Raw genomic sequence first — 57,671 nt, 5'->3', positions numbered from 1 at the left:
AAGTGAGGGGGATTCGCGGGTGGCACGACAGATATCGACGACATAGCCGGTGATCTCTGCGGAGACCGCGGTCTTGGAAACGGCGGCGCGGGCTGCTTCCAGGTCGGCGCGGCTCGCGGCGGGGCGCAGGCCGGCTGCGTGCAGGTCGCGGGGGTTGAAGCCCTCCGCATGGCGGGTCAGTACGCCGATCTCGTCCTCACGGGACGGCAGTGGGACCGTGAGCTTGAGGAGGAATCGGTCCAACTGCGCTTCGGGGAGCGGATAAGTGCCCTCGTACTCGACAGGGTTCTGGGTTGCGGCAACGAGGAAGGGGTCGGGCAGGGCGCGGGGGGTGCCGTCGACCGTGACCTGACGCTCCTCCATTGCCTCCAGGAGAGACGCCTGGGTCTTGGGAGGAGTGCGGTTGATTTCGTCCGCGAGCAGCAGGTTGGTGAAGACCGGGCCGGGCTGGAAAGAGAACTCCGCTGTGCGGGCGTCGTAGACCAGGGAACCGGTCACGTCGCTCGGCATGAGATCCGGGGTGAACTGGACGCGTTTCGTGTCCAGTTCGAGTGAGGCCGCGAGTGCGCGGACGAGGAGGGTCTTGGCTACCCCGGGGACACCTTCGAGCAGCACATGGCCGCGGCAGAGGAGAGCTACGACGAGTCCGGTGACAGCGGGATCCTGGCCGACCACGGCCTTGGCGATCTCGGTGCGCAGGGCTTCGAGTGAGTCTCGGGCGCTGTCTGGGTTCTCTGCGGGCTGGGCGCTCATGAAGCGCGTACCTCTCTTTCGAGGGCGTCGAGTTCGTCTGCCAGGCGGATGAGGCCGGCGTCGTCGGAAGGTGCGGTGCCGAAGAGCAGGGACGGGAGATCCCTGGCGGTCGTCGGCAGATGGGCGGAGACAGCAGGGAGAAGGGCGTCGGCGGCGTGGGCCCGGGAGGCGGGTACGCCGAGAAGGGGGGCCAGTTGGGCGCGGGTTGCCGCGCGCAGGGCTGAGGCGGCTCTGTCGCGTGCGTCGGCCCTGCGGTAGAGCCGGGCGCGGCCTTCGGTGGTCTCGGAGGCGCGGACGGCTACGGGGAGCTGCTCGGTGACGAGGGGGCCAAGTCGGCGGGCACGCCAGATCGCGGCGAGCACTGCTGCGAAGGCGAGTTGGAGGGTTCCCCAGATCCAGCCGGGAGGCACCAGGTCGACGAAACTGCGGTCGCCGCCTTCGGTGGCTGCGGTATCACGGAGCGAGGGGAGGTACCAGACGAGATGAGGCCGGGAGCCGAGGAGTTGGAGGGCGAGCGAGGCGTTGCCCTGCTTGTCGAGGCGATCGTTGTAGAGGATGTCGGGTGCGCCCAGCAGGACGGTGTCGCCGTTGTCCCGGCCGGGGACGCGGAGCAGGGTGGGGAGGCCGTCGCTGAGGTAACAGGTGTCGCTGCCGGGGACGTTGGCGGTGTAGCGGAATCCGCCTGTGTCGGTGTCACCGGCGCGGACCGCGGCCGGCAGGGAGCACTGAGGGGAGCGTGCGGATACGGGTTTGCGTGCCGCGGCCTGTACGCCCGGGGCCAAGGTGGAGGCGGAGGGCGGGCCGGGGGAGAGGAGGACGGTGCGGGAGCCGGATTCGTTGGCAGCGGTGCGGAGTTGCCTCTGCTGTTGGGGCGTCAGCAAGTCGGGGTTGGCCACCAGAAGAGTGCTGTCCGGGGCCACTGCCTTCGTGGCGTCGTCGAGAGTGGTGACGACGCGAGTGGAGACGCCTTGTTCGTCCAGGAGTTGGGCGACGGCGCGGCTGCCGTAGGGGTCCGCGGATCGGGGGTCCAGGCGGCCGTGCTGGTCGCCGGAGCGTACGGCCGCCATGACGATGCCGGCGACCAGGATGAGGACCAGAACGATCAGCGGTCCGCGGGTGCGCTTCCACACGTGGCGGGCGGTACGGGCGTCCGAGGTGGACAGGGCCGGAGCCGCGGTCATTCGGCCGCTCCCTGGGACGCGCCGCTGAGGAGGGGCTTGGTGCGTTCGAGGTCGGCGTCCAGTTCGGTCAAGCGTTGGTACGCTGGCTCGTCGGCAGTGCGGCCGCCGTATGTGACGTCGTCGAACTTCCGGGCGGCGGCGCGGAGTCGGTCGGCGTGGCCGGGGAGGGTGTGCCCTGCTTCCGCGGCGGCCTCGTCGGCGGTGCGGCCGGGGCGTGGGTCGAGGAGGGCGCGCTCTTCCAGGGAGCGTACGACGGCGCGCATCCGCTCCTGGACGGCCTGGTTCCAGCGTTGTGCGGCGGCGTGTGTCTCGGCGGCCGCACGGTGTTCGGCCGCGCTGCGCGGGCCGTCGTCGAAGAGGTGGCCTTCGGGCGACGGTGCGCGCCGTGGGGTGCCGAGCCGCAACCACAGGCCGGCGGCGAGGAGCACGACAAGCAGCACGATGACGACCAGTCCGACAGCGCCCCCGGGTGATGCACCGGAGGCCGCTTCGAACAGGTCGGTGACCCATTCCCAGAAGCGGTCGATGGCGCGCTCGAGGAAGCTCGGGTCGTTCTCGTGGTACATCGGCTTGGACAGTTCGCGCTCCGCCGCTTCGCGGGCCGGGGCGCGTGGAATGTCCACCGGTACGTCATCAGCTGTGCGGACCCGCAGGCTCGCTGCTGTCGTGCCCCCCGCTGTGGACACCGCATCAGCTCCCGGGGGTGTCGTCGGCGGGCCGGCCGTAGCCGGGGACGCCTGCGGCGCGGGCCAGTTCGAGGTCGAGAGCCTCGCGCCGGATGCGCTGGTCGACGTAGAGCAGGACGGTCACTCCGGCGCTGATCGGGTAGGTGATCGAAGTGGCGATCACGGCGCCGATGCCGGTGATGATCAGGAAGGGCCAGCCGAATTCCGGAGTCTCCCCGGAGAACAGCTGCCCGAGGCCGTCGTCCGCGGCGTAGGCGATGAGACCGAACGGCACGGCGATGATCATCGACACGATGAAGGTCAGCAGCATCGTGAGCAGCAGGATGCCGAAGATGCGCCACCAGGTGCCGCTGACCAGCTTGGCCGAGCGGCTCAGGGACTTCATGATGCTCTGCCTCTCCAGCATCAGTGCGGGGGAGGCGAGGCTGAACCTGATCATCAGCCAGAGGACGACCACGAAGGCCGCGGTGCCGCCCAGCAGGGAGAGACCGACACCTGCGGCGGATCCGAGCAGGGCGCCGGGCAGGATGCCGACGGTCATGATGGCGATTGCCATGAGCGGCAGCAGCAGGGTGAGGCCCAGCAGCCGCGGCAGCTGAGGCTTCGACTCGCGCCAGGCGTCGGAGAGCGTCACCGGGCGGCCGAGGACCGACCGGCTGATCACGATGGTGAGCACGGCGGTGGTGAACAGCGTGCCGATCAGCGTTATCACCAAGCCGGGAGACGCGCTGACCATGGTGCTCTGCATCGCGTCGACGGACTGGTTCAGGGCTTCCGAGGGGGTGGCGTTCGGGTCGACCCGAACCGGTTCGGGGAGCAGGTAGCGCTGAATCAGGATGTCGCAGACCTGAGTGATCACCGCGACGGTGACCGTGATGCCGAGGACCGTGCGCCAGTGGGCGCGCAGGGTCGACACCGCTCCGTCGAGGATCTCGCCGACACCGAGCGGGCGGAGCGGGATCACGCCGGGCTTGGCCGCCGGGGGAGGGCCGCCCCAGCCGCCTCCCTGGCCGCGGCCTGCGCCCCAGGCGGGTCCGGGCTGCTGCGGCGGCGTGGGGCCCGCGCCGGGGGCGCTGGGCGGCGACCACTGGCCTGCGGGCGGCTGCGCCTTCGACCACTTCGACGCGCCGTCGTTCTGATCGGCGGGCTCGGCAGGCCGGGGCACGCCCGGCCTCTGGCCGTCGGAGGGGGCGGATCCGGGCGACGCCCAGCCCGGAGAGTCGTTCATTGTCGCTCCTTCACGGTGCCCGTCCGCGGTCGCGGCGGCAGTTCGGCAGCCATCGTGTCATGGGGGCCCTGGCGGCGGACCTGGCCCCGTATCTCCTTCGCACCTTCAATTGTCGGTGCCTCAGCGGGCAGACTGGACGAATGGCTGATCTGGACGCGCAATCCCCGGCGGGCGCCGAGCCGCCCGCCATTCCTACGCTGCGCTGGGAGGAGCCGCCGGAGGGGCCCGTGCTGGTGCTGCTCGACCAGACCCGGCTGCCCGCCGAGGAGGTCGAGCTGGTCTGTACGGATGTGCCTGCCCTCGTACAGGCGATCCGGACGCTCGCCGTCCGTGGCGCACCGCTCCTCGGTATCGCCGGTGCCTACGGTGTGGCGCTCGCCGCCGCGCGTGGATACGACGTGGACGAGGCCGCGGGGCTGCTGGAGCGGGCGCGGCCCACCGCGGTCAACCTCGGGTACGGAGTGCGGTGCGCGGCAGGGGCGTACCGGACGGCCCTCGAAACGGGCGAAGGCAGCGAGCAGGCGGCGGCGTCGGCCCTGGCCGCTGCGCGGGAGCTGCACCGGGCGGACGCCGAGGCCAGCGGGCTGATGGCGGAGCACGGGCTGGCTCTCGTGGAGGAGCTGGTGCCGGGAGGCGGGCTGCGCATCCTGACCCACTGCAATTCGGGGCGGCTCGTCTCCGGTGGTGAGGGCACGGCGTTCGCGGTGGCGCTGGCGGCGCATCGGGCGGGCAGGCTGCGGCGGCTGTGGGTCGACGAGACGCGCCCGCTGCTGCAGGGGGCCCGGCTCACGGCGTACGAGGCGGCCAGGAGTGGCATGGCGTACACGCTGCTGACCGACAATGCGGCGGGCTCGCTGTTCGCTGCCGGCGAGGTGGACGCCGTACTCATCGGGGCTGACCGCATCGCCGCTGACGGTTCCGTGGCGAACAAGGTGGGGAGCTATCCGCTCGCCGTGCTGGCCAAGTACCACCATGTGCCGTTCATCGTCGTAGCACCTGTGACCACCGTGGATCCCGATACCCCGGACGGGGCGTCCATCGAGGTGGAGCAGAGGTCCGGGCAAGAGGTGACAGAGTTCACCCTGCCGCAGATCCCTGCGGCCGGCGCGGAAGCCGGGGGCGCGGCCGGAATCCCGGTGGCGCCGCTGGGAACGCAGGCGTACAACCCCGCCTTCGACGTCACGCCACCAGAACTGGTGACCGCGATTGTCACAGAGCAGGGTGCGATTTCCCCGGTCACGGGGGCCGGACTGGCGGAGCTGTGTGCCAGGTCACGCCAGGTAACGATTAGCTAATGGGATGATGTCGATTATGAAAGGACGCGTCCTTGTCGTCGACGACGACACCGCACTCGCCGAGATGCTCGGCATTGTGCTGCGTGGTGAAGGTTTTGAGCCGTCGTTCGTAGCGGATGGCGACAAGGCACTTGCGGCATTCAGGGAGGCCAAGCCTGACCTGGTGCTGCTGGATCTCATGCTGCCCGGACGGGACGGCATCGAAGTGTGCCGGCTGATCCGGGCCGAGTCCGGGGTGCCGATCGTCATGCTCACCGCCAAGAGCGACACCGTTGATGTGGTGGTCGGGCTGGAGTCGGGTGCCGACGACTACATCGTCAAGCCGTTCAAGCCCAAGGAGCTCGTTGCCCGTATCAGGGCGCGACTGAGGAGGTCGGAGGAGCCGGCGCCGGAACAGCTGGCAATCGGGGACCTGGTCATTGATGTGGCCGGTCATTCCGTGAAGCGCGACGGGCAGTCGATCGCGCTGACCCCGCTGGAGTTCGACCTGCTGGTCGCGCTCGCCCGCAAGCCGTGGCAGGTGTTCACCCGTGAGGTGCTGCTGGAGCAGGTGTGGGGTTATCGCCATGCCGCGGACACCCGGCTGGTCAATGTCCATGTCCAGCGGCTGCGCTCGAAGGTCGAGAAGGACCCCGAGAGGCCGGAGATCGTAGTGACCGTCCGTGGTGTCGGGTACAAGGCCGGACCGAGCTGACATGACCCGAAGCAGCGCTGCTCCGATGCCCGGGGAGCCGGGAGTCCGTACGGAGCGGGCTGACGGTCATCAGCGAAGGACGTCCGCGTCCAGGATCCGGCGTTTCCTGCAGGGCAGCCTCGCGCTGCGGCTTTTCGCGCGCTGGGTGCGCACACCGCTGCTGCCGTCCATGCGGCTGTGGCGGCGGAACATCCAGCTGCGCGTGGTCGTGGGCTCCCTGCTGATGTCGCTCGGAGTGGTGCTGCTGCTCGGCTTCGTCGTCATGTGGCAGGTACGCAATGGCCTCCTCGACGCGAAGCAGGAAGCTGCCCAGAGCCAGGCGGCCGGCGGGTTCGACGTGGCGGAGGAGAAGGCCCGTACCGTCGCGGGAACGGGTGGCAGCGGCAGCGCGGAGGCCAGGGCCGCCGCGCGGAACTCCACCAACTGGAGGACCGATCTGGTCGAGCAGCTCGCCAGTGGCGGGCGGCAGGCGTTCCACGTGGTGGCACTGAGTGCGAACTCGGACGACGAGAGCGCGAGCAATCGCGGTCCCCGTGCGTCCGGTGGCGTGAATCAGAGCGCGAGCGTGCCCCAGAAGCTGCGGGACTCGATCGACGAAGGCACGGGCAAGGCGTACAAGGCCTTTGTCCAGATCAAGTACACCGACGCGCAGGAACCCGAGCCGGGGCTCGTCATCGGCAAGCAGCTGAACGACAACAGCGGCCAGCCGTACCAGCTCTATTACCTCTTCCCGCTGACGCAGGAGGAGGAGTCGCTCACCCTCGTCAAGACCACGCTCGCCACCGCGGGAGTCTTCGTGGTCGTCCTGTTCGGAGGCATCGCCTGGCTGGTGGTGCGGCAGGTCGTCACGCCCGTACGGATGGCGGCGGGGGTCGCCGAGCGGTTGTCCGCCGGGCGCCTCCAGGAACGCATGAAGGTCACCGGCGAGGACGACATCGCCAGGCTCGGCGAGGCCTTCAACAAGATGGCGCAGAACCTCCAGGTCAAGATCCAGCAGCTCGAGGAGCTGTCCCGGCTGCAGCGGCGCTTCGTCTCGGACGTGTCGCACGAGCTGCGCACACCGCTGACGACCGTACGGATGGCCGCCGATGTCATCCATGAGGCACGCAGTGACTTCGACCCGGTGACCGCGCGTTCCGCGGAGCTGCTCGCCGGCCAGCTCGACCGCTTCGAGTCGCTGCTGGCCGATCTCCTCGAGATCAGCCGCTTCGACGCGGGGGCGGCGGCCCTGGAGGCCGAGCCGATAGACCTGCGTGAGGTCGTACGCCGCGTCATCGAGGGCGCCGAGCCGCTGGCGGAGCGCAAGGGGACCCGGATACGGGTGGCGGGCGACGAACAGCCCGTCGTCGCCGAGGCCGACGCCCGGCGAGTGGAGCGCGTACTGCGCAACCTCGTCGTCAATGCCGTCGAGCACGGCGAGGGCCGCGACGTGGTGGTCCGGCTGGCCACGGCCGGCGGGGCCGTCGCCGTCGCGGTGCGCGACTACGGCGTGGGCCTGAAGCCGGGGGAGGCGACCCGGGTGTTCAACCGATTCTGGCGGGCCGACCCGGCCCGTGCGCGTACCACCGGCGGTACCGGCCTCGGCCTGTCGATCGCCGTCGAGGACGCGCGGCTGCACGGCGGCTGGCTGCAGGCATGGGGCGAGCCGGGCGGCGGCTCGCAGTTCAGGCTGACCCTGCCGCGTACGGCGGACGAGTCGCTGCGCGGCTCACCGATTCCGCTGGAGCCCGAGGACTCGCGGCGCAGGCGGGAGCGTGCCGCTGCGGACGAGGCGGGCGGCGCCGAAAGGCAGGGCAGCGGTGCGAATCGCCTCGCCACTGTGCCTTCCCAGCCCCGGGTCGACCGGTCGCCGCTGCCGGTAGCACCGCGTGCTGCGCCACGGGCAGCGGCGGATCCGACGGCGCTGCCGGGCAGCGGGGCCCGGGTGGTCGCACGTCCTGCGGGCGACAGCGACGGGTCCGCGCACGCAGCGCACGCCACTCAGACAGCGCACGCAACGCAGGTACCGCAGGATCCGGAGCGGAAGGACATCACCCGTGGGCGCTGAGCTACGTCGCGGTCGACGGCGGCGCCTGCGCCGGACTCCTGTGCTGCTGGGGTGCAGCGGTCTGCTGCTGGCGGGCTGTGCGTCCATGCCCGACAGCGGCGATGTGGAGGCCGTGGACGCGTCTCCGCGCGGTGACTCGCAGGTACGGGTGTACGGGATGGCGCCGCGCGACGGGGCGCAGCCCAACGAGATCGTCGAGGGTTTCCTGGAGGCGATGACGGGTGACGACCCCCAGTTCGCCACGGCCCGTAAGTACCTGACGAAAAAGGTTTCCCAGAAGTGGGACCCCCGCCAGGTCACTGTGCTGGACAACGGTCCAGTGCCCCAGGCCGACCGTTCCAATGACCGGGAGGGCGGGGCGTACACGTACGCGCTGACCGGCACGAAGATCGCCGAGGTGAACGGGCAGCGCGCGTACCAGCCGGTCAAGCAGCCGTACCGCGAGACGATTCATCTCACCAGGCAGAACGGTCCTGACGGGCAGGAGTGGCGCATCGACGGCCTGCCGCCCGGCCTGGTGCTCGGCGAGTCGGACTTCGAGCGCATCTATACCCGCGTGAACAAGTACTACTTCGCTTCCGGTACGTCGTCGGAGCGGACCGGTGCCCACCCGTGGCTGGTCGCCGACCCCGTCTATGTGCGCAAGCGCATGGACCCGCAGACACAGATGGACCCGGTGACGCAGACGGTCGAGGCGCTGCTGAGCGGGCCGACCAACTGGCTGAAACCGGTGGTCGGTTCGAGCTTCCCCACGGGTACGGCGCTGAAGCTGAAGGAGGGCACCAAGTCGCTGGTGTTCGACGACCGCAATGCGCTGAAGGTGCCGCTCAACGGGAAGGCGTCCAACGTCGGTCAGAAGCGGTGCAGGGAGATGGCGGCCCAACTGCTCTTCACTCTGCGGGACCTGACGTCGTACCGGGTCGGTCAGGTCGAACTGCAGCGGTCGGACAACTCGACGCTGTGCGTGCTCGGCGGGGACCAGGCGGAGGACTTCGCTCCGGAACGTGCTTCCGGGAGCCCCGACTACCAGTACTTCCTCGACACGAAGCACCGTCTCGTACGGATGGTGGGAAGCGCCGAGAACACCGGCAGCGACGACGAGGCCGAGCCGGTGCCCGGCCCGCTCGGCGACGGCGAGCGGCTGCTCGGCACGGTCGGCGTGGCGCGCGACGAGCGGCGGGCCGCGGGGGTCTCGAAGGACGCACGGTCACTGTATGTGGCATCGATCGTGTCGGACAGTGAGCCGGAGAAGCCGGTGCTGACCAGCGCCGCCAAGCTGCAGGAGGACCGGCTTTCGGCGCCGAGCTGGGACGGCAGGGGTGACCTGTGGGTGGCCGACCGGGATCCCCGTCAGCCGAGGCTGCTGAGGCTGTCGGGCGGCGAAGGCGACCCCGAGGAGGTCGGGGTCGTCGACGGCCTCGACGGCGCGCGGATCGAAGCCCTGAAGGTGTCGGCGGACGGCGTACGGATCGCGCTGCTGGTGACGGAGGACGGCCGGACGACCCTGAAGCTCGGCCGCATCGAGCGGCACGGCCCGGACGACAGCCCGGAGGTGTCCGTCGTCGATCTGCGGCCCATCGCTCCGCAGATGGAAGAAGTGACGGCCGTGTCCTGGGCGGGCCGAAGCCGTCTGGTGGTGGTCGGGCGCGAGTCCGGCGGCGTACAGCAGCTGCGCTATCTGCAGACGGACGGTTCGACGTCGGACGCCCAGTCGGTGCCGGGTGCGAACCGGGTCACGACGGTCGCGTCGGCGGACGACGACCGGCTGCCGCTGCTGGCGCATTCGCTGGAGGACGGCATTGTGCGGCTGCCACCCGGTGCCAATTGGAAGACCGTCGCGAGTAAGGGCTCGTCGCCGGTCTATCCGGGCTAGCGGGGAGTTTTCCACAGGGGTGGCTGGGGCGTGCCCGGCTTGGCAGAGTGGATGCCATGCGGGGGTGGTGGAGGGAATTCGCCGGTCTGGTGCTGCCGGTGGCGTGCGGTGGCTGTGGCAGGCCGCGCACGGCTTTGTGTACTGAATGCGGGCAGGCGTTGTACGGGGTGCGGCCGCGCCGTGTGCGGCCCTGTCCCGAGCCGCCGGGGCTGCCGGCGGTCCATGCCGCCGCGCCGTACGAGGACGCCGTACGGGCCGTGCTGCTCGCACACAAGGAGCGGGGCGCACTGGGGCTGGCCGGGTCGCTCGGTACGGCGCTGGCGGGGGCCGTCAGGGGCTCTGTGGCGGCCTCGGGAGCTCAGGCGGTGGAGTTGTCGCAACCAGTGCTGCTCGTGCCCGTACCGTCCGCCAGGCGGGCAGTAAGGGCACGTGGGCACGATGCCGGGCGCCGCATCGCGCTCGCCGCTTCGGGGGAACTGCGCCGCGCCGGGGTTTCAGCGCGGGTGCTCGCTGTGCTGCGGCAGCGGCGTGCGGTGATCGACCAGTCGGGCCTGGGTGCCCGTGAGCGGCTGGCGAATCTGGCCGGGGCTCTGGAGGTCGCGCCTGGAGGCCGTCGGCTGCTGGAGGGTGGCAGGGTGGTGCTGGTGGACGATCTCATGACGACAGGCGCTTCCCTTGTCGAGGCGTCTCGTGCACTGCGTGCCACCGGCGAACGGCTGTTTCACGGATTCGGACAGCTGAGCGCGGCTGTTGTCGCGGCGCCTTCGTCGGCGTTCGAAATAAACCGGAACTGACCTGGAACTTGAATCGTTGCTGATGGTAAGACGGGAAAAGCACCTGAACGGAGGTACGTGCCGGTAGCGGGTGCCGACAAGCGTCCGGGCGAGCTATGTTCGGTTGTGAGGAAAGGCAGACCCTGTGCCTCACTTATTGGACGGCTGTGCTTCGGGCTTTTCCCTTCAGCCCGAAGTCGATGGGGTGGGGATCTTGTCGACTGGGGAGGAGGAGGTGAAAGTCGCCAAGTCCGAGGTTCCGGTGCTCACTGGAACCTGGTGCAAGAGGGAGATGCTCCGCCGCTGAAGCGGAGTGATCCGGGAACGGAGTTCTGCGTGGACATCGTCGTCAAGGGCCGCAAGACCGAGGTGCCCGAGAGGTTCCGCAAGCACGTGGCCGAGAAGCTGAACCTGGAAAAGATCCAGAAGATCGACGGCAAGGTGATCAGCCTGGACGTCGAGGTGTCCAAGGAGCCCAACCCGCGGCAGGCCGACCGTTCCGACCGTGTGGAGATCACGCTTCACTCCCGTGGCCCGGTGATCCGGGCCGAGGCGTCGGCCGGCGACCCGTACGCAGCGCTGGACCTGGCTACGGGCAAGCTGGAGGCGCGGATGCGCAAGCAGCACGACAAGCGCCACACCCGCCGTGGCAACGGCCGCCTGCCGGCCGCCGCGGTCGGTGCGACGGTGCCGGGCGCGGCCCCCCTCAACGGGAACGGCCAGCTCGTCGCCGAGGAGGCGCCCGCAACCATCCCCACCACCAGGATCGGATCGCTCGAAGTGCAGGGCGAGGGACCGCTGGTGGTCCGCGAGAAGACGCACGTCGCAGCACCGATGTCGCTCGACCAGGCGCTCTACGAGATGGAGCTCGTCGGGCACGACTTCTACCTCTTCGTCGACGCCGAGACGAAGGAGCCCAGTGTCGTCTACCGGCGGCACGCTTATGACTACGGTGTCATCCACCTGACGACCGACCCCCTCGCCGAGTCAGAGGTGGGCGGCGCGGGCGGTGCACTCGGCGGGTGATCCCGCCGGACGCGCTGAACAAACGTGGCCAGCGCGCCGTACCACTTGTCGTGGTGCCCCTGGAGCGCCTGTGCGCCCCCAGGGGCACCATCGTGCGACCAGAAGGTCACCGCTCTGCCGTCGGGGCATGAAATCATGGCGTCGCAGGCCAATCGGTGCTCTACGGACTGGGGTTGGCACAGCTCATGAATTTAGGGCCACGGCCTTCAGGGGGAGGAACGATGGCGGACAGCTTCGGGCCGGTGCACGACGAGACCGACGGGGAAGACGCCGACTGTGTCGGCGTAGCCGGTATCGGCACGGACGGCAGCGGGTCGCGCAAGGAGCCCATCCGGGTGCTCGTCGTCGACGATCACGCGCTTTTCCGCCGGGGGCTTGAAATCGTTCTCGCGCAGGAAGAGGACATCCAGGTCGTCGGGGAGGCCGGTGACGGGGCAGAGGCGGTGGACAAGGCGGCCGACCTGCTGCCCGACATCGTGCTGATGGACGTACGAATGCCCAAGCGCGGGGGCATCGAGGCATGCACCTCGATCAAGGAAGTCGCGCCCAGTGCGAAGATCATCATGCTGACGATCAGCGACGAGGAGGCGGACCTCTACGACGCGATCAAGGCCGGCGCCACGGGATATCTCCTCAAGGAGATCTCGACCGACGAGGTGGCCACCGCGATCCGTGCCGTGGCGGACGGCCAGTCGCAGATCAGCCCGTCGATGGCGTCCAAGCTCCTCACCGAGTTCAAGTCGATGATCCAGCGCACCGACGAGCGCAGACTCGTCCCCGCGCCGCGCTTGACCGAGCGCGAGCTCGAGGTCCTCAAGCTGGTCGCGACCGGGATGAACAACCGTGACATCGCCAAGGAGTTGTTCATCTCCGAGAACACCGTGAAGAACCACGTCCGGAACATCCTGGAGAAGCTGCAGCTGCACTCCAGGATGGAAGCCGTGGTCTACGCGATGCGGGAGAAGATTCTCGAGATCAGATGAGGCCGGTCGGGTAAGCGGGTCGGGTGAGGTGGCTCAGCCGAGGCGGGCCAGTTCGGCCGTCAGAGGCTCGCGCAGCTCGGGGGCGTCGACACGCTCCAGTCGTACGTTGCTGCAGCCGACCCACTCCGCCGCCTCGACCAGCGCCTCCGCCATCGGACGGACCGCCTTCCGGCTCTCCAGCGAGACCTGGCGTGCCACCAGAGTCTTGCCCTCGCGCGCCGGGTCGACGCGGCCCAGCAGCCGCCCGCCCGCCAGCAGCGGCATCGCGAAGTACCCGTGTATCCGCTTCGGTTTGGGGACGTAGGCCTCCAGGCGGTGCGTAAAGCCGAAGATCCGCTCCGTACGCGGGCGGTCCCAGATGAGCGAGTCGAAGGGCGACAGCAGCGTCGTGCGGTGACGGCCGCGCGGTGCGGCTGCCAGCGCTTCGGGATCGGCCCACGCCGTCTTGGCCCAGCCCTCCACCTCGACCGGGACCAGCCCTGAATCGGCGATCACGGCGTCGACCTGCTCGCCCTTGAGCCGGTGGTAGTCCGCGATATCGGCGCGGGTGCCGACGCCGAGGGACTGCCCGGCCAGCCGGACCAGGCGGCGCAGGCACTCGGTGTCGTCCAGCTCGTCGTGGTAGACGGCGTCGGGCACCGCGCGCTCGGCCAGGTCGTAGACCCGCTTCCAGCTGCGCCGCTGGGTGCAGACCACCTCGCCGTACATCAGCGCCCGCTCGACGGCCACCTTCGAAGCCGACCAGTCCCACCACTCCCCGCCGTTCTTCGCGCCGCCCAACTCGGTGGCGGTCAGCGGGCCTTCGGCGCGCAGCTGCTTGATCACCGCGTCGTACGTGCCGTCCGGGAGGTCGTGGTGCCAGTGCGGGCGGTCGCGGTAGGCGCGGCGGCGGAAGGCGAAGTGCGGCCACTCCTCGATGGGCAGGATGCAGGCGGCGTGCGACCAGTACTCGAAGGCGTGGCTGTCCGTCCAGTAGGCATCGTCCACCGTTTTGCGGCCTACAGCGCCGAGGCGGGCGTACGGAATCAGCTCGTGCGAGCGGGCCAGTACGGAAATGGTGTCGAGCTGTACCGCGCCCAAGTGCCGCAGCACGCCGCGGACCCCGCCCCGGCGGTCCGGGGCGCCCAGGAATCCCTGGGCCCGCAGGGCGATCCTGCGGGCTTCGTCGGCGGACAGGGAGCTGGTGGGCGGCAGCAGACTGGTCATGTCCGCAGCCTAAGTGCCGCCACTGACAACAGGCCCTGAGCTGCCGGGATTCACGCCCGGTCGGCAGGTTCGCCGGGCTGGTACTGATGCGTGGCGGGCAGTCCGAGGTCGGACGGCAGCAGCGCGCCGGTCCAGCTGTCGCGGCGGACGCCCTTGTTCAGGATGCCGGAGCGCTGCGTGCCCTCGATCACGAAGCCGGTCTTCTCGGCCACCGCGCGCGACGCGCCGTTGCCGACCTCGGCCCGCCACTCCAGGCGTTCCACGCCCGCCGTGGTGAAGGCCCAGTGGGCGACGGCCCCCGCCGCCTCCGTGACGTAGCCGCGGCCGCGGTGCGGCTTCGCCGCCCAGAAGCCGATCTCCGCTCTGCCCTCGCCGCGCCTGATCGCGGACATCGCCGCCACGAGCTCCCCGCCGCTGCGGGTGAGCACCGCGAAGTTGTAGACGGTGTCGTCACGCCAGCCGTCAGGCACGATGTGGGCGACGAACATGTCGGCGTGATCGAGTTCGTACGGCGAGGGGATCGTCGTCCAGCGCTGGATCTCGGAGTCCTGGCAGGCCAGAAAGACGGCGTCGGTGTCGGCCGGCTCGAAAGGGCGCAGCAGCAGACGCTCGGTGGTAAGGAATACGGGATCCATCGGCCGATTCTCGGCTCGGCAGGTGCGTGGGCGCCAGACCTTTTTGGGATGGCCCGGCACCTTCCGGGCTCCCTGTCCGTTCTCATTGCGGGTGACAGTGGGCCTTCATACCGGCGGACCTCCCGGCGTGGCGGGGTCCTCGCTTACGATGGCCGTTGCGGTGGGGCCCACCTGCCGTGCCCGCGCCAGCGTCCATACACGACCCAGTGCACAGGCCCGACCGGCAAGGAGACCAGCCTCAGTGTCCGTCTTCAACAAGCTCATGCGTGCAGGCGAAGGCAAGATCCTGCGCAAACTGCACCGCATCGCGGACCAGGTCAACTCCATCGAAGAGGACTTCATCACCCTCTCCGACGCCGAGTTGCGGGCGCTCACCGATGAGTACAAGGAGCGGTACGCCGACGGCGAGAGCCTGGACGACCTGCTCCCCGAGGCCTTCGCGACCGTTCGCGAGGCCGCCAAGCGTGTTCTCGGTCAGCGCCATTACGACGTCCAGATGATGGGTGGCGCCGCCCTCCATCTCGGTTATGTCGCCGAGATGAAGACCGGTGAGGGCAAGACCCTCGTCGGTACGCTCCCCGCCTATCTGAACGCGCTGTCAGGCAAGGGCGTCCACCTGATCACGGTGAACGACTACCTGGCCGAGCGAGACTCCGAAATGATGGGCCGGGTGCACAAATTCCTCGGCCTCGAGGTTGGCTGCATTCTTGCCAATATGTCGCCCGCTCAGCGCCGTGAGATGTACAACTGCGACATCACGTACGGCACGAACAACGAATTCGGCTTCGACTACCTGCGCGACAACATGGCGTGGTCCCAGGACGAGCTTGTCCAGCGCGGCCACAACTTCGCCATTGTCGACGAGGTCGACTCGATCCTGGTCGACGAGGCCCGGACGCCGCTGATCATTTCTGGCCCGGCCGACCAGGCCACCAAGTGGTACGGCGACTTCGCCAAGTTGGTCACCCGCCTCAAGAAGGGCGAGCCGGGCAACCAGCTCAAGGGCATCGAGGAGACCGGGGACTACGAGGTCGACGAGAAGAAGCGCACCGTCGCCATCCACGAGCCCGGTGTCGCCAAGGTCGAGGACTGGCTCGGCATCGACAATCTCTACGAGTCGGTCAACACGCCGCTCGTCGGTTACCTGAACAACGCCATCAAGGCCAAGGAACTGTTCAAGAAGGACAAGGACTACGTCGTCATCGACGGCGAAGTCATGATCGTCGACGAGCACACCGGCCGTATCCTCGCCGGCCGCCGCTACAACGAGGGCATGCACCAGGCTATCGAGGCGAAGGAAGGGGTGGACATCAAGGACGAGAACCAGACTCTCGCCACGATCACCCTGCAGAACTTCTTCCGCCTCTACGGCAAGCTCTCCGGCATGACCGGTACGGCCATGACCGAGGCCGCCGAGTTCCACCAGATCTACAAGCTGGGCGTCGTGCCGATCCCGACGAACCGGCCGATGGTCCGCGCCGACCAGTCCGACCTGATCTACCGCACCGAGGTCGCCAAGTTCGCCGCGGTCGTCGACGACATCGCGGAGAAGCACGAGAAGGGGCAGCCGATCCTGGTCGGCACCACCTCGGTCGAGAAGTCCGAGTACCTCTCGCAGCAGCTCTCCAAGCGCGGTGTCCAGCACGAGGTCCTCAACGCCAAGCAGCACGACCGTGAGGCGTCGATCGTCGCCCAGGCCGGTCGCAAGGGCGCCGTCACCGTCGCCACGAACATGGCCGGCCGCGGTACGGACATCAAGCTCGGCGGCAACCCGGACGACCTCGCCGAGGCGGAGCTGCGCCAGCGCGGCCTCGACCCGGAGGAGCACATCGAGGAGTGGGCTGCTGCGCTGCCCGCCGCGCTGGAGAAGGCCGAGCTGGCCGTCAAGGCCGAGTTCGAAGAGGTCAAGGCGCTCGGCGGGCTCTACGTGCTGGGTACGGAGCGGCACGAGTCGCGGCGTATCGACAACCAGCTGCGCGGTCGTTCCGGCCGTCAGGGCGACCCGGGCGAGTCCCGCTTCTACCTGTCGCTGGGCGACGACCTGATGCGCCTGTTCAAGGCCGCGATGGTCGAGCGTGTGATGTCGATGGCGAATGTGCCGGACGACGTACCGATCGAGAACAAGATGGTGACGCGGGCGATCGCGTCCGCCCAGTCACAGGTCGAGCAGCAGAACTTCGAGACGCGCAAGAACGTCCTGAAGTACGACGAGGTGCTCAACCGGCAGCGCGAGGTCATCTACGGCGAGCGGCGCCGGGTGCTCGAGGGCGAGGACCTGCACGAGCAGGTGCGTCACTTCATGGACGACACCATTGACGCGTACATCCAGGCGGAGACCGTCGAGGGCTTCGCCGAGGAGTGGGACCTCGACCGGCTGTGGGGCGCGTTCAAGCAGCTCTACCCGGTGAAGGTCACGATCGAGGAGCTGGAGGACGCGGCGGGCGACCGTGCGGGCATCACCGCCGAGTTCATCGCCGAGTCCATCAAGGACGACATCCACGAGCAGTACGCGGAGCGCGAGACGCAGCTCGGCCCCGAGATCATGCGGGAGCTGGAGCGGCGCGTGGTGCTGTCCGTCCTGGACCGCAAGTGGCGTGAGCACCTCTACGAGATGGACTATCTCCAGGAGGGCATCGGCCTGCGTGCGATGGCCCAGAAGGACCCGCTGGTCGAGTACCAGCGCGAGGGCTTCGACATGTTCAACGCCATGATGGACGGCATCAAGGAAGAGTCCGTCGGTTACCTGTTCAACCTGGAGGTCCAGGTCGAGCAGCAGGTCGAGGAAGTTCCGGTGCAGGCTGTGGCCGATCGGGCCGGGGCCGCCAAGCCGTCGCTCGCGAAGGAAGACGCGGTGCCGGCGGGTGCGGCCCGTCCGGAGATCCGGGCGAAGGGGCTCGACGCTCCGCAGCGGCCCGACCGGCTGCACTTCTCCGCTCCCACGGTGGACGGCGAGGGCGGTGTCGTCGAGGGCGACTTCGAGAACGGTGACGGGCCTGCGCGGTCCGCGTCGGACGGGATGACCCGCGCCGAGCGGCGCAAGGCGCAGAAGGGTGGCAGCCGCCGCCGCAAGAAGTAGCACGCATCCGTCCTGGCAGGTCTGTGGCATTACGGACCTGCCAGGCCTGGCAGGTCTGTACAGGCCTGTGCAGGTCTGTACGACGGGCTTTGTCGGCCGGGGCCGGGCACCTGAATGGTGTCCGGCCCCGGCCGTTTCTATGCCCGGGCTCGGGTCGCGTCGGTCGTGCCCGACGGGGTGCCGCCGATTTCGACTGCGGCGCATCGCCAGCGCAGGTCCTGGCCGCGCTCCAGCCGGAACGCCATCGCCCGCACCTGCTCGCCGGCCGCGATGCTCGCGAAGGCCTCGACCACGCCGGGGCGGGGGTGGAAGCCGCCGCACCGGCGTACCACGGGGAGCGTGCCCCTGGTCCTCAGCGGGGTTCGGGGCGCGAGCTGGACCAGCTGCTCGTACGCCTCACCGATGGTGTGCCCGAGCATCCAGTGCACGGGGCGGCGTCCGCTGAGTACGGCGAGCAGGCGCTCGGCGAACTGTTCGTGCGGGGTGGGGCGGTGGTGGCGCTGCCGGAGTGCGGCTGCGGCCCCTGGTGCGGGCGTGCCCGGCCTGCGCTGGTCCCGGCGTCCCTGCGGCCTGGTCCTGTCCTTGCTCATCCTGCTGCCCCCGCTCTGCGTGCCCGGCGTTGATACCGGGTAGTAACTTCTGCTGGTGATCTTTTACGGGGGCGGGTGGGCGGCGGCAAGACGCAGTGGCCGCTCCGGGTGGCGGCCGGTGAATTCACCTATCAGGGTGACCGGGGGTCGGCCAGGGGCGGCGTGGGGCGTCGCGCGCCCCCTTCAGGTGGACGTCGCGCGGGGTGGGGACCACCACCCCGATAGGGGACTCCGTACGTATCCTTGAGTCCGTCTTCCGACTACGAAAGCGGCTTGCGATGCGCGTCTACGTACCCCTGACCCTTCCTGGTCTCGCTGAGGCGCACAAAGCGGGCGAGCTCGGCCCCGGCCCGCTGACCGCATACGCCGTTACGCCCGGTCTGCGCGAGTGGTACGTCTCGGACGACATAGAGGAGCTGGAGTACGCGGCACTCAACCGGGCCGCGGCCGCGTCGCTGCGGCTGCTGGCCGGGGACCCCGGGGCCGCGCGGCGCCGGGTCGTCGTCGCCGTCGACGTGGCGGACGGGCAGGCGGTCGCCGACCCGGACCGCGGACTCGATGCCGCCGGGATCGGCGAGGTGCGGATCGCGGACGCCGTACTGCTGAAGAAGGCGGCGGCGGTGCACGTCGACGCGGACGACGCGGAGGCCGATGTGACGGCGGCGGCCGCGGCGCTGGGGGCGGCGGACCACGGGGACGACGACGCGCAGTTCACGGTGGACGGGGCGGAGGACCACGAGCTGCTGTGGTTCGGCGTGCAGGAGATCCCGAACCTGATCGGCTGATGGCCTGAGCAGGCTGTGCGGGCTGAGCGGACTGGGTTGTCAGAGCGGATGGGTACCGTCTTTGCATGGTGAAGCACACGACGACGCATCTGGTCTGGGACTGGAACGGCACGCTGCTCGACGACATCAGTGCGGTCATCGGCGCGACGAACGCCGCGTTCGCGGAGATCGGCCTTGAGCCGATTACGCTCGCGCGCTACCAGGAGCTGTACTGCGTACCCATACCGCGCTTCTACGAGCGGCTCATGGGGCGGCTGCCGACGGATGCGGAGTGGGTCGTCATGGACGAGGCCTTCCACCGGCACTACACGGAGCGGCGGGTGGCGTGCGGGCTCACCCAGGGCGTGGAGGACCTGCTGCTGGAGTGGCAGTCCGGGGGCCGCAGTCAGTCGTTGCTGAGCATGTACGGGCATGAGCAGCTGCTCCCGGTGGTACGGGGCTACGGAATCGAGCGGCATTTCATACGCATCGACGGCCGGACCGGCCCTTCGGGCGGCAGCAAGGCCGCGCACATGACCCGCCACGTCGCGGCGCTGGGCGGCGTCGCCTCGGATCGGGTGGTCGTGATCGGTGACGCGGTCGACGACGCGGTGGCGGCGGCGCATGTCGGAGCGCGGGCGGTGCTTTATACGGGGGGTTCGCACAGCAGAGCCAGCCTGGAGCAGGCGGGGGTACCGGTGGTGGACACGCTGGAGGAAGCGGTGGTGGTGGCCGAGTGGCTTACGGGGTGAGGTGAATGGGGTGAGAGGGCTGTCCACAGGGGCGTTCACTGGCTGCTGACCGGCGCGGGTGCTGTGCGCGGGGTCGGGGCGCGGCGGGCATTTGCCTCACCCCGCCCCTTCCCGTAACTGGGGGCAAGTCCCCAGACCCCCCAGACCTGAGCCGCCCGCGCCTCAGCCCGGGCGGCCCATACATCCCTGCTTCCCAAGCCCCCTCAGGTCACCGGTGCCTTCGTTCGTAGCACCTTGAGGAATTCGCGCATCCAGGCCGGATGGTCCGGCCAGGCTCGGGCTGATACCAGGGTGCCGTCGACCACTGCCTCCGCGTCGTGGAAGGTCGCCCCGGCGGCCTGCATGTCGAGTTCCAGGGCCGGGTACGCCGTGACCCGCCGGCCCACCAGGCCGTCGATGGCTGCCGTCAGCAGCGGTCCGTGGCAGATCTGGGCCACCGGTTTGTCCGAGTCGAAGAAGGCCTTGAGGATCTTGCGGAGCTCCCCGTCGTTGCGCAGGTACTCGGGGGCGCGTCCGCCGGGGATCACCAGGGCGGCGTACTCGCCCGCGTCGACTTCCGAGAAGGCGACGTCGGCGGGCAAGGTGTAGCCGGGCTTTTCGGTGTACGTGTCGAAGCCGGGCTCGAAGTCGTGGACTACGAACTGGAGCGTCTTGCGGGTGGGGGCCGCGATATGGACCTCGTACCCCTCCTCGCGCAGACGTTGGTACGGGTAAAGGACCTCCAGCGACTCTGCCGCGTCGCCGGTCACGATCAGGATCTTCGCCACCATGGCTACTCGCTCCTCTCGGCCTTTGCTGTCCCGGTCAACGTGCATCCGCATCGCAGGTTTGCCAAGCACGCGCGGCCGGATTTGGCGGACGGTTTCGGTGGGCGCCGGGCCGTTGCGGAGCGGCTGCCTCGCCGGTTCTCACGCTTGCCGCGCTCGTCGCTGTCCAGACTGTCAAACTTCGAGGCTGGTTTTGTACACCATCCGGACATGACGGCCCCCCGGTACGGGGCGATAGCCTGGGTCCCGTGATCAGCGCGATAGGCCTCGGGGGCAGTGAAGCCCCCGCCATGCGCCCGGAGCACTACCGTGCCCGGGCGGTCGCTGGTCCCCGAAACCCTGACCTGGTGCCAAAAATAGCCAATATGGCCAAAAACGTCACGGGTATCTCTCATCGCGGCATAACGTCAACATCGACCGGATACCCCGCGTCGTGGCGTTGTGTCACCTTCTTCACCTACGTCACGCAACGGCGCGCGACAGGAGCCAGAGGACATGCAGACCAAGCTGGACGAAGCCAAGGCCGAGCTGCTCGCACGGGCGGCCCGGGTAGCTGAGCACAGCCCGGCCGGGGGGCAACCTTCGACTGGGTCCACGAGGGCAGGGGCTCCCGACAGGGACACGACCCTCGCGTACCTCCAGCGCTACTACCTGCACACGGCACCCGAAGACCTGGCCGACCGCGACCCGGTCGACGTGTTCGGCGCGGCCCTCTCGCACTACCGGCTGGCGGAAAACCGCCCCCAGGGCACGGCCAATGTGCGCGTCCACACGCCGACGGTCGAGGAGAACGGCTGGACCTGCAGCCACTCCGTCGTCGAGGTCGTCACGGACGACATGCCGTTCCTGGTCGACTCCGTCACCAATGAACTGTCCCGCCAGGGCCGCGGCATCCATGCCGTGATCCACCCGCAGGTCGTCGTACGCCGCGATGTCACCGGCAAGCTGATCGAGGTCCTCACCGCCGAAAATGCGGGCTCGGCGGCCGGCACGAAGAAGCTGCCGCACGACGCGGTCATCGAATCCTGGATCCACGTCGAGTTCGACCGCGAGACCGACCGCTCCGACCTCAAGCAGATCACCGCCGATCTGCTCCGCGTCCTGTCCGACGTCCGCGAGGCCGTCGAGGACTGGGAGAAGATGCGCGACGCCGCGCTGCGCATCGCCGACGAGCTGCCGAGCGAGCCCGCTGCCGACGACCTGCGCGACCAGGAGGTCGACGAGGCCCGCGAGCTGCTGCGCTGGCTGTCCGCCGACCACTTCACCTTCCTCGGCTACCGCGAGTACGACCTCGTCAACGGCGACGCGCTCGCCGCAGTCCCCGGCACCGGCCTCGGCATCCTCCGCTCCGACCCGCACCACAGCGGCGACGACGCGCACGCCCACCCCGTATCGCCGTCCTTCAGCCGGCTGCCCGCCGACGCCCGCGCCAAGGCCCGCGAGCACAAGCTGCTCGTACTGACGAAGGCCAACAGCCGCTCGACCGTGCACCGGCCGAGCTACCTCGACTACGTCGGCGTGAAGAGGTTCGACGCCGAGGGCAATGTCATCGGCGAGCGGCGCTTCCTGGGACTGTTCTCCTCGGCCGCGTACACCGAGTCCGTACGCCGCGTCCCCGTCATCCGCCGCAAGGTCGCCGAGGTCCTCGACAAAGCGGGCTTCTCGCCCAACAGCCACGACGGCCGCGACCTGCTCCAGATCCTGGAGACGTACCCGCGCGACGAGCTCTTCCAGACGCCCGTCGACCAGCTGACGTCCATCGTGACGAGCGTGCTCTACCTCCAGGAACGGCGCCGCCTGCGGCTGTACCTGCGACAGGACGAGTACGGCCGCTACTACTCCGCCATCGTCTACCTGCCCCGCGACCGCTACACCACCGGCGTCCGGCTGCGCCTGATCGACATCCTCAAGGAGGAGCTCGGCGGCATCAGCGTCGACTTCACCGCCTGGAACACCGAGTCGATCCTCTCCCGCCTGCACTTCGTCGTCCGCGTCCCGCCCGGCACCGAGCTGCCCCACCTCACCGACGCCGACACCGAGCGCATCGAGGCCCGCCTGGTCGAGGCCGCCCGCTCCTGGGCCGACGGTTTCGCCGAGGCGCTGAACGCCGAGTGCGGCGAGGAGCGTGCCGCCGAGCTGCTGCGCAGGTACGGTCACGCCTTCCCCGAGGGCTACAAGGCCGACCACTCGCCGCGTGCCGCCGTCGCCGACCTGGTCCACCTGGAGCACCTGACGAAGGGCCGCAAGGACTTCGCGCTCTCGCTGTACGAGCCGGTCGGCGCCGCACCCAACGAGCGCCGCTTCAAGATCTACCGGATCGGCGAGCAGGTCTCCCTCTCCGCCGTCCTGCCCGTCCTCCAGCGCCTCGGCGTCGAGGTCGTCGACGAGCGCCCGTACGAGCTGCGCTGCGCGGACCGTACACACGCGTGGATCTACGACTTCGGGCTGCGCATGCCCAAGCCGACCAGCAACGGCGGCTACCTGGCGGACGACGCGCGTGACCGTTTCCAGGACGCCTTCGTCGCCGTGTGGACCGGGCAGGCCGAGAACGACGGCTTCAACGCCCTGGTCCTGAGCGCCGGTCTGGACTGGCGGCAGGCGATGGTGCTGCGCGCGTACGCCAAGTACCTGCGCCAGGCCGGTTCGACCTTCAGCCAGGACTACATGGAGGACACCCTCCGCAACAACGTCCACACCACCCGGCTGCTGGTGAGCCTCTTCGAGGCACGGATGTCGCCGGAGCGGCAGCGGGCCGGCACCGAGCTGACCGACGGGCTCCTGGAGGAGCTCGACGGGGCGCTCGACCAGGTCGCCTCGCTCGACGAGGACCGCATCCTGCGGTCCTTCCTGACCGTCATCAAGGCGACGCTGCGCACCAGCTTCTTCCAGACGGCGGAGAACGGCGAGCCGCACGGCTACGTCTCGATGAAGTTCGACCCGCAGGCCATCCCCGACCTCCCCGCGCCCCGCCCGGCGTACGAGATCTGGGTCTACTCGCCGCGCGTCGAAGGCGTCCACCTGCGCTTCGGCAAGGTCGCCCGCGGTGGTCTGCGCTGGTCCGACCGTCGTGAGGACTTCCGTACCGAGGTGCTCGGCCTGGTCAAGGCGCAGATGGTGAAGAACACCGTCATCGTGCCGGTCGGTGCCAAGGGCGGCTTCGTCGCGAAGAACCTCCCGGATCCGTCCGTCGACCGTGACGCGTGGATGGCCGAGGGCATCGCCTCGTACAAGACCTTCATCTCGGCGCTGCTCGACATCACCGACAACATGGTGGCGGGCGAGGTCGTGCCGCCGAGGGAGGTCGTACGGCACGACGGCGACGACACGTACCTCGTCGTCGCCGCCGACAAGGGCACCGCGACCTTCTCCGACATCGCCAACGAGATCGCGATCGCCTACAACTTCTGGCTCGGCGACGCCTTCGCGTCCGGCGGCTCGGTCGGCTACGACCACAAGGGCATGGGCATCACGGCCCGCGGCGCGTGGGAATCCGTCAAGCGGCACTTCCGCGAGCTCGGCCACGACACCCAGACCGAGGACTTCACGGTCGTCGGCGTCGGCGACATGTCCGGCGACGTCTTCGGCAACGGCATGCTGCTCTCCGAGAACATCCGCCTCGTCGCCGCCTTCGACCACCGGCACATCTTCATCGACCCGACGCCGGACGCTGCCGTCTCGTACGCCGAGCGGCGCCGTCTCTTCGACCTGCCGCGCTCGTCCTGGGCCGACTACGACAAGACGCTGCTGTCCGCCGGCGGCGGCATCCACCCGCGTACCGCCAAGTCGATCCCGGTCAACGCGCACATGCGCGAGGCTCTCGGCATCGAGCGGGGCATCACCAAGATGACCCCGGCCGATCTGATGAAGACGATCCTCAAGGCGCCGGTCGATCTGCTGTGGAACGGCGGCATCGGTACGTACGTCAAGTCGACGGTCGAGTCGAACGCCGACGTCGGCGACAAGGCGAACGACGCGATCCGCGTCAACGGCGAGGACCTGCGGGTCAAGGTCGTCGGCGAGGGCGGCAACCTGGGCGCGACCCAGCTCGGCCGCATCGAGTTCGCGCGCCGCGGCGCCGGCGGTGAAGGCGGCCGGATCAACACCGACGCCATCGACAACAGCGCCGGTGTGGACACCTCCGACCACGAGGTGAACATCAAGATCCTGCTCAACGCGCTCGTGGCCGACGGAGACATGACCGTCAAGCAGCGCAACAAGCTGCTCGCCACGATGACCGACGAGGTCGGCATGCTGGTGCTGCGCAACAACTACGCGCAGAACGTGGCCCTGGCCAACGCCGTCACCCAGTCGCCCTCGCTGCTCCACGCCCACCAGCGCTTCATGCGCAAGCTGGAGCGCGACGGGCACCTGGACCGCGCTCTCGAATTCCTGCCCACCGACCGGCAGATCCGCGAGCTGCTGAACACCGGCCGGGGCATGAGCCAGCCCGAGCTCGCCGTCCTGCTCGCCTACACCAAGATCACGGTGGCGGACGAGCTGATCAAGACGAGCCTGCCGGACGACCCGCACCTGCGGAGCCTGCTGCACGCGTACTTCCCCCAGGCGCTGCGCGAGAAGTTCGGCGAGCAGATCGACGCGCACGCGCTGCGTCGTGAGATCGTCACGACGGTGCTGGTCAACGACACCGTGAACACCGGTGGTTCGACCTTCCTGCACCGTCTGCGGGAGGAGACCGGGGCGTCGATCGAGGAGATCGTACGGGCGCAGTTCGCGGCCCGCGAGATCTTCGGACTCAGCCAGGTCTGGGACGCCGTCGAGGCGCTCGACAACAAGGTCCCGGCCGACGTCCAGACCCGGATCCGGCTGCACTCGCGCCGCCTCGTCGAGCGCGGCACGCGCTGGCTGCTGGGCAACCGGCCGCAGCCGCTGGAGCTCGGCGAGACCATCGCCTTCTTCGGCCAGGGTGTGGCGCGGGTCTGGGACGAGCTGCCGAAGCTGGTGCGCGGCGCGGACCTGGAGTGGTACCAGAGCATCCTGGACGAGCTGACGGAGGCGGGTGTTCCGGAGGACCTCGCGCTGCGGGTGGCCGGGTTCTCGTCGGCCTTCCCGGCGCTCGACATCGTCGCGATCGCGGAGCGCACAGACAAGGCTCCGATGGATGTCGCCGAGGTGTACTACGACCTCGCCGACCGCCTCTCCATCACCCAGCTGATGGACCGGATCATCGAGCTGCCGCGGGCCGACCGCTGGCAGTCCATGGCCCGTGCCTCCATCCGCGAGGACCTGTACGCGGCACACGCCGGTCTGACGCAGGACGTGCTGTCCGTCGGCAACGGGGCCTCGACGCCGGAGCAGCGCTTCAAGGCGTGGGAGGGGAAGAACGCGGCGATCCTGAGCCGCGCGCGGACCACGCTGGAGGAGATCCAGGGCTCGGACGCGTTCGACCTGGCGAACCTGTCGGTGGCGATGCGGACGATGCGGACGATGCTGCGTACGCGCGTCTGATCCTCAGCGGTACGTAGAGGAACGGTACGTAGAAGGGGGCGCCCGGCACCGGGTTTCGGTGCCGGGCGCCCCTGTTTTACGCCCTTGCTCACGCGCCGGTGTTCACGCGCCGGGTTTACGCTCCGGAAGCCGTCCAGAGCCTGCGGCAGGCCAGCAGGGCCGCGCCGAGCAGCAGACCGTTGCGTACGACCATGATCGCGCAGCCCAGCGGTGTGCCCATGACGACATCCCCGTACAGCACCGGATAGGCGAGCGCGCTGACGGCGGCCGCGGGCAGCAGCAGTGCCGCGACCGGGCGCTGGGTGGTGGCGCGCGAGGTGAGGCAGACGGCGGCCAGCCCCAGCAGCCAGATCAGGTACTGGGGACTGATCACCCGGCTGGTCACGGTGAACAGGAGTACGGCGGTCAGCGCGGCGTCGAAGGGGGTCGCGGCCGTCCAGCGGCGGGCCCTGACCCGCCACAGCAGCAGCCAGCACAAGGCCGCGGCGGTGAAGAACAGCGATGCGTGGACGAGCGCCGGGACATACGGGCCGGTGAACTCCATGGAGCCGTACCGGTATTCGACCCTGCCGGACCAGCCCGCCCGGCGCGCGAGCGAGAGCACGGTCCCGGCCATCGACTCGATCTGCACACCCCTGCCGACCTGCTGCCGCAGGAAGTCCAGGGTGTGCGAGAAGGCGAGGGTGAGCACGGCGAGCAGCACCGCCGCACTGGCGGCGGCGGCCGCCCATGCCTCCCTGGTCGTACGACCCCGGGGAGCGCCGAGCAGCGTGAGCACCGGCCACACCTTCACCATCGCACCGAGCCCGGCGAGCGCACCGCCGAGGCTCGGGCGGCGGTGGAGCGCCAGGAGGGCCAGTACGGCGATGGCGGTGGCCTGGACGTCGTACCGGACGAGCGGGAGGTGGAGGAGCAGTGGCAGCGCGCACACCCACATCCACGCGCCGGCCGCGCTGCGCCCGTGGCCTGCGGCGCCGGCCCGTGCGAGTGCCCGGGCGACGAGTGCGTCGGCGGCGAGGGTGAGGGCGACGAACGCCTGGAAGTAGGTCAGCCAGGGGAGGGCGGCGGGCATGAGGATCACCAGTCCGGCGCCGGGCGGGTACTGCCACATGACGTCGTCGAACGGGAAGGCGCCCCGGGTGAGCTGCTCGTACCAGCCGTAGTAGATCTGGTACACCTCGCCGCCGATGTCCGGCGCGTCGAAGAGAGCGCCGGAGGGCAGCACGAGCAGGGCGAACATGCCAAGGCGGGTGGTGAGCCAGACGACGCCGAGGGCGCGCGCGCCTGGGACGGTGTTCGAGGTGCGGGCCGCGATCTGCTGCGTCGTCATCAACGCGAACTTTAATCAGCTATGTCATGACTACGGCGTTCATTTCGCTCTGCAGCGGCGCGGCCCAGGGAGCCGGGGTGCGGTCCTCCAGCGGGACGACGGGCGGCAGTCCGGGGGTTTCGTTCAGGAACACATGGCGCACTACGCGCTCGGCCGCCCGGCCGTCGTCGTACGCGCAGAAGCGCGCCCGGAACGCGGCCCGCAACTGGGCGGAGCGGGAGCCGCGCCAGTGGCCGCCGGCGAAGATGCCGATCAGCTCGTCCTCGGTACGGGCGATCGCGCCCGGCGGGAATTCGCGCAGGTCGAAGTAGGTGCCGCGGGCCGCGTCGTAGGCGTCCCAGTCGTCGGTGTGGATGACGATCGGGCGGTCGAGGACGGCGTAGTCGAACATCAGGGACGAGTAGTCGGTGATGAGCGCGTCGGCGGCGAGGCAGAGGGTCTCGACCGAGTGGTGGTCGGAGACGTCGATGATCCGGGACGTGCGGGCGGAACTCGGGCGGGACAGTGGGGCGTTGTAGGAGTGGTGGGCACGGGTCAGGATGACGAAACGGGGGCCGAGTTCGCGGGAGATCCGTTCGAGATCGAGCGAGAGGCGCTGGGTGCGGCTGTAGTCGCGGTGGGTCGGTGCGTACAGGACGCAGGTGCTGCCCTTGGGGACGGAGAGCGTCTCGCGCAGGCGCGCGACATCGGTGGCGGTGGCGCGCTGGAACACGTCGTTGCGCGGATGGCCGTATTCGAGCGTGTTGTAGCCCGAGGGGTACGCCCGCTCCCAGACCTTGGAGGAGTGGCGGTTGGCGGAGAGGCAGTAGTCCCACTTGTCGACGTCGTCGAGGAGGCGGGCGAAGTCCGTGGAGCGGGCGGCCGCCGGGTGGTCCTGGAGGTCGAGGCCCATCGACTTGAGCGGGGTGCCGTGCTGGGTCTGGAGCAGGACCTGACCGGGGCGCTTGGTCAGGCGCGGGTCGAAGCCGGTGTTGTCCACCAGGTACTTGGCGCGGGCGAGCGCCGTCCGATGGGCGAACGTGCCGGGCCTGAGGCGGCGGGTGCCGGTGGGGACGGTGTGGTGGTGCTGGAGGTCGGCGATCCAGAAGGTCCGGATGTGCGGGGCGAGTTCGCGCACCTGCTCCTCGATCGCGGCCGGATTGCAGGCGTAACCGCCGTGCCCGTACGCGGAGAAGACCGCCTGCCCCGGGCGCAACGGCAGGCGCAGCTGGACACGGTAGTGGAGACGCAGGGCGGCGGCGCGTACGACGCGGCGGACGGCACGGGACCCGCGCCGCAGCGTGGAATACAGGCGGCTGGCGGTCCGTAGCGTGAGGTACGTGCGGTGGCTGCCGAGCCGCACCATCGCGTGCCGCAGGCGTGCGCCGGGGCGCGGGGCGGCGCCGGGGGTCCGGTAGCGGCGGTAGTGGGCGCGCGCCCGGCGGAAGAACTCCGCGTGGCTGCCCGCCGGGAGCCGGAGCCGAGGGGTGTCCGGGGCAGTGAGGTGGTCGGCCATCCGCCGGAAGATCACCGGGCGCCAGCGAGCCAGTTCGGGGCGGGAGTCGATGAAGCCGAAGACCCGGTCGTACTGGCCGAAGATGTCGAAGTGCCCCCGGCCGGTCGGGGCGGGAGCACTGCCCCGGCGCCGCTGCCGGTGGTGCACACAGACCTCGTCGAGTACGGCGATCGAGGCGGCGGCCATCAGCGCCGGGTAGGTCCAGGGTGTGCTCTCGTGGCGACCGGGCGGGAAGGCGAGGCCCTCGCTCTCCACAAATTCGCGGTGGTACGCCTTGTTCCAGGCCACCGGAAGGATCTCCAGCAGGCCCGGCATGGCGTCGAGTTCGAAGGAGGCGGGGCCCTGCTCGGTGAGCCGGTCGGCGAGTTCATTGCGCACGGCCTCGCCCGACCAGTGCGTACGGGCGAAGTCGTACACCAGGACGTCCGGGCAGCCCGTCTCCTTGAGGCGGTCGGCGATGGCCTGGAGAGCGCCGGGGACAAGGGTGTCGTCGCCGTCGAGGAAGATCAGGTAGTCGCCGGTCGCCTTCGTGACGCCCGCGTTGCGCGCGGGCCCCGGACCGGTGTTTTCCCCCAGGTGTACGGGGAGGACCCGCCGGTCGCGCGCTGCGAACTCGTCGATGATCGCGCCGCAGTCGTCGGGCGAGCAGTCGTCCACCGCGATCAGTTCGAGGTCGTCGTAACGCTGTGCCAGCACCGAATCCATGCACTCTTCGAGGTAAGCCTGCACCTTGTACGCGGGCACGATGACGCTGAACCGGGGCACGGGACTCCCTGGAGTCGACGCGGGCAGATGGCCCCGGAACGGCCGACCGAGCGGGTTGGTTACGCCAGACGTGGCATACGGGGGAACTCGAAGCACGCGGCGGCGGTCCGGCTACGGGGGCGCCGGACCGCCGCTCGGTGCTGGTTGCTCTGCTTCTGCTCTACTTCACCGCGCCCGCCATCACGCCGGACACGAACTGCCGCTGGAACGCGAAGAACACGATGAGCGGGATCACCATCGAGATGAAGGCGCCGGGCGCCAGGATGTCGATGTTGTTGCCGAACTGCCGTACCTGCCGCTGAAGAGCCACCGTGATCGGCGGATTGGCCGAGTCGGCGAAAATCAGCGCGACCAGCATGTCGTTCCAGACCCAGAGGAACTGGAAGATGCCGAGCGAGGCGATGGCCGGGCCGCCGAGTGGCATTACGACACGCGTGAACAGCCGGATCTCGCCCGCCCCGTCGAGCCGCGCCGCTTCCAGGAGCTCCCTGGGGATCTCCGCGAAGAAGTTGCGCAGCAGGAAGATCGCGAAGGGCAGGCCGAAGGCGACATGGAAGAGCACCACGCCCGCGGTGGTCTCGAAAATGCCGATCTTGCCGAAGAGTTCGGACACCGGGACCAGGGCGACCTGCACCGGGACGACCAGCAGGCCGACGACGACCAGGAACCACCAGTCGCGGCCCGGGAAGTCCATCCAGGCGAAGGCGTATCCGGCGAGTGAGCCGATCACCACGACCAGGACGGTCGCCGGGACGGTGATCATGATCGTGCTGAACAGGGAGTCGATGATGATGTTGTTGTCGAGGAGGCTGGAGTAGTTGTCGACGGTGAGCTGGGAGGGGGCCGAGAAGACCTCCCACCAGCCCGACTCGGCGATGTCGGTGGAATCGCGCAGCGAGGAGACCAGCAGCCCGATCGTCGGCATCAGCCAGAACAGCGCGACCACGATGAGAAAGACCCGCACCGCGCCGCCGCCCGCGCGCGCAGCGATCCGCGCCGGGAGGGACTGCTTGGCCTTGACCGCTTCTGCGCCCGTGGTGGTCGGAGTGGTCGTGGTGGTCACCGTCGGGCCTCCCGTCGCATCCGCCGGATATTGAAGAGCATCACCGGGACGACGAGCAGCAGCAGGAGTACGGCGATCGCGCTGCCGATGCCCGGGTCGGCGTCCGTACCGAACGACGAGCGGTAGAGCTGGAGCGCCAGCACATTCGCGTCGTCCTGAGATGAACCCGGGGCGATGATGAACACCAGGTCGAAGATCTTCAGCACATTGATCATCAGCGTGACCAGTACCACCGCCAGTACGGGCGCGAGCAGCGGCACGGTGACGCGGCGGAAGACCTGCCATTCGTTGGCGCCGTCGACCCGGGCCGCCTCCAGCAGCTCGCGCGGCAGGCCCGCGAGCCCCGCCGCGATCAGCACCATCGCGAAGCCCGCCCACATCCAGACGTAACTCCCGATGATGGCCGGTGTCACCAGGCTCGGGCCGAGCCAGTCGACACCGTTGTACGGCTCCTTGAAGTTCGACGCGGGGAAGCGGAGCTGGGCGCCGTCGGCCTCCGCGGAGAGCGTGAACGTACCGTCGGCGCCGGCCTTGGCCGAATCGACGACCTTGCCGTCCTTGACCGCCTCGATCTTGATGCCCTTGAGGCCCAGCTCTGTGGAGTCGATGGTGTTGGGCTTGCCGCCGCCGCCCTTCGTGAAGTCAAGCCAGGCGGTGCCGGTGACTTTGTCCGCCTCGGTGGGGGCGGGCGCCGCCTTCTTCGCGTCGCCCGGCATCTTCGCGGGCGGGACGCCGACCAGCGGCAGCAGCACCGGCTCGCCCGCCGAGACCGTCAACTTGGTGACGAAGGACCCGCCGCCGCCCGCCTTCAGCGGATGAATCGGCAGGGGGCGTGCCTTGGTGAAACCGGCCGCTTCGGAGAAGGTGTCATGGACGCTCACCGCAACGGCGTTCGCGACCCCGCGCTCGGGATCCTGCTCGTACACCAGGCGGAAGATGATGCCCGCCGCGAGCATCGAGATCGCCATCGGCATGAAGACCAGCAGCTTGAAGGCCGTACCCCAGCGGATGCGTTCGGTGAGTACGGCGAATATCAGGCCGAGTGCGGTCGAGACGGTGGGGGCGACGACCACCCAGATCGCGTTGTTCTTGACGGCCGTAAGGATGGTGTCGTCGGTGAAGATCTCGACGAAGTTGTCGAGTCCGGCGAAGCTGTCGCCCGACTTGTCGAAGAAGCTCCGGTAGACCGAGTACCCGATCGGGTAGACCACGAGCGCGCCGAGCAGCACCAGCGCGGGCAGCAGGAAGCCGACCGCTATGGATTTACGTGTGCCTGTCACGCTCTTGCGTGTACCGCTGGCGTCGGGGGGCGGCGGCACCTTCGCCCCGCCCCCCGCGGTCGCTGACGTCATCGCGTCAACCCGTCAGCTCTTGTACGCCTTGGCCGCGTCGGACTCCAGCTGCTGCTGGGTCCCCGCGATGTCCTTCGGGTTCTTCAGGAAGTCCTGGAGCGCCTTCCACTCGCCCTTGCCGGGCGTGCCGCCGAACGACTGCGGTGCCTGGTCCGACATGTCGAAGCGGAAGTCGTCGCCCGCCGCGATCAGCGCCTTCGCGATGTCGCGCTGCACGTCATTGGGGTACGCCGCCACGTCCATCGACTTGTTCGGCGATACGAACCCGCCTTCCGCGGCCCAGATCTTCGCGGCGTCGGTGGAGGCCAGGAAGGTCAGCAGCGCCTTGGCACCCTTCGAGTCCTTGAGCGCCACGGCCGCGTCGCCGCCCGTCACCACGGGGGGCTCGTCGCCCACCGCCGGGAACGGGAACACCTTGGCGTCCGTACCGATCTTCGCCTTGGTTTGCGCGATGTTGACCGAGACGAAGTCGCCCTCGAAGACCATTGCGGCCTTCGGCTCGTCGGCGAACGTCTGGGTGACGGACGCGGGGAACTCGGTCTGGAGCGCGCCTTCCTGGCCGCCCGCGATGAGCTCCTTCTTGCCGAACAGCTCGGCCAGCGTGGTCAGCGCGTCCTTCACGGACGGGTCCGTCCACTTGATCTTGTGCTGGGCCAGCTGGTCGTACTTCTCCGGACCGGCCTGGGAGAGATAGATGTTCTCGAACCAGTCGGTGAGGGTCCAGCCGTCCGCTCCGCCGACCGAGACGGGAGTGACACCGGAGGCGGAAATCGTCTCGGCCGTGGTCAGGAAGTCCTTCCAGGTCTTCGGCTCCTCGGCGCCCGCGTCCTCGAAGACCTGGGCGTTGTACCAGATCAGGGACTTGTTGGCGGCCTTGAAGTACACGCCGTACTGCTTGCCGTCGACGGCGCCGATGTCCTTCCAGCCCTGCGAGTAGTTCTTGTCGAGTTGGCCTTGGGTGGCGGCGTCGACCGGCTTGGCCCACTTGCGCTCCACGGCCTGCTGGAGCGCGCCGACCTGCGGCAGCATCGCGACGTCGGGCGGCGATCCGCCTGCGATCTTCGTACCGAGGAAGTTCACGATCGGGTCCTGCGCCGGGACGAAGGTGACCTTGGCTCCCGTGCGCTTCTCGAACTCGTCGAGGACCTTGGTGAAGTTCTCCTGCTCGGGGCCCGTCCAGACCGCGGCGACCTGGACCTCCTCGCCGTTCAGCCTGGGGAGCTTGACGGAAGCCGCCGGCTTCGTCGCGTTCGCCCCGTTGTTCTCCGGCGTTTTGTCGCCGTCGCCACCGCAGGCGGTGAGAGCGAGCGTGCTCGCGGCGATCATCGCCAAGGCGGCCCTTCGGGCCTTTCGGCTGCTGTAAGCCCTGAGCGGCTTGTGAGCCCTGTGCGTGCGAAGAGTTGTGCGCATCACTGCCCCGTCTCTCCCGTGCGCGTACGGACCGGCGCAGCCCTCGGACGAAGGTGGCGCCGGTGCCGGTTTCGCTGTCCCGTGCGTCAGGTCTACGCCCGGCGGTCGGGGGCCCGCAATAGTGCCATCACTGTCAACTGGGTGATCGTGATGGGCCCGTGACGTCCAGTCAGGCTTCGGAGGAAGGTGTGACAGGGGTGCCGAGAGGCGGCAACGGTGACGCGTTGACCGTACGGGCCGCCCGGTCCAGGGCGCTGGCCAGCAGAGCCAGGTCCGTCGGCCCGTTGCCCAGTTCGCGCACCGGGCGCCGGGTCGGCGGATCGCCCATCCGCTCCCACTCCAGGGGCACGACGGTGGGCCGCAGAGTCGCCGTACGGGGAATGCGTCCGGTGACCCGGCCGCCCTGGAACGGCGTCGCGGAACCGTCCGCGTGCCGCAGCCTGCCGCGTCCCGCCGCAGGCTCGTCGGGTATGGGGGCGGACGGCGGGGCGTCCAGCGTCACGCGCAGCCGCGTCCCACGGGCCAGCTCGGTGTCCGCCGTACGGTCCGGCCTCGCGGATGTGGCCACCAGATGCACTCCGAGCCGCTCGCCGTCCCTGGCCACCGCTTCCAGGGCCCGTACGACCGAACCCGCCGTGGGCCTGCCCGTACTGCCGAGGGCGGGCGCGACCAGCGCGTCGAGGTCGTCGACGAGGACGACGAGGCGCGGGAGCGGGGACGGGCCGGTGTCCGGGCGGGCCTGCTGGGCCCGGGCCGTGGTGGTCCGCAGGCGCAGCGTGCCGCTGGGGGCCGGGTCGAGGTCGCCGCGCTGCTCGGCGGCGCTGGGCGGGCGCTGGTTGATCAGCCGGCCGGAGATCTCGCGGTTCGTGTGCCATTCGGCGAAGCCGAGGCTGCCGAGCAGCTCGTGGCGCCGCTTCAGCTCGGCGCCCAGTGCCTGGGCGAACTCCCGCATCCGGACGGGGTCGGACGCCACCAGGTGGGTCGATACGTGCGGCAGTTCGGTGCAGGCGCGCAGGCCGTCGCCGCGTCCGCCGCCCGCGCCGTCGACGAGGACGAGACCGATCCGATCCGGGCGGGCGGCGGCGGCCAGCGACGCGGCGACGGAACGCAGCAGCTCCGTGCGGCCGCTGCCCGCCGGGCCCTCGATCAGCAGATGCGGCCCCTCGGCGGTCAGGTCGACGCACAGCGGTCCGCGCGGGCCCGCTCCGAGCACCGCCCACGCGCGCGTGGCTCCCGGCGCCTGACCGTCGTCGGCCGCGGCCGCCCAGCGTGCCATCAGGGACGCCGGGGTGGCCCTGGCCAGGCCCAGCTCGTCCAGCAGCCGGGCGGAGGCGGGCAGCGCGGCGGCGCGGCCGGGACGTCCGGACGGCGGTCCGTCCGCACGCAGCGGGGCCAGCGCCCGCCCGAAACGCTCCGCCCAGGCGGCGGACACCGCGTCCACCGCGCCCAGCGTGCCGTGCCCCGCGGGCTGTCCGCCCGCCGTACGCAACAGCCGCAACGCGGTGGCCACATCGCCGCTGAGCAGCGCGGCGGCCCCGCACTCGCGGAACGGCGCCGACACCGCGCAGGCGGCTTCGTACGTCTCGGCGACCGGGGACAGAGGGGAGGCGGCGGGCGTCTCGGCCAGGCAGACGAGGTGGATACCGGACGCAGCGCCGGTCGCGGCGAGCCGGGCGGTGGCGTCGCGCAGAGCGGTGGAGCCGGGGTCGCCGTCGACGATCACGACGGTGTACGGCCCTTCGGCGCCGCTCCCCTGCGGTTCCTCGTCGGTGCGGCGCACCAGCTCGGCGACGCGGGCGGCGGCCTGGTCCTTGTCGTACGCGAGGAGCAGCCGGCAGTCCTGGCCGTGGGCGGGCCGCAGATGCGGCAGCCAGCCGAGCCAGGCCCACTCGGCGGTGCGCTCTTCGACGGCCCTGGACCTGTCCGTACTGATCAGCACGATTTCGAGGTCTGTGGGGGAGTGCAGGGCGGCGAGCTGCGCCACGGCGGACCGGGCGAGCCCGGCCAGCCGTGCGCGGGGCCCGGCGAGCCCCAGCGAGCCCACTTCCCGCAGCCCCACGGTCACCGGAACGGCGGGCAGCGGGCGCCCGCCGTCGGGCGCGGCCCGGTCGGCGGTGCCCAGCCGGAGCACGAGCGCCTCGGGGTGCCCGGGGGCGCGCTCCCACAGCCGGGGGCCGGGGCCGAGCGCGGTGAGCAGGATCGAGGCCGGGTCGGGCCAGGCCTCGGGCAGGGCGGCGGTGGTCGAGGTGGCCGACGGCACGGTGTCGACGCCGTGGGCGGGCGGCATCCCGACCGGAGTGGCTTCGGCCGGTGCGTACTCGTCCACGGTCTCCGTCCGCCCCCCGGCAAGCCGCCGGGCCCAGGCCCCTATGCCGCCCCGCCGGCGGGGCGCCTCGGAGTACATCTCGCGACCGCGCCCGGCGGCGGGCGCGTCCCCGGGGTGCGCACCGGCCGTGGCGGTGCCGTCGCTGCCGTAGGCGGCGTGTGCGTGCGTGACATCACTCCCGGCAGGGACGGGCCCGCTGTGGGCGCTGCCTTGGTCCGGACGATTCGGGCTGTTGCCGGGGCCGTAGGCGCCGTCGCCGAAGCCGGCGCTGCCCTGCGGGCCGATGGGCCGGGGCCCGGCCTGGCCGATGTGGGCGCCGGACGCGGAGTGGGCGCCGGTCTGGTGCGATGCCGTCTGTTCGTGGCTGTACGGGGCGCTTGCGGCGCCGGGGTGGCCACCGGGGCCGTACGCGTCACTCGGGGGCGATGCGGGAGAGGTCCCCGCCTGCTCGCCGTAGGTGCCGCCCGCAGCGGGCGTCGCACGGGCCTGGCCGCCGTGTGGGTAGGGGCCGGATCGGTCGCCTGCTGCCGCGCTCTGCGAAGCCGAGGAGGGGGCGGCCCCCGCGGGCGGGCGGCCGGAGACACGGCGCCCACCGGGCGTCGAGGAACCCCGCACGGAGCCTGTCCCCGGCGCGGGCACGTCGGCGCCGCCGTGGGGCGGGCCGTACGCCGAAGGAGCGGCCGGAGCCGGGGCAAGGACGCCGCCGTCGACGTACGCCGCACCCTGGTGGCCCGAACCCGCCACCGAGCCCTGCGGGGGTGTGCCGGTGCCTGTGCCGGGCGCGGGCGTGCCGTGGCCGCCGTGGGACGGGCCGTACGTCGCACCCGCCGGGCTCCCGGCGGTTGTGCCGGTGCCCGGTGCGGGCGCAGCCCCATGGGGCGGGCCGTACGGGCCGGTGCCCGCGTGGTGCGGGCCCGGGATCGGGGCCTCCGGGGTCGCGCTTCCGGTCGTCTCGTCCGGCGTGCGGGTTACGCGGAGGTGGCCCTCGCCGTCCGGCGTCACCGGGAGCGTTGCGGGGTGGTTTCCGGGGGCCAGGCGCAGGGCGGATTCGCCTACGCGCAGCAGCGCACCCGGGGTCAGGCGTACCGGGCGGGCGGTGACTTCCTTGCCGTCCAGGGCGGTGCCGTTCGTGGAGCCGAGGTCCTCCACCGAGACCCGGCCGTCCTCCGCCAGCGTCACCGCACAGTGCAGCCGGGACACGTCCGGGTCGTCCAGCGGCACGTCCGCGTCCGTGGAGCGGCCGATGCGGACCTGGCCGCCGTGGAGGAGGTGGACGCCTCCGGCGTCGGGGCCCGCCACCACGTGCAGCTGGGCGGGTGTGGTCTCCGTCAGGGCGGTCAGGGCCGTCGGGGCCTCGCCGTCCGGCGCGGGCGCGTGCAGCGACAGCACCGTCCCGTCGACCAGCGGCGGCTCACCCAGCGCGCAGCGCTGCGCGTCGAGCCGCTCCCGCCCCGCGTAGACCACCACCGCACCGGTCGTCTCGGGGCCCGAACCGGGACCGGACACCGCGGCGGCCAGGCCCGAGGCCACGGCGGCCAGCGCTGTTCCGGCGGGCGCGGTGACGAGGACGTCACGCACGGCGTGGGTGCTCTGGCCGCTGCGCGGCGCGAGGACGGTCAGCCGGATCTGCATCGCGTCAGCGGTCCCTTCTGCGCGAAGTGCCCGGCAGGGGAGCCGCCCTGTGATTCCCCCCACCCGGCACGGACGCGTCGTCCGGTACAGGTCGGCACGTGACGCGAAGCTCCCGACTCCACAGTCCCGTGCTGCAGGCATCCTCGCACCTGCCACTGACAACACGCCCGGCGCCCACCGCCAAGTGATCTTGATTGGTCGGCTGTGGACGTAAAAGTGCCAGGTTGGGATCGCAGGGTGACATCGCCGCCGACACGTGCGGAACGCATGTTCGGCAACCATCCATGCGATGCGTGCGTCTTCCCTCGAACACGACCCGCCTGTGCCCCGTTCAGTGGCACACGGGCGGCATTACAGTGGGTCGGAATGCGGGCCCGAGCGCCCGGGACGACGTAGAACGCCGTAGAACGCAGCAGAAACGCAATGAAACGGCGTACACCACGAGCAGCAGGGAGCGCATGACGTGCGGCCGGTAGGCAGCAAATACCTGCTCGAGGAGCCGCTCGGGCGCGGCGCCACGGGCACCGTCTGGCGAGCCCGCCAGCGTGAGACCGCAGGCGCCGAGGCGGCCGTGGCCGGCCAGCCCGGCGAGACCGTCGCGATCAAGGTCCTCAAGGAGGAGCTCGCGAACGACGCGGACGTGGTGATGCGCTTCCTGCGCGAACGCTCCGTACTCCTGCGTCTGACGCACCCCAACATCGTGCGGACCCGCGACCTGGTCGTCGAGGGCGACCTGCTCGCCCTCGTGATGGACCTGATCGACGGCCCGGACCTGCACCGCTATCTCCGTGACAACGGTCCCTTCTCGCCGGTTGCCGCCGCCCTCCTCACCGCCCAGATCGCGGACGCGCTCGCCGCCAGCCACGCCGACGGCGTGGTCCACCGCGACCTCAAGCCCGCAAACGTCCTGCTCGACGAGCGCGACGGCCAGATGCACCCGATGCTCACCGACTTCGGCATCGCACGCCTCGCGGACTCCCCGGGCCTCACTCGTACGCACGAGTTCGTCGGTACGCCGGCCTACGTCGCCCCGGAGTCCGCCGAGGGGCGCCCGCAGACCTCCGCCGTCGACATCTACGGCGCGGGCATCCTGCTGTACGAGCTGGTCACCGGACGTCCCCCGTTCGCAGGCGGTACGGCGCTGGAGGTGCTCCACCGCCACCTCAGCGAGGAGCCCCGCCGCCCCACCACCGTCCCCGAGCCGCTCTGGACGGTCATAGAGCGCTGCCTGCGCAAGGAACCGGACGAGCGGCCCAGCGCCGAGAACCTCGCCCGCGCCCTGCGCACCGTCTCGGCCGGCGTCGGCGTGCACTCGTCCGCCGCCCAGGTCGAGGCGGCCATGGGCGTCGGCGCGCTCCTCGCACCCGACCCGGCACCCGCGCCGGTCCCGGACGCCCCTGGTGCCGCCGACCCGACCCAGGTGCTGCCCAGCAACGCGGGCTCGTACGACCCGAGTGCCGCGACCAGCGTCATGCCCTCGGCCGGCGCGCACCAGGGAGGCGCCGCCGACCCGACCGCGGTCATGCCGCCCGTACCGCAGGGAGCCCCCGGCCCCGAGGACCCGCACCCCTGGCAGAGCCAGCTGCGCGCGGCCCGCGACCGCAACGAGCAGACGCAGGTCCAGTACCTCGACCCGAGCCAGGACCCGCTGCGCCGCCGCCCCCAGCGCCAGCCGCAACAGCAGCCACAGCAGGCGCAACAGCAGCAGCAGCGCCCCCCGCAGCATCAGCAGCAACAGCGTCCGCAGCCCCCGCAGCGGTACGCCCCGCCGCCCCCGCCGCAGTACCAGCAGCCCCAGGCTCCGGCCCCGCAGCAGCGGTACACGCCGCCGCAGCAGCCCGCTCAGCCGGCCCCGCGCCCGCCGCGCGAGCCCCGCGAGCCGCGCCGCCGCAGCGCCAACCGGATGCGGATCCCGGGCCTCGGCTGCCTCAAGGGATGCCTGTTCATGGTCGTCCTGCTGTTCGTGGCGTCCTGGCTGATCTGGGAGTTCTCCGGGCTCCAGGAGTTGATCGGTACGACGAAGGGCTTCTTCGCCCAGATCGGCGACGTCTACGACAAGGTCGAGAAGTTTCTGAGCGAACTCGGCGGACCCGGATCCGGAACTGCCGGCTGAGTTGATTTGTCGACTTCTGGGGGTGGATTTCGCCCCCAGAAGTCAAGGATTGGCGCCATACGGGGCACGCGACGCCCCGGCGCCCGCGTAACCTCAGGGCGATCGTCAGAGGGCGTCTCGCCGCTGAGGGAGCAGTCTTGGCACGGAAAATCGGCAGCCGGTACACCGCCCACCAGATCCTGGGACGGGGCAGTGCCGGCACGGTGTGGCTGGGTGACGGACCCGAGGGCCCCGTCGCCATCAAGCTGCTGCGTGAGGACCTCGCATCCGACCAGGAGCTCGTCGGGCGCTTCGTCCAGGAGCGCACCGCGCTGCTCGGACTGGACCACCCCCGGGTCGTCTCCGTCAGCGATCTCGTCGTCGACGGCAACGACCTCGCGCTGGTCATGGACCTCGTACGCGGCACCGACCTGCGCACCCGGCTCGACCGCGAGCGCCGCCTGGCGCCCGAGGCGGCCGTCGCGATCGCCGCCGACGTGGCCGACGGCCTCGCCGCCGCGCATGCGGCAGGCGTCGTCCACCGCGACGTGAAGCCCGAGAACATCCTCCTGGACATGGAGGGCCCCCTCGGCCCCGGCGGCGCACACCCCGCGCTGCTGACGGACTTCGGCGTGGCCAAGCTGATCGACACCCCGCGCCGCACCCGCGCGACGAAGATCATCGGTACGCCGGACTACCTCGCCCCCGAGATCGTCGAGGGCCTGCCGCCCCGCGCCGCCGTCGACATCTACGCGCTGGCCACCGTCCTGTATGAACTCCTGGCGGGCTTCACTCCCTTCGGCGGCGGCCACCCCGGCGCCGTACTGCGCCGCCACGTCACCGAGACAGTCGTCCCCCTCCCCGGCATCCCGGAAGAGCTCTGGCAGCTCATCGTCCAGTGCCTGGCGAAGGCCCCGGCGTCCCGGCTGCGCGCCTCCGAGCTCTCCGCCCGCCTCCGCGACCAGCTGCCCCTCCTCGCCGGAATGCCGCCGTTGGACGTGGACGAGCCGGACTCGGAGGCGGAGGAGGACGGATACGCAGCAAACCAAGCAAACCCGGCAGGCGCGGCGTACGGCGACCTTTCCCAGCGGTCGGCAGGACCCGACGAACCGCGCCGCCGCGGCGCCGTCCCGCTCGTGCCGGGCTCGGCCCTCGACTCCAGCCGCGACACCCATACGAGCATGCGCGTCCCGGCCCCCGACGAGCTGGCCGGCGGCGCACGGGGCACGGCCCGCGCTCCCCGTGCGGCGGGCCAGCGCCGTCCCGGTTCGGCTCGCCACAAGTCGGACACGGTCCGTAGGCGCCGCATCCTGCTCGGCGGGGCGGCGGTCGTGATCACCGCAGCCCTGGGCGTCGGCGGCTGGCTGGCCGTGACGGACGACACCCCGGAAACCGCCCCCCAGGACACGCGGCAGTCGTCCCCGGCCCAGCCGTAGCCCGCCGCAGCCCAAGCCGTAGCCGGGCTGTAGCCCGCAGGGCAAGGGCGGAGAAAGGCGCAGTACCGGCCGAGGGGGAACGCTTGGCCGCCGTGCCGTTACGCTGGACCCGTGGCAGTCGTCGATGTTTCCGAAGAGCTCAAGTCCCTCTCCTCGACCATGGGGTCGATCGAGGCCGTCCTGGACCTCGACAGCATGAGGGCCGATATTGCCGTGCTCGAGGAGCAGGCCGCGGCCCCGTCCCTGTGGGACGACCCCGAGGCGGCGCAGAAGATCACGAGCAAGCTGTCCCACCTCCAGGCCGAGCTCCGCAAGACGGAAGCCCTCCGGAGCCGGATAGACGACCTCTCTGTGCTCTTCGAGCTCGCCGAGGCCGAGGACGACGCCGACACCCTCGTGGAGGCGGAGGCCGAGCTCATCGCCGTCCGCAAGGCGCTGGACGAGATGGAAGTACGGACACTCCTGTCCGGCGAGTACGACGAGCGTGAGGCGCTGGTCAACATCCGCGCCGAGGCCGGCGGCGTCGACGCCTCCGACTTCGCCGAGCGCCTCCAGCGCATGTACCTCCGCTGGGCCGAGCGCCACGGCTACTCCACCGAGGTCTACGAGACGTCGTACGCGGAAGAGGCCGGCATCAAGTCGACCACCTTCGTCGTCAAGGCGCCGTACGCCTACGGAACGCTCTCCGTGGAGCAGGGCACGCACCGCCTGGTCCGCATCTCGCCCTTCGACAACCAGGGCCGCCGCCAGACGTCGTTCGCGGGCGTCGAGGTGCTGCCGGTCGTCGAGCAGACCGACCACATCGAGATCGACGAGTCCGAGCTGCGCGTGGACGTCTACCGCGCTTCGGGCCCCGGCGGCCAGGGCGTCAACACCACGGACTCCGCAGTCCGTCTGACGCACGTTCCGACCGGCATCGTCGTCTCCTGCCAGAACGAGCGCTCCCAGATCCAGAACAAGGCGAGCGCCATGAACGTCCTCCAGGCGAAGCTCCTTGAGCGCCGCCGCCAGGAGGAGCAGGCGCTCATGGACTCCCTCGGCAAGAGCGACGGCGGCAACTCCTGGGGCAACCAGATGCGTTCGTACGTCCTGCACCCGTACCAGATGGTCAAGGACCTGCGGACGGACTTCGAGGTCGGCAACCCGCAGGCGGTTCTCGACGGCGAGATCGACGGCTTCCTGGAAGCCGGAATTCGCTGGCGCAAGCAGCAGGAGAAGTAAACTCGCTTTGTCGACACAGTAACTGCCGCCCTTGAGGCGGCAGTTGCCTTTTGTGTCACAGTCGCATTCCCGTACGACGGTCAACTGACGTCATTTTGGGACATCGCGTACGCAACGACCTTGACGTTCCCTTTAAAACTGGGAAAGCTGACGCGCGGCATGCGTATCCCTGGGGCGCGTGTGATCGGGGGGAGTTTTCAAACCCCCAGCGGCTGCCGCCCCTTGCGCTGCTCCACTGACGAATTCAGCTACTGGGGGTAGCAAGCAGATGACCAAGAAGACGCGGATCCGCGTTGCGCGTATAGCAGCCGGTGCGGTGATTGCCGCCGGTGCTTCGCTGACCGCCGCGGGCGCCGCTCAGGCCGTCGGTATCGGTGTCGACCTCGGTGGCCTCAGCGCCAAGGCCGAGGTTGACCAGGAAGGCCTCGACATCGCCGTCGCCGCGGACCCGGCGGACCCGGCTGACCCCGCGGACCCGGCCGACCCGGCTGACCCCGCGGACCCGGCCGACCCGGCTGACCCCGCCGACCCGGCTGACCCCGCCGACCCGACGGACCCGCTCGACCCGCTCGACCCCACGGACCCGACCGACCCGGTCGACCCGACGGACCCGGTCGACCCGACCGACCCGACGGACCCCACGGACCCGGTCGACCCCACGGACCCGACGGACCCCACGGACCCCACGGACCCGACCGACCCGGTCGACCCCACGGACCCCACGGACCCGACCGACCCCACGGACCCGACGGACCCGACGGACCCGAGCGACCCCTCGGACCCGACCGACCCGTCTGACCCGACCGACCCGGGCAACGAGACCGGCGGCAACGAGACCGGTGGCAACGGCAACAACGGTGGCAACGGCAACTCCGGCGGCAACGGCGACGGTGGCACCGATGGTGGCTCCGACGGCGACACCGGCACCTGCACCGTCGACCTCGACGGCGCCGAGTGCGAGGACAACACCGACACCGACAGCGCCGGCTCCAAGCCGGTAGAGCAGGGCAAGGCCAAGGAGGAGCTCGCCGAGACGGGCGCCGCCGAGACCACGTTCCTGCTGGTCGGCGCCGCGACGATGATCGCCGGTGGCATCGGCTTCCGCATGCTGCCCCGCCTGGTCAACGGCCGCACCGCCGTCTGAACCAGCTAGGCGTACAAGAAGGGCCCGGAGCGCGCTGAGCGCCCCGGGCCCTTCCCTTTGTCTGGCAGGCCCCCAGAGGGCCCTAGAAGGTCGCGAGCGGCGGAATCCGTCGTACCGCGCAGCTGTACTCGCGAGTACGCCGTGCTTGCCCGTGCGCCGTCCTTGCTCGTGCTACGCGGTCTGGTGCGCGAGCAGGGCCGCCGCGGCCACCAGCAGCGCTACGAGTACCACCAGCACCACAGGACTCAGCCCGCCCAGCGGGCCCTCCTGCTGCAACCGCTCCCTGTGGGCGCGGCAGACACGGCAACGGCCCTGGGCCACCGGGGCCGCGCAGTTCGCGCACACCAGTCGGTCATAGGTCATGCGCTTTCCTCCTCCCGCGCGGCGGAGCCGCAAGCTCTTATTCTCCGCCCAACGCTCAGGGAAACGCGACTGTTCCCCCTTCCACTGTGCCAGCTGCCACGCGTTACGGCGCGGCCCGCCGGGTTACGACCGTTCTGTTACGTGCAAGTCCGGTCGCCGATCCGTGATAAATCGCCCATCCCAGGACGCGGACTGCGGACGACTGCCCACGTCGCGTATGGTCACGCACACCTACTCCCGGCGACCGTGGTGCACCCGTGATCCGATTCGACAACGTCTCCAAGACCTACCCGAAGCAGAACCGCCCCGCCCTCAGGGATGTCTCCCTGGAGGTCGAGAAGGGCGAGTTCGTCTTCCTCGTGGGCTCTTCCGGCTCCGGCAAGTCAACCTTCCTGCGGCTGCTGCTGCGTGAGGAGCGCGCCAGCCACGGCATGGTGCACGTCCTTGGCAAGGACCTCGCGCGCCTGTCCAACTGGAAGGTGCCGCAGATGCGGCGCCAGCTCGGCACCGTCTTCCAGGACTTCCGCCTTCTTCCCAACAAGACCGTTGGGGAAAACGTCGCGTTCGCGCAGGAAGTCATCGGCAAGTCGCGCGGAGAGATCCGCAAGTCCGTACCCCAGGTTCTCGATCTCGTCGGTCTCGGCGGCAAAGAGGACCGGATGCCCGGCGAGCTCTCGGGTGGTGAGCAGCAGCGGGTGGCGATCGCGAGGGCGTTCGTCAACCGCCCGATGCTGCTGATCGCCGACGAGCCGACGGGAAATCTCGACCCGCAGACCTCCGTAGGCATCATGAAGCTGCTGGACCGCATCAACCGCACAGGCACCACTGTGGTGATGGCGACCCACGACCAGCAGATCGTCGACCAGATGCGCAAGCGCGTCATCGAACTCGAGAAGGGCCGCCTCGTGCGCGACCAGTCTCGCGGTGTCTACGGCTACCAGCACTGAAAGGACGCCATGCGCGCCCAGTTCGTCCTGTCGGAGATCGGCGTCGGTCTCCGCCGGAATCTCACCATGACCTTCGCGGTGGTCATCTCCGTCGCTCTCTCACTCGCCCTCTTCGGAGGCGCGCTGCTCATGCGAGAGCAGGTGAGCACGATGAAGGGCTACTGGTACGACAAGGTCAATGTCTCGATCTTCTTCTGCAACAAGAACGACGCGGAGACCATTGCCAAGTGCTCCAAGGGAGCGGTCACCGCGGAGCAGAAGAAGCAGATCGAGGCCGACCTCGACAAGATGGACATCGTCAAGAGCGTCGACTACGAGTCCGCCGACCAGGCGTTCAAGCACTACAAGGAGCAGTTCGGGGACTCGTCGATGGCCGACACCATCACCCCGGACCAGATGCAGGAGTCGTTCCGAGTCAAGCTCGACGACCCGGAGAAGTACAAGGTGGTCGCGACCGCGTTCGCGGGCCGGGACGGGGTGCAGTCCGTCCAGGACCAACGCGGCATCCTCGACAACCTCTTCAACCTGATGAACGGCATGAATGTGGCCGCGCTCTGCGTGATGGCCCTGATGCTCGTCATCGCACTGATGCTGATCGTCAACACCGTACGGGTGTCCGCGTTCAGCCGGCGCCGTGAGACGGGCATCATGCGGCTCGTCGGTGCCTCCAGCTTCTACATCCAGATGCCGTTCATCATGGAGGCCGCGTTCGCGGGCCTGATCGGCGGCGGATTCGCGTGCGTCATGCTGCTCGTCGGCCGGTATTTCCTGATCGACCACGGCCTGGCGCTGTCCGAGAAGCTGAATCTCGTCAACTTCATCGGCTGGGACGCGGTGCTCGCAAAGCTGCCGCTCGTGATCGCGATCGGCCTGCTGATGCCCGCGCTCGCCGCCTTCGTGGCGCTGCGCAAGTACCTCAAGGTGTGACATGAGCCCTGGGCGCCGTGCGGTCAACCAACCGTACGGCGCCCTTTGTTTGTCCTAGACTCAGCGCCATGTTGGGCTCGGAACTCAGCCTTCAGTCCCGCGGCGTACGCCGCGGGGCGGCCCTGACATTGGTATTCGCGACCGTCCTCGCCACCGCCGCCGCCACCGACAGCTGGCAGCTCGACGACGAGAAAACGCCCTCCCTCTCCGCCAGTTCGGTCGCCGTCACCGTCCACCGCGACGAAGTCACCGACGCCGCGGTCGAGGCCATGGCCGACGGCAAGTCGGGCAAGGAGGCGGCCGAGGAGGTCGTCAGCCGCAGCGGGGACCGGTGGGGCGCGGTGTACGACCAGGGCGAGTACGAGGAGTTCCAGCAGGCACTCGACGGCGAGTACACCGGCGTCGGACTGTGGGCCAAGCGCACCCGCGACGGACGCATCGAGGTCGCCAGGGTCCAGCCCGGCGGCCCCGCCGAGCTCGAAGGCGTCAGGGCGGGCGACCAGCTCCGTACGATCGACGGCCGCCGCGTCGAGAAGCGCCCCGTCACCGAGGTCGTCGCACTGCTGCGCGGCGACGGCACGGCGCAGGCCGGCACGTCCGTCGTACTCGGCCTGGAGCGCGCCGGGCGGGAGTGGCACGAGACGCTGCGCCGCGCCCGCCTCACCACCGAGGCCGTCACGGTCCAGCGGCTCACGGACGGTGCGACGCTGGTCAAGGTGGCGTCCTTCACCAAGGGCTCCGGCGAGCAGGTGCGCGACGCGGTACGGGCCGTACCCAAGGATCACGGCGTCCTGCTGGATCTGCGCGGCAACGGCGGCGGTCTGGTCACCGAGGCGGTCACCGCCGCCTCCGCCTTCCTCGACGGCGGCCTGGTGGCGACGTACGACGTGCACGGCTCACAGCGCGCCCTGTACGCCGAGCCGGGCGGCGACACTGAGAGACCCGTGGTGGCGCTGGTCGACGGCGGCACGATGAGCGCGGCCGAGCTTGTCACCGGCGCGCTCCAGGACCGTGGCCGTGCGGTCACTGTGGGTTCGCGGACCTTCGGCAAGGGCTCGGTCCAGATGCCGAGTGTCCTTCCCGACGGCTCCGTCGCCGAGCTGACCGTCGGCCATTACCGCACTCCCGCGGGGCGAAATGTCGACGGCAGGGGCATCAGCCCGGACCTCGCGGTGAGCGAGCGGGCCGAGGAACGGGCCCGGACAGTATTGAGTGGCCTCGGGGGAGGGTCGTAGTGCGAAAATGAACGCACTATGGCTAAGGAAAAAGGGCGCAAGATGATCGCGCAGAACAAGAAGGCGCGGCACGACTACCTCATCATCGACACCTACGAGGCCGGGATGGTCCTGACCGGCACCGAGGTGAAGTCCCTGCGCCAGGGACGCGCCTCGCTGGTGGACGGCTTCGTACAGCTCGACGGTGGCGAGGCGTGGCTGCACAACATTCACGTACCCGAGTACACCCAGGGGACGTGGACCAACCACTCCGCGCGCCGCAAGCGCAAGCTGCTGCTGAACCGGGCGGAGATCGACAAGCTGGCGAGCAAGACGCAGGAGACGGGTCACACGATCGTGCCGCTCGCGATGTACTTCAAGGACGGCCGGGCCAAGATCGAGATCGCGCTGGCCAAGGGCAAGAAGGAGTACGACAAGCGGCAGACGCTGCGCGAGAAGCAAGATCTGCGGGAGACGAACCGTGCGATCTCGGCTGTGAAGCGCAGGGAGCGCGGGCAGGTCTGAGGACAGGCCGCCGGGCCGGCAGGAATACGCTGGCACCGTCGTGCGTTGGTCACGTACGATGGGGACTGCACTCCACCGCTGGTGGGGTGCGACCTTGAAAAATAAACATGGGGATGATCGGTTTCGACAGCGGATGTCGAGGCAGGGGAAGCGAGTCGAGGAAGCGGCAATGATCTCGTTAACCATATGTCGCAACCAATAATCGCCGATTCCAAGCGCGATTCCTTCGCCCTCGCTGCCTAAGTAGCGACTTAGCGAAGTGTCAGCCCGGGGGTGTTCCCGACCCGGATCCTGGCATCATCAAGGGAACTAAACCACTCGGTCCGGTCACGGGATCGGGTGGGAAATCAAACAGTGACTGAGCCCGTCGGAGACTTGTCCGTGTGATCTCCGGGGCCGAGAAAAACGTAGCGGACTGCACTCGGAGAAGCCCTGGTTCTGCACCGTTGGACGCGGGTTCGATTCCCGCCATCTCCACAATTCCCATGTGAGGCCGAGGCCCCGCCGTCCCAGGACAGCGGGGCCTCAGTCATGTCTCAGACCGCGGGCTGTACGCCGGTCAGCAGGGTGAGCAGCTGGTCCATCTCGCCGCGCCATATGCGGTGGACGTTCATCCGGGTCGGCTTCGGCTCGTTCGGCAGCTGGAGCTGGAAGACGCTCCAGACGGTGTTGCGCTGTATGCCGCTGACCAGGCGGCCGGCCTCGGCCGGGGGCAGCGCGTAGACGATCTCCTGCGGGCGGTTGCTCCACCGGCTCGCCTTGTGGATGACCACGGCCTGCTCGGTCGCGGTGACGAAGTAGTAAGTGAGAAATGCCTGGCCGATCAGGCCCAGCATGCTCATCAGCCACGGGCTCGGACCTGCGATGGCCTGGATGGTGACGATCGGACGGTCGGCCGGATTGGCTTGCGCGATGGCCGCGGCGACCTGTTGCTGGATCGTCGACTTCTTTACGGCCATGAGGCCCTCCCCTGAGCGGAATCAAGACAATGAGCGGAATGTGCGCCCCCGCTTCCGGGGGCGGTGCAGCGTAGCGCAGAGCAGCAGGGCGAGGCCCGCGGCTGCCACCGGGGCCGAGTAGCCCGACGCGGCGCCCGCGTGCTCCACGATCCAGCCGCCGCTCGCCGCGCCGACCGCGACTCCGCCCAGCAGTGCGGTGACGGCCAGCGTCATGCCCTCGTTCAACTGGGCCTGCGGGACGACGCGTTGGATCAGCGTCATACCGGTGACCATCGTCGGGGCCGTGGCGGCGCCCGCCAGCAGCAGGGCGCCCGCGACAGCGGCCAGCGAGCCGGTGAAAGCCGCCAGCAGCGGCAGCGACATCAGGACCGTCATCGCCGATACGCAGGCGAGCAGCCGGCGCCCCACGTCGGCCGCCGGGCGCGCGGACCCGTACAGCAGGCCCGCGACGCAGGACCCCGCCGCCTGGAGAGCGAGCACCGCGCCCGCCGCGGCGCCGTGGCCCCGGTCGTCGGCGTAGGCGAGGGTGACGACCTCCATGGAGCCGAAGACGGCGCCGGTGGCGAGGAAGACGGTCAGCAGGGCGCGTATGCCGGGCAGGTGGAGGGGCGAGCGGACGCCCCTGGAGCGGGGCGAGACGGGTGGTTCCGTACCGCGCTGGGCGGCGAGGATCAGCGTGCCGGTCATCAGGAGGACCGCGCCGGTCAGCGTGCCGGCCTCGGGGAAGAGGGCCGAGCAGAGGAAGGCGGCGGCCACCGGGCCGAGCATGAAGCACAGCTCGTCGGCGGCCTGCTCGAAGGAGTTGGCGGTGTGCCGGGCCGCTGCGTTTTCCGGCGTAGAGGCTCGGTGGATATGGGACCAGCGGGCGCGGGACATGCCGCCCGTGTTGGGGGTGGTGGCGGTGGCGGCGTACGCGGCGAAGAACGTCCAGGCCGGTGCGTCGTAATGCACGCACAGCAGCAGGGCCAGCGATCCGATTACGGCGACGGCGGCGGCGGGCACCGCGACACGGGCCTGGCCGTGTCGGTCGACGAGCCTGGCCGTCCAGGGCGCCACCAGGGCCGTGGCGGCGAGGCCGGTCGCGGTGACGGCGCCTGCGAGGGCGTACGAACCGCGCGATCCGGCGATCATCATGACGGCGCTCACGCTGAACATGCCCATGGGGATGCGGGCGACGAGGCTGCCCGCGGTGAAGGCGCGGGCGCCGGGCGTGGCGAAGAGACGGCGGTACGGGGAGAGGCGCCCGGGTCTGAGGCGTTTCGGCTCGCGCGGGGGGCGTTGCCGGGAAGGGCGCCGGTCCATGGCGATCAGTACGTCGCCGGAAACGGCCAGCATGGGGGAGGGGGCTTCGTATAGGGGCATGGATCAACCCTCGGGGTGGGTCCCACCTGCGGTCCAACACCTTCTGGGCGCCGATTCACGCACATGCGTTGTAGGTTCGCGGCGTGCCCCATGACATAGAACCCCGGCTGCTGCGCGCCTTCGAGGCCGTGGCCGAGGACCTTCATTTCACCCGCGCCGCCGCCCGGCTCTTCACGGCCCAGCAGGCGCTCAGCCGTGACATCCGACGGCTGGAGCGGGAGTTGGGCTCCCAGCTGTTCGTACGGTCCACCCGCAGCGTGTCGCTGACGGCGGACGGCGAGCGGCTCCTGCCGTACGCGCGACGGGTGCTGGCGGCGTACGACGAACTGGGCGCGGCATGGGCGCACGAGGAGCGGCCGCTGCTGGTGGACGTCAGGGCGCCGGTCGGCACCTGCTACCGGGTGCTGGAGGCAGCCCGGGCCGCCGCGCCCGACATCGAGTTCGTCGGGCGTTTCCACAGCGGGCTCACGGGCGCCGCGGCCTCGATCGTCGGCGGCCGGCTCGATGTCTCGTCGGGGCGGGTCGCCGGGCTCGACCCGGCGGTGCTGGACCAGCTGGAGCACCGGCCGGTGCGCTTCGAGCGCATGGCCGTGCTGCTGGCCGACGACCATCCGCTGGCCGCACTGGACGAGGTGCCGCTGGACGCGCTCGCGGGAGAGACGCTCTACGCCGGGGCGGGCAACCCGGCGACCGCGGAGTGGACCGATCTTGCGGCCAGGCTTTTCGAGGGGCGGGGCATCGAGGTTGCGGCGCCGTTCCCGGAGATCGAGGGCGCGGAGGAGTTCGTACGGCTGGTCCGCAAGCGGCGCTGGTCGGTACTGGCGAGTACTGAATTCATCGCGGTGCCGGGCATGGAACTGCGGCCGGTCGTCGACCCTGTGCCGCTGTCGCCCATCTCACTTGTGTGGCGAAAAGGGCTCAGACATAAGGGTCTTGACGTACTAAATGGGGTGATAGATGAGCTTGTGAAGCGCCACAAGTGGCTGGAAATGCCCGCCGGGAGCTGGCTGCCCGAAGCTGATATGTCACTGATGCTCAACAACACCTGACTCGGCAGCCCTACTGTCATACTCGTGCGCTACATTCATCGCCTGGGTGCGGTGTGGTAGGGGGCGCTCGGGGTGGGTGGGGGCCCGGTCCGAGGCAGGTATCCAGCAGTCGCGTGCGCACCCGAATCACTTTCTGTGTGGGGGATGTGCGTACGACTGTGGAGAATTGGCGAGGGGATGCGGATGCCCGGTTCGGGTATCCCGAAGATCTCAATGACGTCACTGTGCAGCTCGACACTGTGCAGTCGGACGGCACCAGGCAGTTCGACAGCATCGGGCAGTTCGACGGTGCGGAGCAGTTCGACGACGCCGTGCAGTTCGACGGCACTGTGCAGTTGGACCGCGCGGCGCAGTTCGACGAATCGGTGCAGTTCGACGGCCTCGGCCGGCCGGTGTCGGAGCTGCCGGGCGCCCTGGAGCCCCAGGAGGGCTCCGACGGGCCGGTGTTCGTCGACGAGAGCGGGAACAGGAGCAAGAAGTTCCGCCGCGTCGGCTGGGTTCTCGCCACCGCCTGTGCCTGTTACGCCATCACCCTCATAGTCGCCCTGGCCGGTGGCAACTCCACCGCGCCCTGGCTTCCGATACCCGGTCTCGCCGACGACAAGAAGCAGCCGGACACCGTCGACATCTCCCCCGCCCCCGACGATCCCCTCGATCCGGGGGGCACCCCCGGGCAGACGCCGGGCGCGACACCCACCGGATCGGCAAGCACCACCGCGCGGCCCGCGGTCGGCGGCACGTCGAGCACCAGCAGGCCCGTCGCTCCCGAGCCGGGTCAACCGGCCACCGAGAGCACCGGCGCCCCGGCCGGTGCTCGCCCGCCTCAGAACGACGACACCGACCCCGATACGAACCCGGACCCCGACACGGGCACGGACCCGGCGACCGACCCCGGCACCGACCCGGACGCCGGCACCGATCCCGGCACGGGCACCGACCCGGGCACCGACCCGGCCACCGATCCCGGCACGGGCACCGACCCCACGGACCCGGGCAGCACCGACCCAGGCACCGACCCCGATGCCGGCACCGACCCGGACGCCGGCACGGGCGGCACCACCAGCGAATTTGCCGCGAAAGGCACGTAGTCAGAGATGGCATCCCACGGCAGGCGCACCGCTCGCGCCACCCGCAGACGGCGACGCACCATTCGGCGCCGTATCCCCATGCGCTATCTGCTGCCTTCGCTCTTCCTGGTGGCGCTGCTCGCCATGCTGATGCTGCGCGGCTACGTACACAGCGAGATCCTCGCCGACCACAGAGTCCGCCCCCCGGCCCCCATCGACCAGGTCCCCGAGCGCATACTCAAGGGCGGCCCGGTCATCGACGCGCGTAGCGCGCAGGACCCCAAAGCGCTGAGCATCCCCGACCGCAGGCTCGTCCTGACCTTCGACGACGGCCCCGACCCCCTGTGGACGCCGAAGGTTCTCGACAAGCTCAAGCAGCACGACGCGCACGGCGTCTTCTTCGTGACCGGCACGATGGCCTCGCGCCACCCGGACCTGGTCGAGCGGATGGTGCACGAGGGGCACGAGGTCGGGCTGCACACCTTCAACCACCCCGATCTCTCCTTCCAGACCAAGTCCCGCATCGACTGGGAGCTGTCCCAGAACCAGCTCGCGATCGCGGGCGCGGCCGGCATCCGTACCTCCCTCTTCCGCCCGCCGTACTCCTCGTTCTCCGACGCCCTCGACAACAAGTCCTGGCCGGTCACCCAGTACATCGGCAGCCGCGGCTACATCACGGCGTTCAACAACACCGACTCCGAGGACTGGAAGCGCCCCGGCGTCGAGGCGATCATCAAGCGCGCCACGCCCAAGGGCACCGAGGGCTCGATCGTGCTGATGCACGACTCCGGCGGCGACCGCTCGCAGACCGTGGCGGCACTCGACCGCTTCCTGCCCTCGATGAAGGAGCGCGGCTACCGGTTCACCAACCTCACCGAGGCCCTGGGCGCCCCCTCCGCCCACACGGAGGTCACAGGACCCGAGCTGTGGAAGGGCAAGGCCTGGGTCTACGCCGTGGCGTTCTCCGAGAAGACCACCAGCGTCCTGGTCGTCGGCCTCGCCGCCATCGGCGTCCTCGTCATGCTGCGCTTCGGCCTGATGCTGCTGCTGTCGGTCCTGCACGCCCGCAAGGTGCGCAGGCGGACGTTCAGCTGGGGCCCGCCGGTCACCCGCCCCGTCTCGGTGCTCGTCCCGGCGTACAACGAACGCGAGTGCATTGCCAATACGGTGCGCTCCCTGATGTCCAGCGAGCACCCCATCGAGGTCATCGTCATCGACGACGGCTCGACGGACGGCACGGCGGACATAGTCGAGGCGATGCGCCTGCCGAACGTACGCGTCGTACGCCAGGAGAACGCGGGCAAGCCCGCCGCCCTCAACAACGGCATCGCGCACGCCCGCTTCGACATCGTCGTCATGATGGACGGCGACACGGTCTTCGAGCCGGCCACCGTCCGCGAGCTCGTCCAGCCCTTCGGCGACCCGCGCGTCGGCGCCGTCGCGGGCAACGCCAAGGTCGGCAACCGCGATTCGCTCATCGGTGCGTGGCAGCACATCGAGTACGTGATGGGCTTCAACCTCGACCGCCGCATGTACGACCTGCTGGGCTGCATGCCGACGATCCCCGGCGCGGTCGGTGCTTTCCGTGCCGACGCGCTGCACCCTTTCGGCGGCATGAGCGAGGACACCCTCGCCGAGGACACCGACGTCACGATGGCGCTGCACCGCGACGGGTGGCGCGTCGTGTACGCGGAGAAGGCCCGCGCCTGGACCGAGGCGCCGGAGAGCGTGCAGCAGCTGTGGTCCCAGCGCTACCGCTGGAGCTACGGCACCATGCAGGCGATCTGGAAGCACCGCCGCGCCGTCATCGAACGCGGCCCCTCCGGGCGCTTCGGCCGGGTGGGCCTTCCGCTCGTCTCCCTCTTCATGGTGCTGTTCCCGCTGCTGGCGCCGCTCATCGACGTATTCCTGCTGTACGGCCTGGTCTTCGGCCCCACCCAGAAGACCGTCGTCGCCTGGCTCGGCGTGCTCGCCATCCAGGCGGTCTGCGCCGCGTACGCCTTCCGGCTCGACCGGGAGAAGATGACCCACCTGATCTCGCTGCCCCTCCAGCAGATCCTCTACCGGCAGCTGATGTACGTCGTGCTGCTCCAGTCCTGGATCACCGCACTCACCGGCGGCCGGCTGCGCTGGCAGAAGCTGCGCCGCACCGGTGTGGTCGAGGCGCCCGGCTCCATCCCGGCGCAGCGTCAGCGGAGCAACGAGAAGAGGCCCGTCGCATGACCTTCGGTACCACCGGCCCGATCGACGCCACCGCCGCGATGCCGCGGGCACAGGCCGGGCCACGTCCGTCCGCCGCGCCCACGGCGGGACCGCCCGGCCGCGACCGGTATCTCGACGTGCTGCGGGCCGTCGCGCTCGTCCGCGTCGTCGTCTACCACATCTTCGGCTGGGCCTGGCTGACCGTGCTCTTCCCGTCCATGGGCGTGATGTTCGCGCTGGCCGGGTCGCTGATGGCGCGCTCCCTGAAGCGCCCGGCGGCGGGCGTCATCCGTGGCCGTATCCGACGGCTGCTGCCGCCCATGTGGGCGTTCTCGCTGACCATCGTGCCGATCATGTTCTATTTCGGCTGGGAGCCGCTGAAGGAGGAAGGCCTGTGGTGGTTCGTCAAGCTCGCCAACTACGTCTTCCCGCTCGGCGCCCCGCCGTACCCCTGGCACAGCGGTGACAAGCCGGGCCTCCTGGAGGACACCTGGGCGGTCCAGGCCGCCGGTCCCCTCTGGTACATCCGCGCCTACCTGTGGTTCGTCATCGCGTCGCCGCTGCTGCTGTGGGCGTTCCGCAGGGTCCCCTGGGTGGCTCTGTTCGCGCCGCTCGGTGTCACCGCGGTCATCGGCACCGGCCTGGTGACGATCCCCGGCGAGGCCGGCAACGCCCTCACCGACTTCGCGGTGTACGCCTCCTGCTGGATGCTCGGCTTCGCCCACAACGACGGCCTGTTCCAGCAGGTCCCGCGCTACATCTCGGTGTCCGTGTCCGCGATGGTCATGGCGTTCGGCCTGTGGTGGGCGTCCGGCCATCTCACCGCGGACGGCTGGGACCTCAACGACATCCCGCTCGCCCAGGCGTGCTGGTCGTTCGGCTTCTGCGTGATCCTCCTCCAGTACTCGCCGTCCTGGAAGGAACTCCCAACAAAGCTGAAGGGCTTCGACACGGTGATCACGCTGGCGAACAACCGGGCGGTGACGATCTACCTCTGGCACAACATGCTGATCATGGCGACCATCCCCGTCATCGACCTGCTCTTCGAGATCCCGGGCGTCTGGCCCACGTACTCTGGCTACATCGAGGACGCGTACACAACGCTGATGCTGATCGTCGTCTGGCCGCTCATCGGCCTGATGATCATTACCGTCGGCTGGCTGGAAGACGTCGCAGCCCAGCGCAAGCCCCGCCTGTGGCCCAATGGATCACCGCGGAAGGCAAGCCGCTCACACAAGCACTGACCGCTGGGTGAGAGCAAGGTTGCGCGCCGGTCACCTCACGGCACGGGACTGAAATCCGCCGTACCTAGCGTCGCTTCCACGACCCGATACCCGTGGAGGCGCGTCATGGCAGGCCGGTGGATCGAACAGTGGGACCCCGAGGACGAGACCTTCTGGAAGGAAACGGGGGAGCGGATTGCCCGGCGCAATCTGCTCTTCTCCGTACTTTCCGAGCACATCGGCTTCTCCATCTGGACCCTGTGGTCCGTCATGGTGCTCTTCATGGGCCCGGAGTACGGCGTGGATCCGGCCGGGAAGTTCTTCCTGATCGCGACGGCCACCCTGATCGGGGCGCTCGTCCGGGTCCCGTACACCTTCGCCGTAGCGCGCTTCGGCGGCCGGAACTGGACGGTCTTCAGCGCGCTGATGCTGCTCCTGCCGACCGGTGCGGCGTACGCCGTCATGGAGCCCGGCACCTCCTACACCACCTTCATGGTGGTCGCGGCCCTCACCGGCGTCGGTGGCGGAAACTTCGCCTCCTCCATGACGAACATCAACTCCTTCTTCCCGCTCCGTAAGAAGGGCTGGGCGCTGGGCCTCAACGCGGGCGGCGGCAACATCGGCGTACCCGTGGTGCAACTCGTCGGCCTGCTGGTCATCGGCACGGCGGGCGCGACCCACCCCCGCATCCTGCTCGCCGCGTACATCCCCCTGATCATCGTCGCGGCCGTGTGCGCCGTGCTGCGGATGGACAACCTGGCGCCCGTACGCAACGACACAGGGGCGGCGAAGGCCGCCGTGCGTGACCCGCACACCTGGATCATGTCCTTCCTCTACGTCGGGACCTTCGGCTCCTTCATCGGCTACAGCTTCGCCTTCGGCCTGGTCCTCCAGACGCAGTTCGGGCGTACGCCGCTGCAGGCCGCCTCGCTCACCTTCATCGGCCCGCTCCTCGGCTCCCTGATCCGCCCCCTCGGCGGCTCCCTCGCCGACCGCTTCGGCGGCGCCCGCATCACGCTGTGGAACTTCGCCGCGATGGCCGGTGCGACCGGGGTCGTCGTCTACGCCTCCGTTTCCGAGTCGCTCCCGGTCTTCCTGACCGGCTTCATCGCCCTCTTCGTCCTGACCGGCCTCGGCAACGGTTCGACGTACAAGATGATCCCCGCGATCTTCCAGGCGAAGGCGCTGGCCAAGGGCATGACGGGCGAGGCGGCCGCGGCGTACGGGCGGCGGCTCTCCGGGGCCTCGATGGGCCTGATCGGTGCGGTCGGCGCGCTCGGCGGGCTCGCGATCAACCTGGCCTTCCGCCAGTCCTTCCTCACCGCCGGGACGGGCACGGCGGCCTTCGCCTCCTTCCTCGCCTTCTACGCTGTGTGCTTCACGCTGACCTGGGCGGTATACCTTCGGCGGCCGGTCGCGGTACAGGCAAAGCCGCAGCTCACCTATGCGGAGGTCTGATCCGCCAGCCCCGTTAACGGCGGGGAAATATTCGGGAACCGAGCCTGTCACGTGCTGGTGACAGGCTCGGCCATCCGCATGAACCAGCACAGCGGTATGAGAGCCGGGTACGACATGTCCGCCACGCATGCAGAGCAGCAAGGCCCCCTCGAGGGCTTTACCGTCGGTGTCACAGCGGCCCGGCGTGCCGACGAACTGGGCACGCTGCTGACGCGGCGCGGCGCCTCCGTACTCCACGCGCCGGCCCTGCGGATCGTTCCGCTCGCCGACGACAGCGAACTCCTCGCCACCACCAAACAGCTCATCGACCGGGCCCCCGACGTCGTGATCGCGACGACGGCGATCGGCTTCCGGGGGTGGGTGGAGGCGGCGGACGGCTGGGGCCTCGGCGAGGACCTCCTCGCCCGCCTCCAGGGCGTCGAACTCCTCGCCCGAGGCCCGAAGGTCAAGGGCGCGATCCGCGCGGCGGGCCTCACGGAGGAATGGTCGCCGTCCTCCGAGTCCATGGCCGAAGTCCTCGACCGGCTCCTCGCGGAGGGCGTCGCGGACCGCCGTATCGCGATCCAGCTGCACGGCGAACCACTCCCCGGCTTCGTCGAAGCGCTGCGGGCCGCGGGCGCGGAAGTCGTCGGCGTGCCTGTCTATCGCTGGATGCCGCCCGAGGACATCGCCCCGCTCGACCGCCTCCTCGACGCTGCGGTCGGCCGCGGCCTCGAAGCACTGAGCTTCACCAGCGCCCCGGCGGCGGCGTCGATGCTGTCCCGGGCCGAGGAGCGCGGGATGCTCCCGGAACTGCTGGCCGCGCTGAACCACGACGTACTGGTGGCGTGCGTAGGGCCGGTCACGGCACTCCCCCTCCAGGCGCTGGGCATCGACACGGTCCAGCCCGACCGCTTCCGGCTCGGCCCGCTCGTCCAGCTGATCTGCCGCGAGCTCCCGGGCCGCGCCCGTACGCTGCCGGTCGCCGGCCGCAGCGTCGAAATCCGCGGCCACGCCGTGCTCCTGGACGGCGAGGTACGCCCCGTGCCGCCCGCCGGAATGTCCCTCCTGCGAACGCTCGCGCGGCGCCCCGGCTGGGTCGTCTCCCGCGCGGACCTCTTGCGCGCACTGCCCGGCTCGGGTCGCGACGAACACGCGGTCGAAACGGCAATGGCCCGCCTGCGCACGGCCCTGGGCGCGCCCAACCTCATCCAGACGGTGGTCAAACGCGGCTACCGCCTGGCATTGGACCCGTCGGCAGACACGAAGTACGCGGACGCGTGAACCGGGAGGCATGAACCGGGGGCGTTCCGCTTCCCCCCCCCCCGCCTCCCC

General features: G+C 69.9%; 42 protein-coding genes and 1 other RNA gene (1 of these 43 only partly in view). 26 read left to right on the top strand and 17 right to left on the bottom strand.

The window, feature by feature from the left end; genetic code table 11:
- The 4 genes in view from J7I98_RS20505 to J7I98_RS20490 are tightly spaced (at most 4 nt apart) and all read right to left on the bottom strand, a layout consistent with a single transcriptional unit that may run on beyond the window.
- Nucleotides 1-753, bottom strand: partial view of a MoxR family ATPase gene (locus J7I98_RS20505; protein ID WP_214922298.1) — the 5' portion only. 222 nt of this gene lie to the left of the window's left edge; the window shows 753 of its 975 coding nt (coding positions 1-753); the start codon lies at nucleotides 751-753; its stop codon lies beyond the left edge, outside the window.
- Entirely contained in the window at nucleotides 750-1,934 is a 1,185-nt protein-coding gene (locus tag J7I98_RS20500; RefSeq protein ID WP_214922296.1) for a DUF4350 domain-containing protein, read from the bottom strand. The genes J7I98_RS20505 and J7I98_RS20500 overlap by 4 nt, the downstream gene beginning before the upstream one ends.
- Nucleotides 1,931-2,620, bottom strand: a complete 690-nt coding sequence (locus J7I98_RS20495; protein WP_214922294.1) for a DUF4129 domain-containing protein — start codon at nucleotides 2,618-2,620, stop codon at nucleotides 1,931-1,933. Before J7I98_RS20495 ends, J7I98_RS20500 begins: the two co-directional genes overlap by 4 nt.
- Nucleotides 2,621-2,624: 4 nt before the next feature.
- On the bottom strand, nucleotides 2,625-3,848 hold the full coding sequence (locus J7I98_RS20490; RefSeq protein WP_214922293.1) for a glycerophosphoryl diester phosphodiesterase membrane domain-containing protein: 1,224 nt from the start codon (nucleotides 3,846-3,848) through the stop codon (nucleotides 2,625-2,627).
- A 140-nt stretch (nucleotides 3,849-3,988) separates the two neighbouring features.
- On the opposite strand from J7I98_RS20490, the gene mtnA reads away from it, so the two are divergent.
- The 7 genes from mtnA to J7I98_RS20455 all read left to right on the top strand — a co-directional run bounded on the left by mtnA (nucleotide 3,989) and on the right by J7I98_RS20455 (nucleotide 12,539).
- The gene (gene mtnA, locus J7I98_RS20485; protein ID WP_214922291.1) at nucleotides 3,989-5,143 is read left to right on the top strand and encodes an S-methyl-5-thioribose-1-phosphate isomerase; all 1,155 of its coding nucleotides are present in this window, start codon (nucleotides 3,989-3,991) and stop codon (nucleotides 5,141-5,143) included.
- Between the two features lie 4 nt (nucleotides 5,144-5,147).
- The gene (gene mtrA, locus J7I98_RS20480; RefSeq protein ID WP_205375139.1) at nucleotides 5,148-5,837 is read left to right on the top strand and encodes an MtrAB system response regulator MtrA; all 690 of its coding nucleotides are present in this window, start codon (nucleotides 5,148-5,150) and stop codon (nucleotides 5,835-5,837) included.
- A gap of 1 nt (nucleotide 5,838) precedes the next feature.
- Nucleotides 5,839-7,884 (top strand): MtrAB system histidine kinase MtrB, encoded by a 2,046-nt coding sequence (gene mtrB / locus J7I98_RS20475; protein ID WP_214922289.1) that lies wholly within the window; start codon nucleotides 5,839-5,841, stop codon nucleotides 7,882-7,884.
- Nucleotides 7,874-9,757, top strand: coding sequence for an LpqB family beta-propeller domain-containing protein (locus tag J7I98_RS20470; protein ID WP_374225160.1), 1,884 nt, complete (start codon nucleotides 7,874-7,876; stop codon nucleotides 9,755-9,757). The genes mtrB and J7I98_RS20470 overlap by 11 nt, the downstream gene beginning before the upstream one ends.
- A 56-nt stretch (nucleotides 9,758-9,813) precedes the next feature.
- Nucleotides 9,814-10,551, top strand: coding sequence for a ComF family protein (locus tag J7I98_RS20465; protein WP_214922287.1), 738 nt, complete (start codon nucleotides 9,814-9,816; stop codon nucleotides 10,549-10,551).
- Between the two features lie 315 nt (nucleotides 10,552-10,866).
- Complete coding sequence (hpf, locus tag J7I98_RS20460) at nucleotides 10,867-11,556, top strand: ribosome hibernation-promoting factor, HPF/YfiA family (protein ID WP_214922285.1); 690 nt, start codon at nucleotides 10,867-10,869, stop codon at nucleotides 11,554-11,556.
- Between the two features lie 221 nt (nucleotides 11,557-11,777).
- On the top strand, nucleotides 11,778-12,539 hold the full coding sequence (locus J7I98_RS20455; protein ID WP_214922283.1) for a response regulator transcription factor: 762 nt from the start codon (nucleotides 11,778-11,780) through the stop codon (nucleotides 12,537-12,539).
- 33 nt (nucleotides 12,540-12,572) lie between these two features.
- Here the strand turns inward: J7I98_RS20455 and J7I98_RS20450 are convergent, their stop codons facing one another.
- Together J7I98_RS20450 and J7I98_RS20445 are read right to left on the bottom strand one after the other, a co-directional pair.
- Nucleotides 12,573-13,745, bottom strand: coding sequence for a winged helix-turn-helix domain-containing protein (locus tag J7I98_RS20450; protein ID WP_214922281.1), 1,173 nt, complete (start codon nucleotides 13,743-13,745; stop codon nucleotides 12,573-12,575).
- 50 nt (nucleotides 13,746-13,795) lie between these two features.
- Nucleotides 13,796-14,380: a GNAT family N-acetyltransferase gene (locus J7I98_RS20445; protein ID WP_214922279.1), complete on the bottom strand. Its 585-nt coding sequence runs from the start codon at nucleotides 14,378-14,380 to the stop codon at nucleotides 13,796-13,798.
- Nucleotides 14,381-14,621: 241 nt separating this feature from the next.
- Here J7I98_RS20445 and secA point away from each other — a divergent pair, with 241 nt between their 5' ends.
- Nucleotides 14,622-17,456, top strand: coding sequence for a preprotein translocase subunit SecA (gene secA / locus J7I98_RS20440; RefSeq protein WP_214922277.1), 2,835 nt, complete (start codon nucleotides 14,622-14,624; stop codon nucleotides 17,454-17,456).
- Between the two features lie 137 nt (nucleotides 17,457-17,593).
- Here secA and J7I98_RS20435 read toward each other — a convergent pair whose 3' ends face one another.
- Nucleotides 17,594-18,046, bottom strand: coding sequence for an Rv3235 family protein (locus J7I98_RS20435; RefSeq protein WP_214922275.1), 453 nt, complete (start codon nucleotides 18,044-18,046; stop codon nucleotides 17,594-17,596).
- Between the two features lie 278 nt (nucleotides 18,047-18,324).
- Here J7I98_RS20435 and J7I98_RS20430 point away from each other — a divergent pair, with 278 nt between their 5' ends.
- Nucleotides 18,325-18,831 (top strand): hypothetical protein, encoded by a 507-nt coding sequence (locus tag J7I98_RS20430; protein ID WP_214922273.1) that lies wholly within the window; start codon nucleotides 18,325-18,327, stop codon nucleotides 18,829-18,831.
- Between the two features lie 65 nt (nucleotides 18,832-18,896).
- Nucleotides 18,897-19,562 carry an HAD family hydrolase gene (locus tag J7I98_RS20425; protein ID WP_214922271.1) on the top strand — a complete coding sequence of 222 codons (666 nt, stop codon included), beginning with the start codon at nucleotides 18,897-18,899 and terminating at the stop codon, nucleotides 19,560-19,562.
- A gap of 203 nt (nucleotides 19,563-19,765) precedes the next feature.
- Here the strand turns inward: J7I98_RS20425 and J7I98_RS20420 are convergent, their stop codons facing one another.
- Nucleotides 19,766-20,332, bottom strand: a complete 567-nt coding sequence (locus J7I98_RS20420; RefSeq protein WP_214922268.1) for a DJ-1/PfpI family protein — start codon at nucleotides 20,330-20,332, stop codon at nucleotides 19,766-19,768.
- 492 nt (nucleotides 20,333-20,824) lie between these two features.
- On the opposite strand from J7I98_RS20420, the gene J7I98_RS20415 reads away from it, so the two are divergent.
- Nucleotides 20,825-25,795, top strand: coding sequence for an NAD-glutamate dehydrogenase (locus J7I98_RS20415; RefSeq protein ID WP_214922266.1), 4,971 nt, complete (start codon nucleotides 20,825-20,827; stop codon nucleotides 25,793-25,795).
- A 115-nt stretch (nucleotides 25,796-25,910) separates the two neighbouring features.
- Here the strand turns inward: J7I98_RS20415 and J7I98_RS20410 are convergent, their stop codons facing one another.
- From J7I98_RS20410 to J7I98_RS20385, 6 genes are all read right to left on the bottom strand, one after another.
- A complete protein-coding gene (locus J7I98_RS20410; RefSeq protein ID WP_214922264.1) occupies nucleotides 25,911-27,125 on the bottom strand; it encodes a glycosyltransferase 87 family protein in 1,215 nt (404 codons plus the stop codon).
- Nucleotides 27,126-27,144: 19 nt separating this feature from the next.
- Nucleotides 27,145-29,385: a bifunctional glycosyltransferase family 2 protein/CDP-glycerol:glycerophosphate glycerophosphotransferase gene (locus J7I98_RS20405; protein ID WP_214922262.1), complete on the bottom strand. Its 2,241-nt coding sequence runs from the start codon at nucleotides 29,383-29,385 to the stop codon at nucleotides 27,145-27,147.
- A gap of 160 nt (nucleotides 29,386-29,545) precedes the next feature.
- Nucleotides 29,546-30,448, bottom strand: coding sequence for a carbohydrate ABC transporter permease (locus tag J7I98_RS20400; RefSeq protein WP_214922260.1), 903 nt, complete (start codon nucleotides 30,446-30,448; stop codon nucleotides 29,546-29,548).
- Entirely contained in the window at nucleotides 30,445-31,800 is a 1,356-nt protein-coding gene (locus tag J7I98_RS20395; protein WP_214922259.1) for a carbohydrate ABC transporter permease, read from the bottom strand. Before J7I98_RS20395 ends, J7I98_RS20400 begins: the two co-directional genes overlap by 4 nt.
- 12 nt (nucleotides 31,801-31,812) lie before the next feature.
- Complete coding sequence (locus J7I98_RS20390) at nucleotides 31,813-33,126, bottom strand: ABC transporter substrate-binding protein (RefSeq protein ID WP_251020895.1); 1,314 nt, start codon at nucleotides 33,124-33,126, stop codon at nucleotides 31,813-31,815.
- A gap of 253 nt (nucleotides 33,127-33,379) precedes the next feature.
- Nucleotides 33,380-37,168 (bottom strand): FtsK/SpoIIIE domain-containing protein, encoded by a 3,789-nt coding sequence (locus J7I98_RS20385; RefSeq protein ID WP_214922254.1) that lies wholly within the window; start codon nucleotides 37,166-37,168, stop codon nucleotides 33,380-33,382.
- A 463-nt stretch (nucleotides 37,169-37,631) separates the two neighbouring features.
- On the opposite strand from J7I98_RS20385, the gene J7I98_RS20380 reads away from it, so the two are divergent.
- From J7I98_RS20380 to J7I98_RS20365, 4 genes are all read left to right on the top strand, one after another.
- The gene (locus J7I98_RS20380; protein ID WP_214922252.1) at nucleotides 37,632-39,281 is read left to right on the top strand and encodes a serine/threonine-protein kinase; all 1,650 of its coding nucleotides are present in this window, start codon (nucleotides 37,632-37,634) and stop codon (nucleotides 39,279-39,281) included.
- A gap of 137 nt (nucleotides 39,282-39,418) precedes the next feature.
- Nucleotides 39,419-40,696, top strand: a complete 1,278-nt coding sequence (locus tag J7I98_RS20375) for a serine/threonine-protein kinase (protein ID WP_214922250.1) — start codon at nucleotides 39,419-39,421, stop codon at nucleotides 40,694-40,696.
- A gap of 111 nt (nucleotides 40,697-40,807) precedes the next feature.
- Nucleotides 40,808-41,917 (top strand): peptide chain release factor 2, encoded by a 1,110-nt coding sequence (prfB, locus tag J7I98_RS20370; protein ID WP_214922248.1) that lies wholly within the window; start codon nucleotides 40,808-40,810, stop codon nucleotides 41,915-41,917.
- A gap of 268 nt (nucleotides 41,918-42,185) precedes the next feature.
- Nucleotides 42,186-43,061, top strand: a complete 876-nt coding sequence (locus tag J7I98_RS20365; protein WP_214922246.1) for a hypothetical protein — start codon at nucleotides 42,186-42,188, stop codon at nucleotides 43,059-43,061.
- 171 nt (nucleotides 43,062-43,232) lie between these two features.
- Here the strand turns inward: J7I98_RS20365 and J7I98_RS20360 are convergent, their stop codons facing one another.
- Nucleotides 43,233-43,424 (bottom strand): hypothetical protein, encoded by a 192-nt coding sequence (locus tag J7I98_RS20360; protein ID WP_214922244.1) that lies wholly within the window; start codon nucleotides 43,422-43,424, stop codon nucleotides 43,233-43,235.
- Between the two features lie 257 nt (nucleotides 43,425-43,681).
- Here J7I98_RS20360 and ftsE point away from each other — a divergent pair, with 257 nt between their 5' ends.
- The 5 genes from ftsE to ssrA all read left to right on the top strand — a co-directional run bounded on the left by ftsE (nucleotide 43,682) and on the right by ssrA (nucleotide 47,517).
- Nucleotides 43,682-44,371, top strand: coding sequence for a cell division ATP-binding protein FtsE (gene ftsE / locus J7I98_RS20355; protein WP_214922242.1), 690 nt, complete (start codon nucleotides 43,682-43,684; stop codon nucleotides 44,369-44,371).
- Nucleotides 44,372-44,380: 9 nt separating this feature from the next.
- Nucleotides 44,381-45,298: a permease-like cell division protein FtsX gene (gene ftsX, locus J7I98_RS20350; RefSeq protein ID WP_214922240.1), complete on the top strand. Its 918-nt coding sequence runs from the start codon at nucleotides 44,381-44,383 to the stop codon at nucleotides 45,296-45,298.
- A gap of 68 nt (nucleotides 45,299-45,366) precedes the next feature.
- Nucleotides 45,367-46,533: a S41 family peptidase gene (locus J7I98_RS20345; RefSeq protein ID WP_214922238.1), complete on the top strand. Its 1,167-nt coding sequence runs from the start codon at nucleotides 45,367-45,369 to the stop codon at nucleotides 46,531-46,533.
- Nucleotides 46,534-46,551: 18 nt separating this feature from the next.
- Nucleotides 46,552-47,037, top strand: coding sequence for an SsrA-binding protein SmpB (smpB, locus tag J7I98_RS20340; protein ID WP_214922236.1), 486 nt, complete (start codon nucleotides 46,552-46,554; stop codon nucleotides 47,035-47,037).
- Between the two features lie 109 nt (nucleotides 47,038-47,146).
- Nucleotides 47,147-47,517, top strand: a transfer-messenger RNA (tmRNA) gene (gene ssrA / locus J7I98_RS20335).
- Nucleotides 47,518-47,573: 56 nt separating this feature from the next.
- Here ssrA and J7I98_RS20330 read toward each other — a convergent pair.
- Entirely contained in the window at nucleotides 47,574-47,996 is a 423-nt protein-coding gene (locus J7I98_RS20330; RefSeq protein WP_214922234.1) for a hypothetical protein, read from the bottom strand.
- A 21-nt stretch (nucleotides 47,997-48,017) separates the two neighbouring features.
- Complete coding sequence (locus J7I98_RS20325; RefSeq protein WP_214922232.1) at nucleotides 48,018-49,358, bottom strand: MFS transporter; 1,341 nt, start codon at nucleotides 49,356-49,358, stop codon at nucleotides 48,018-48,020.
- A gap of 83 nt (nucleotides 49,359-49,441) precedes the next feature.
- Between J7I98_RS20325 and J7I98_RS20320 the strand changes: the two genes are divergently transcribed.
- From J7I98_RS20320 to J7I98_RS20295, 6 genes are all read left to right on the top strand, one after another.
- The gene (locus J7I98_RS20320) at nucleotides 49,442-50,407 is read left to right on the top strand and encodes a LysR family transcriptional regulator (RefSeq protein WP_214922230.1); all 966 of its coding nucleotides are present in this window, start codon (nucleotides 49,442-49,444) and stop codon (nucleotides 50,405-50,407) included.
- Between the two features lie 224 nt (nucleotides 50,408-50,631).
- Nucleotides 50,632-51,495: a hypothetical protein gene (locus J7I98_RS20315; RefSeq protein WP_214922228.1), complete on the top strand. Its 864-nt coding sequence runs from the start codon at nucleotides 50,632-50,634 to the stop codon at nucleotides 51,493-51,495.
- Nucleotides 51,496-51,573: 78 nt separating this feature from the next.
- The gene (locus J7I98_RS20310) at nucleotides 51,574-53,697 is read left to right on the top strand and encodes a bifunctional polysaccharide deacetylase/glycosyltransferase family 2 protein (RefSeq protein WP_214922226.1); all 2,124 of its coding nucleotides are present in this window, start codon (nucleotides 51,574-51,576) and stop codon (nucleotides 53,695-53,697) included.
- A complete protein-coding gene (locus J7I98_RS20305) occupies nucleotides 53,694-54,920 on the top strand; it encodes an acyltransferase (protein WP_214922223.1) in 1,227 nt (408 codons plus the stop codon). The genes J7I98_RS20310 and J7I98_RS20305 overlap by 4 nt, the downstream gene beginning before the upstream one ends.
- 105 nt (nucleotides 54,921-55,025) lie before the next feature.
- The gene (locus tag J7I98_RS20300; RefSeq protein ID WP_214922221.1) at nucleotides 55,026-56,357 is read left to right on the top strand and encodes a NarK/NasA family nitrate transporter; all 1,332 of its coding nucleotides are present in this window, start codon (nucleotides 55,026-55,028) and stop codon (nucleotides 56,355-56,357) included.
- A 114-nt stretch (nucleotides 56,358-56,471) separates the two neighbouring features.
- Nucleotides 56,472-57,620, top strand: coding sequence for a uroporphyrinogen-III synthase (locus tag J7I98_RS20295; protein WP_214922324.1), 1,149 nt, complete (start codon nucleotides 56,472-56,474; stop codon nucleotides 57,618-57,620).
- Nucleotides 57,621-57,671: the final 51 nt, after the last annotated feature.

It is taken from the genome of Streptomyces sp. ISL-98, assembly GCF_018614055.1.
Classification (GTDB): Bacteria; Actinomycetota; Actinomycetes; order Streptomycetales; family Streptomycetaceae; genus Streptomyces; species Streptomyces spiramyceticus.
Note: the sequence above shows the minus strand (reverse complement) of the source record. Positions and strands in the feature narration are given on the sequence as shown.

Excerpts from the sequence above, each read along its gene's own strand:
- J7I98_RS20500 (WP_214922296.1), bottom strand. The coding sequence starts at position 1,934 with ATGACCGCGGCTCCGGCCCTGTCCACCTCGGACGCCCGTACCGCCCGC.
- J7I98_RS20490 (WP_214922293.1), bottom strand. The coding sequence starts at position 3,848 with ATGAACGACTCTCCGGGCTGGGCGTCGCCCGGATCCGCCCCCTCCGAC.
- mtnA (WP_214922291.1), top strand. The coding sequence starts at position 3,989 with ATGGCTGATCTGGACGCGCAATCCCCGGCGGGCGCCGAGCCGCCCGCC.
- mtrA (WP_205375139.1), top strand. The coding sequence starts at position 5,148 with ATGATGTCGATTATGAAAGGACGCGTCCTTGTCGTCGACGACGACACC.
- mtrB (WP_214922289.1), top strand. The coding sequence starts at position 5,839 with ATGACCCGAAGCAGCGCTGCTCCGATGCCCGGGGAGCCGGGAGTCCGT.
- J7I98_RS20465 (WP_214922287.1), top strand. The coding sequence starts at position 9,814 with ATGCGGGGGTGGTGGAGGGAATTCGCCGGTCTGGTGCTGCCGGTGGCG.
- J7I98_RS20455 (WP_214922283.1), top strand. The coding sequence starts at position 11,778 with ATGGCGGACAGCTTCGGGCCGGTGCACGACGAGACCGACGGGGAAGAC.
- J7I98_RS20450 (WP_214922281.1), bottom strand. The coding sequence starts at position 13,745 with ATGACCAGTCTGCTGCCGCCCACCAGCTCCCTGTCCGCCGACGAAGCC.
- J7I98_RS20445 (WP_214922279.1), bottom strand. The coding sequence starts at position 14,380 with ATGGATCCCGTATTCCTTACCACCGAGCGTCTGCTGCTGCGCCCTTTC.
- J7I98_RS20435 (WP_214922275.1), bottom strand. The coding sequence starts at position 18,046 with ATGAGCAAGGACAGGACCAGGCCGCAGGGACGCCGGGACCAGCGCAGG.
- J7I98_RS20430 (WP_214922273.1), top strand. The coding sequence starts at position 18,325 with ATGCGCGTCTACGTACCCCTGACCCTTCCTGGTCTCGCTGAGGCGCAC.
- J7I98_RS20425 (WP_214922271.1), top strand. The coding sequence starts at position 18,897 with ATGGTGAAGCACACGACGACGCATCTGGTCTGGGACTGGAACGGCACG.
- J7I98_RS20420 (WP_214922268.1), bottom strand. The coding sequence starts at position 20,332 with ATGGTGGCGAAGATCCTGATCGTGACCGGCGACGCGGCAGAGTCGCTG.
- J7I98_RS20415 (WP_214922266.1), top strand. The coding sequence starts at position 20,825 with ATGCAGACCAAGCTGGACGAAGCCAAGGCCGAGCTGCTCGCACGGGCG.
- J7I98_RS20410 (WP_214922264.1), bottom strand. The coding sequence starts at position 27,125 with ATGACGACGCAGCAGATCGCGGCCCGCACCTCGAACACCGTCCCAGGC.
- J7I98_RS20395 (WP_214922259.1), bottom strand. The coding sequence starts at position 31,800 with ATGACGTCAGCGACCGCGGGGGGCGGGGCGAAGGTGCCGCCGCCCCCC.
- J7I98_RS20390 (WP_251020895.1), bottom strand. The coding sequence starts at position 33,126 with ATGATCGCCGCGAGCACGCTCGCTCTCACCGCCTGCGGTGGCGACGGC.
- J7I98_RS20385 (WP_214922254.1), bottom strand. The coding sequence starts at position 37,168 with ATGCAGATCCGGCTGACCGTCCTCGCGCCGCGCAGCGGCCAGAGCACC.
- J7I98_RS20365 (WP_214922246.1), top strand. The coding sequence starts at position 42,186 with ATGACCAAGAAGACGCGGATCCGCGTTGCGCGTATAGCAGCCGGTGCG.
- J7I98_RS20360 (WP_214922244.1), bottom strand. The coding sequence starts at position 43,424 with ATGACCTATGACCGACTGGTGTGCGCGAACTGCGCGGCCCCGGTGGCC.
- ftsX (WP_214922240.1), top strand. The coding sequence starts at position 44,381 with ATGCGCGCCCAGTTCGTCCTGTCGGAGATCGGCGTCGGTCTCCGCCGG.
- J7I98_RS20345 (WP_214922238.1), top strand. The coding sequence starts at position 45,367 with ATGTTGGGCTCGGAACTCAGCCTTCAGTCCCGCGGCGTACGCCGCGGG.
- smpB (WP_214922236.1), top strand. The coding sequence starts at position 46,552 with ATGGCTAAGGAAAAAGGGCGCAAGATGATCGCGCAGAACAAGAAGGCG.
- J7I98_RS20330 (WP_214922234.1), bottom strand. The coding sequence starts at position 47,996 with ATGGCCGTAAAGAAGTCGACGATCCAGCAACAGGTCGCCGCGGCCATC.
- J7I98_RS20325 (WP_214922232.1), bottom strand. The coding sequence starts at position 49,358 with ATGCCCCTATACGAAGCCCCCTCCCCCATGCTGGCCGTTTCCGGCGAC.
- J7I98_RS20310 (WP_214922226.1), top strand. The coding sequence starts at position 51,574 with ATGCGCTATCTGCTGCCTTCGCTCTTCCTGGTGGCGCTGCTCGCCATG.
- J7I98_RS20305 (WP_214922223.1), top strand. The coding sequence starts at position 53,694 with ATGACCTTCGGTACCACCGGCCCGATCGACGCCACCGCCGCGATGCCG.
- J7I98_RS20300 (WP_214922221.1), top strand. The coding sequence starts at position 55,026 with ATGGCAGGCCGGTGGATCGAACAGTGGGACCCCGAGGACGAGACCTTC.
- J7I98_RS20295 (WP_214922324.1), top strand. The coding sequence starts at position 56,472 with ATGTCCGCCACGCATGCAGAGCAGCAAGGCCCCCTCGAGGGCTTTACC.